Here is a 53,364-nt window from a genome sequence, read left to right as displayed (position 1 = left end):
CTCTTTATCGCGGTCTTGACCCGCGGCAGAGCGACACCATCTGCTGGCAAGTTCGGGTCCGGGCCCCTCTGGCGATCGAGGCGTCGGTCGTGATGTCGGAACCGCTTGATCTCTCCGCTCACGCAGCGTCATCAAGTGGGTTTTGCGATGGACAGTTTGTTAGCGACTGTTTTTCTCGAATTTTTGGGAAAACCGGTCTGGATTTGGTTGGTATTCGTCGGCATTGTCCTGACCCTTCTGGTGCTGGACCTGGGTGTTCTTAACCGTCGCGACCATGTCATCGGCGTCGGCGAGAGCCTGAAGCTCTCCGCCTTCTACATCGCTGTGGCAATGCTGTTCGGCGGCTGGGTCTGGTGGTCGATGGGCGGCGAAGCCGGCTTGCAGTATTACACGGGCTTTTTCGTCGAAAAGAGCCTGTCACTCGACAACGTCTTCGTCATATCGCTGATCTTCAGCTATTTCGCCGTGCCGCGTGAATTGCAGCACCGGGTGCTGTTCTGGGGCATCCTGGGCGTGATCGTGCTGCGTGGCTTGATGATCGGCGCCGGTGCGGCGCTGGTGTCGGAATTCCACTGGATCCTCTATGTTTTCGGCGCCTTCCTGCTGCTGACCGGCATCAAGATGCTGTTCGCCAAGGACGAGGAGACCAACCTGGGCGAGAATGTCGCGCTCCGGTTCGTGAAGCGCCACATCCGCGTCACCGACCGCTTCCACGGCCATCGCTTCCTCGTCAAGGAGCCGGTGGGCGACAGCGGCGCAATGCGCTGGACGGCCACGCCGCTGCTGCTGGCGCTGATCATGGTCGAACTGGCCGATCTGGTCTTCGCGGTGGACAGCGTGCCCGCGATATTCGCCATCACCACCGACCCGTATCTGGTCTATACCAGCAACATCTTCGCCATCCTGGGCCTGCGCGCGCTGTATTTCGCTCTGGCTGCGATGGTCCACCGCTTCCGTTACCTGAAATACGCCCTGGCGCTGGTGCTGGTGTTCATCGGTGGCAAGATTTTCTACACGCAGGTCTTCGGCAAGCCCGACCCGCTGATCGCCTTGGGCGTGACCTTCGCCCTCATCGGCGGTGGCGTGGCGGTGTCTCTGTGGAAGACCAGCCGGGAAAACAAGGCGGTGGCGGCCGAGTAACCGGGACGTTCGACGCTGGGGGCGGCACGCCGGTGCCGCCCTTTCCGTCATTCTCAGAACCCCAGCTTCGCCAGTTCGGCGATGCTGTCCGCGGCATTGCGGTGGAGGATGAAGCATCCGCCGGCCGTTTCCCAAGGCTCGCGGGCCTTCTCGCGGTCATCGACCAGGATGGCGCCGGGACTGGCGTAGCGGGCCTTGTCGCGGGCCATGCAGGTGATGACCGGGACGTCGGCCCCCAGCATGCGGGAGACCCAGCGCGTCTTCTGTTCCGGCGCCCAGCCGCCCAAAGGCAGGCCGGTCAGGATCGTCGGCCGGTGCGGCGCGCAGAAGCTCCAAAGCTCCTGCGCGTCGTGCATGAACTCCAGCGTGCCGAAGAAGTCGGCATGCCGGGACAGCGCCCGCCACATCTCCTTCATCGCCAGCTGTTCCGGCCGCTTGCCGGTGGCCGCGACGACGCCGCGGTCGAAATCGGCAAGCACGCCGTCGAGGTCGAGGAACAGCGGCGGCGCCATGTCAGGCCCCGCTCAGCTCCGTCCGCTCGCGGAACTCGTCGAGCGCCTGCGGGTTGGACAGCGCCTCCGTGTTCTTGATCGGCCGGCCGTGGACGGCGTCGCGCACCGCCAGTTCGGTGATCTTGCCGGAGCGGGTGCGCGGGATGTCGGTGACCTGCACGATCTTCGCCGGGACATGGCGGGGCGAGCAGTTGTCCTTGATCCGCTTGCGGATGGTGGCGGCAAGAGCCTCGTCCAGTTTCATCCCCTCGCGCAGCACGACGAACAGCACGACGCGCACGTCGCCATCCCATTCCTGGCCGATGCAGACCGCCTCCATGATTTCCGGCAACTGCTCGACCTGACGGTAGATCTCCGCCGTGCCGATGCGCACGCCGCCGGGGTTGAGCACCGCGTCCGAGCGGCCATAGATGACCCAGCCGCCATGCTCCGTCTGCTCGATGAAGTCGCCATGGACCCAGATGTTGGGGAAGCGGTCGAAATAGGCGGAGCGGTATTTCGAGCCGTCCGGATCGGCCCAGAAGCCGATGGGCATGCTGGGGAAGGGGCGGGTGCAGACCAGTTCGCCCTTCTCGCCGCGGACGGCGTGGCCATTGTCGTCGAAGGCCTCCACCGCCATGCCGAGGCCGCGCGTCTGGATCTCGCCCTTCCACACCGGCGAGATCGGGTTGCCCAGCACGAAGCAGGACATGATGTCGGTGCCGCCGCTGATCGAGGCGAGATGGAGGTCCTGCTTGATCGAGCGATAGACGAACTCGAAATTCTCCGGCATCAGCGGAGACCCGGTGGAGGCCAGGGCGCGGACGCTGGCCAGGGAATGGGTCTTCATCGGCTCCAGCCCGGACTTTTCCAGCGACTGGATGAACTTGGCCGAGGTGCCGAACAGCGTTACCTGCTCCGCATCGGCATAGTCGAACAGGATGTTGCCGTTGGGGGCGAAGGGCGAGCCGTCATAGAGGACCAGCGTCGTGCCGCTGGCCAATCCGGTCACCAGCCAATTCCACATCATCCAGCCGCAGGTGGTGAAGTAAAACAGCCGGTCGCCGGGCTTGAGGTCGCAGTGCAGCCGGTGTTCCTTCACATGCTGAAGGATAGTGCCGCCGGTGCCATGGACGATGCATTTCGGCTTTCCGGTGGTGCCGGACGAATAGAGGATGAACAGCGGGTGGTCGAATTCGACCCGTTCGAAGGTCGGCTCGGCCACCGGATGGGGCGCCATGAAGTCGTGGAGGCCGACGGCACCGGGGATCGCCGACAGGTCGGGATCCTTGTCGACATAGGGGACGATGACGGTGGCGACGACGGTCGGCAGGTCCTTGAGGACTTCGGCCACCTTGGCGCGGACGTCGTGGCTCTTGCCGTTGTACCAATAGGCGTCGGGGGCGAAGACCACCTTCGGCTCGATCTGGCCGAAGCGGTCGGTGATGCCCTGGATGCCGAAATCGGGCGAGCAGGACGACCACACCGCGCCCAGGCTGGTGGTGGCGATCATCGCCGCCAGCGTTTCCGGCATGTTCGGCATGATGGCGGCGACGCGGTCGCCCTTGCCGACGCCCCTGGCCTTCAGCGCCTGCTGAAGGCGGGAGGCGGTGGCCTTTAGTTCCGCCCCGCTCCAGCGGTACTTCACCTTGTCCTCGCCCCAGAAGACGACGGCATTGTCGTCCGGCGCGCCGGCCAGCAGGTTCTCGGCATAGCTGAGGTGGGCTTCCGGGAACCAGCGGGCGCCCGGCATCCTGTCGCCGTCCAGCAGATCGACGGCGCCGAGATCGCCGGTCAGCCCGGCCCATTCCCACAGGAAGCGCCAGAACCGCTCCTTCTCCGCGATCGACCAGTTGTAGAGCGCGTCGTAATCGTCCAACCGCAGTCCGAATCGCGCATTCGCCGCCTCGCGGAAGACGGTCAGGTTGGCCTGCGCGATGCGCTCCTCACTCGGGCTCCACAGCGGAGTGTCCATTCTCGGTTCCCTCAGCGTCTCGTTTTCGACCGGCCCCAGCGGCCGGCTCTCCTGCCGGGTTGCTTGTTCGTGCCCCGGATTGCCGTGCAGCATAGCGCATGGCTGCACCGGTTGTCTGCGCTCGGGTGGACGAAATCGGATAGGGTGGCGGACGGCAAGGGTAACGGAATCAAGGCGCTGCAAACGAAAAGGGCGGGAAGTTTCCTCCCCGCCCCCTGTCACCGGTTTGTCGGATTGCCGGTCAGGCGACCTTCTTCTTGCCGGCGCCGATCTTCGGCTCCTCGCCTTTCAGCAGGCGCCGGATGTTCGTCTCGTGCCGGATGAAGACCAGAACGGCGATGAACAGGCAGAGCCCGCCGACCAGCGGTCCGCCGAAATACCAGCCGGTCAACGGGCTGAGGCCGAGAGCCGTCAGCGCCGACAGCGACGAGATGCGGAACAGCGCCGCCATGACGATCCAGGTCAGGCAGGCCAGCAGCCCGACCGGCCAGCACACGGCCAGCAGGACGCCGATTGCCGTCGCGACACCCTTGCCGCCCTTGAACCCCAGCCAGACCGGGAAGCTGTGGCCCAGCATGGCGCCGCCGGCGGCCAGAACCGCCGCTTCCGGCCCGGCCCACCACAGGGCCAGCAGAGCTGCGATGGCGCCCTTGCCGCTGTCGAGCAGCAGGGTCGCCAGCGCCAGCGGCTTGTTGCCGGTGCGCAGCACGTTGGTGGCGCCGATGTTGCCGGAGCCGATCTGGCGGATGTCGCCCAGACCGGCCATCCGGGTCAGCACCAGCCCGAAGGGGATCGAGCCCAGCAGGTAGCCCAGCAGGGCGGCAAGCACGCCAGCGAACATGGGGGTCAGCACCGGATCAGCCCTCCGCCTGCCAGACGGTGCGGCCGTCGACGATGGTGCGCAGCGGCCGGCCCTGGACCGGACGGTTCTCGAAGGGCGAGTTCTTCGACTTCGACTTGAAGCGGCTGACGTCGATCTGCCACGGCACGTCGGCATCGAAGACGACCAGATCGGCCGGCCCGCCCTTGACGATGCGGCCCAGGGGCAAGTCGAGGATGGCCGCCGGGTTGGCGGTGACGCAGGCCAGCGCCTTCAGGAGCGGCATCCTGCCCTTGTGCACAAGTTCCAGCGTCAGCGGGAACAGGGTCTCCAGCCCGATGACGCCGGGGGCGGCCTGGGCGAAGGGAAGGCGCTTCTGGTCCTGGTCCTGCGGCACATGGTCGGACGCGATGGCGTCGATGGTGCCGTCGGCCAGCCCCTCGACGATGGCGCGGCGGTCCATCTCGCCACGCAGCGGCGGCGACACCTTGGCATAGGTGCGGTAGTCGCCGACGTCGGTCTCGGTCAGGGCGAAGTAATGCGGGGCGGTGTCGCAGGTCACCTTCAGTCCGCGCGCCTTGGCGCGGCGGATCAGGTCGACGGATTCGCCGGTGGTGACGTGGGCGAAGTGCAGGCGCCCGCCGGTCAACTCGGCCAGCCGCAGGTCGCGCTCGATCATGATGATCTCGGCCTCGCGGGGGATGCCGACGAGGCCGAGGCGGGTGGCGATCTCGCCGGAATTCATCATGCCGCCCGACGCCAGCGAGGGCTCTTCGGGGTGCTGGACGATCAGCTTGCCGAAGGTCTTGGCGTAGCTGAGTGCCCGGCGCATGGTCTTGGCGCTGACGATTGCCTTGATGCCGTCGGTGAAGGCGACCGCGCCGGCCTGCCCGAGCAGGCCCATCTCGGTGATCTCGTTGCCTTCGGTGCCGCGTGTGGCGGAGCCGTAGGCGAAGACCTTGACCAGCTTCACCTCGCGGGCACGCCGCGCGATGAACTCAAGACCGGCGACCTCGTCCAGCACGGGGTCGGTGTTGGGCAGCAGCGCCATGGCGGTGATGCCGCCGGCCGCCGCGGCGCGCGACGCGCTCTTGATCGTGTCCTTTTCTTCCTCGCCCGGTTCGCCGATCAGCACCCGCATGTCGACGAGGCCGGGAGCGAGGCACTGGCCGGCAAGGTCGATCACCTCCGCACCTTCGGGTGTGGAGTCGTTGAACAGGCCGGGGCCGAAATCGGCGATGGTCTCGCCATCGATCAGCAGGTCGCCGCGCTGGTCGAGGCCCGTCGCCGGATCGAGCAGGCGGGCGTTGCGGTAGACGGTACGCGCACTCATCGGGCCACTCATCAGACGGCTCCCGCAAGGTCGGACTGGCGGCGTTCACGGGTCAGCAGGTCCAGCACGGCCATGCGGACGGCCACGCCCAGCTCCACCTGATCGAGGATCATCGAGCGCTTGAGATCGTCCGCGACCTCCGAATCGATCTCCACGCCGCGGTTCATCGGACCGGGGTGCATGATGACCGCGTCCGGCTTCGCCACCTCCAGCTTTTCGTAATCGAGGCCGTAGAAGTAGAAGTATTCCCGGGTGGAGGGGACGTACTGGCCGCTCATCCGCTCGGTCTGCAGGCGCAGCATCATAACCACGTCGGCGTCGCGCAGGCCGGCCTTCATCGAGTGGTGGACCTCGACGCCCAGCCGTTCGATCTGCGACGGCAGCAGGGTTGGCGGCGCCACGCAGCGCACCCGGGCACCCATGGCGTTCAGCAGGTGAATGTTGGAGCGCGCGACGCGGCTGTGCAGGATGTCGCCGCAGATCGCCACGATCAGCCCGTCCAGCCGGCCGAGGCGTCGGCGGATCGCCAGCGCGTCGAGCAGGGCCTGGGTCGGGTGTTCGTGGTGGCCGTCGCCGGCGTTGATGACGGAGCAGTTGACCTTGTCGGCCAGCAGCTTGACGGCACCCGAATCGGCGTGGCGCACCACCAGCGCGTCGAGGTGCATGGCGTTCAGCGTCATCGCCGTGTCGATCAGGGTCTCGCCCTTCTTCACCGAACTGCTGTCGGTCGACATGTTGATGACGTCGGCCCCCAGCCGCTTGCCGGCCAGCTCGAAGCTGGTGCGGGTGCGGGTGGAGTTCTCGAAGAACAGGTTCACCTGCGTGCGGCCGTCCAACAGGTTGGACTTCTTCACGGGGCGGCGGTTCTGTTCGACATAGCCATCGGCGAGGTCGAGAATCTGGGTGATCTCGCCGGCCCGCAGCCCCTCGATTCCGAGAAGGTGGCGGTGCGGGAAGACCGTGTCGGGGGGCGGGTTCGCGCTCATGGCCGCGGACTATAGGAGCGGTCCGTTACGCCCGCAAGCCGCTCCATGCGAAGGGTTTCACACCGTTCCCGCCTCTTCGAACAACCAGTCGTAGAAGGCCTTCACCTTGGGCCGGGAAAAGTAATGCTGCGGTGCCACGACGTAATAGGCGAGGCTTCCCGGCAACCGCACATCGAACAGGCGGACCAGCCGCCCGGCGGCGATGTCGTCGGCCACCAGCACGCCGCGGGCGAGCGCTATGCCATGGCCGTTGATCGCCGCCTGGAGGGTGAAGGACGAATCGTCGAATCTCAGGCCGCGTTCGGTGTCCACCCCCTCGATCCCCGCCACCCGACACCACACCGCCCAGGAAATGTTGTAGTCGTCGTGCAGCAGCGTGTGATGCCGCAGATCCTCCGGATTCACCAGTGGCCGCTTGCCGGATAACAGGGACGGATGGCCGACCGGGAAGATGTCCTCGGTCAACAGCCGCTCCACCCGCAGATCCGGCCACAGCCCGTTGCCGAAGCGGATCGCCAGATCGACGTCGTGACGGGCGAAATCGACCACCTGCGCCGTGCTGTGGACCCGCACATCCATATCGGGATGACGCTTTTGGAAACGGACCAGCCGCGGCACCAGCCATTTGGACGCGAAGCTGGGCATGGTGGAGATGGTCAGCGTACCGCTGCTGTCGGCGCGGATCAGCCGGTCGGTAGCCTGGGACAGCGTGTCCATCGCCTCGCGCACCGGCGGCAGATAGCTCTGCCCGGCCTCGGTCAGCGCCAGCGCCCGGTTCATTCGGCGAAACAGCGGTAATCCGAGCCACTCCTCCAGCGCCTTGATCTGATGGCTGACGGCGGCCTGCGTCACATGCAGTTCTTCAGCGGCCTTTGTGAAGGAAAGATGGCGGGCGGCGGCTTCGAAGGCGCGCAGCGCGTTCAGCGGGGGCAGGCGGCGGGACATGGGGCGGTTCTGGACCGGAGGTGGATTCGGATTAGCAAAGCTAATCGATTCTATGAGAAAGCGTCGTTTGTCGGCAAGCGTTCCGTGCCCCATCCTCAGTTTCACAAGCGATCACACTGAACGGAGCGGCGAGGCTGAGGCCCCGCTCCCCATCCAGCGAAGGAAATCGGATCATGGCTAAGGGAACGCAGTCGCAGTTTTCCGCCGCAGAGCTGTTCGTCGCCAAGCCGGTGCAGACCAACCCCGGTCTGGGCGAACGCGTGGTGTCGCTGTTCGACCGCCTCGCCACCTGGAACGAGCGCCGCCGGCAGCGCCGCGCGCTGGAGGCCTTGCCCGACCACCTGCTGTCGGACATCGGCATTTCGCGTGCCGACGCCGACTATGAGGCCGAGAAGCCGTTCTGGCGGGGTTGAGCGATGACCGACGCGACGGCAGGGGGAGAGCGGGTCTGGACCGGCGGTTGCCTGTGCGGCGGCGTGCGCTATGCCATCGACACGCATCCGGAGCCGATCTCCTTCTGCCACTGTTCCCAGTGCAGGCGTCAGCACAGCCATGTCGGCGCCTACACCGGCCTGCCGCGTACGGCATTGCGTCTGCTGAACGACGCCACACTGACATGGTATGCCTCCTCTGACCGGGCGCGGCGCGGTTTCTGCGCGCGTTGCGGTGCCGGGCTGTTCTGGGAGGCGCTCGACCAGAGCGGTGCCGAAGATGGACCGCGCATCACCGTGACTGCCGGTAGCCTGGACGATGCGTCGGGACTCCGGGTCGAGCGCCACATCTTCGTCGACCACAAGGGCGCCTATTACGACATCGGCGACGACGGCGTCGAACGCCGGGCCAGCACGGGAGAGACGGTGGAATGAGCGAACAGGGCAGGGCGCTTTCCGGGGGCTGCCTGTGCGGTGGCGTGCGCTTCGTGCTGGCCGAGCGGCCGGACGGGGTTGTGACCTGCCATTGCGGGCAGTGCCGCCGCTTCCATGGTCATATCGGCGCCTACATCACCGTGCCGCGCGACACCGTCACCTTCGATGCAGATGCGACCCTGTCCTGGTATCGCTCCTCCGACATCGCGGAGCGCGGATTCTGCGGCCGGTGCGGATCGTCGCTGTTCTGGAAGGGCGACGGCAAAAGCGAGATCGAGATCGCCGCCGGCAGCCTGGATCAGCCGACCGGGCTGACGACGCTCCGCCATGGCTATGTCGCCGGCAAGGCCGATTATTACGAGATCACCGACGGGCTAGAGCAGTTTCCCGGGTCGTCGGAACCGGAATAAAGGGCTGGGGTTTCAAGCGCGGAAAGTTGCCAAGGAAAGTTGGTAGGGACATTTGTTTGTGGACGGCCGCATTCCTGCCGGGTGCGCGTTTCCGTCGCAGGTGCGTTGCGGAGCCTGCGGGTGCCTTTTCATTTGACCCTGGGTGGCTGGGGTGAGAATGATTTTCAGAAGCAAAAGGCCCACCAGCCCCTGAGGTTTTCCGCGAATGCGCCGTGTTTCCCTGCTGTCCGCCGCCTGTGCCATCGCCATTTCCGGCGCGGCTTTTCTGAACGCCGTTCCTGTCCGGGCCGACGATGCGATCACCATCGTCATCAAGGACCACAAGTTCGAACCGGCCGAGGTCAAGGTGCCTGCCAACAAGCGGGTGACCCTGCTGGTCGACAATCAGGACGCCACGTCAGAAGAGTTCGAAAGCGGCGAGATGAAGGTCGAGAAGATCGTCGGCGGCCGCAAGCAGATCAAGGTCATGGTCGGTCCGCTGAAGCCGGGGCGCTATCCCTTCTTCGGCGAGTTCCACGAGGCGACGGCGCAGGGCGCCGTGATCGCCGAGTGACACAGTCTTAAGACCGTTCGACGCAGTCTTAGGGCGCAGTCTTAAGCCAGAGACCGCCCCCGTACCGGAGACGACCATGCTCGCCAGTCTGATCATCGTCTTTCGCGAGGTTCTCGAAGCGGGCCTCATCGTCGGCATCGTGCTGGCCGCCACCCAGGGGGTGGCCGGGCGCGGCCGGTGGATCGCCCTCGGCATCGTCGGCGGCATCATCGGGTCCTGCGTCGTCGCGGCCTTCGCCGACGGCATCAGCTCGCTGTTCGCCGACACCGGGCAGGAGCTGTTCAACGCCACCGTCCTGCTGATCGCCGTCGTCATGCTGGCTTGGCACAATGCCTGGATGGCGCAGCATGGCCGCGAACTGGCGCGCGACATGAAGGCGGTCGGCCATGCGGTGCGGAGCGGCGAGAAATCGCTGGCCGCGCTTGCCATCGTCATCGGCGTCGCCGTTCTCCGCGAAGGGTCCGAGATCGTGCTGTTCCTGACGGGCATCCTGGCCTCGGAGGAGGGCGGCATCGCCACCGTGGCCGCCGGTGGGCTTGGGGGTGTGGCGCTCGGTGGGCTTGTCTCCGTCCTTCTCTATGCCGGGCTGGTGCAGATCCCGACGCGGCACCTGTTCGCCACCACCACGTGGCTGCTGACGCTTCTGGCCGCCGGCATGGCCGCCACCGCGGTCAATTTCCTGGCGCAGGGCGGCATGCTGAATGCGGGCGGGACGGTGCTGTGGGACAGCTCGGCCATTCTGCGCGACAACAGCCTGATCGGGCAGGCGCTCCATGTTCTGGTCGGCTACACCGACCGTCCGACGGAGGCGCAGCTGATCGCCTATGTCGGCGTGGTCGTCGGCATCCTGCTGCTGACCCGCTGGGCGGCCGGCAATTCGCCGTCCAACCGGTCGCGGGTTGCGTCCGCAGCGGAATGATCAATAGCATGAAGGTGTAGGGCCGGGCCGACGGTCAAGCGTCTGGCCTTGCCCGTTGAAATCGCGTCATAGTGCCGCTGCTACAGTCGAGCGGCGGGGAATATGGCGGAGCTTGTGACGTTGGTTGTGCTGCTGGCGGCGATGGTGGTCGCCGTGCCGGTGGCGAAAAGGTTCGGTTTCGGGGCGCCGCTCGGCTATCTCGCCGCCGGACTGGCGGTGGGGCCTGCGGGCCTTGGGCTGGTGACCAATGTGGGGGCGATTGCCCACGCCTCGGAACTCGGCGTCGTCATGCTGCTGTTCCTGATCGGGCTGGAGTTGCGGCCCGCCCGCCTGTGGGTCATGCGGAAATCGGTGCTTGGGCTTGGCGGTGCGCAGGTCGCCGTCACCGGTGCGGTGATCGCCGCGCTGTGCGGCTGGGGGCTGGGGCTCGCCTGGCCGACCGCGGTGGTGCTGGGCTTCGGTTTTGCCCTGTCCTCCACCGCCATGGCTCTGCCGATGATGGCGGAGCGCGGTCTGCTCGCCAACCAGTCGGGGCGCAACGCCTTTTCCATTCTGCTGTTCCAGGACCTCGCCATCATCCCGGCGGTGGCGCTGCTGCCGCTGCTGGGCAATGGCTCCGTTCCGCATGCCGACGGCGCCTGGCTGGCCGTGGCCAAGGCAGTGGTCGCGGTTGCGCTGGTGCTGATCGGCGGGCGCTATCTGCTGCGGCCGATCTTCCATGCCGTCGACCGTGCCGGCGCGCCGGAGATCTTCACCGCCACCGCCCTGCTGATCGTCATCGGCACCGCCGTGCTGATCCAGGAGGCCGGCCTGTCGATGTCGCTGGGCGCCTTCATGGCCGGCGTGCTGCTGTCGGATTCGGAATACCGGCACGAAGTGCAGGCAGACATCGAGCCGTTCGAGGGGCTGCTGCTCGGGCTGTTCTTCGTTTCGGTCGGGATGGGGGCTGACGTGCCGACGCTGATGGCGCACCCGATCCGTTTCCTCGGCCTTGCTGTCGCACTGCTGGTGGTGAAGGGGGCGGTGCTGCTGGTTCTTGCCCGCATCGCCGGCGTGCCCTGGGCCGGAGCGGGGCGGATGGCGACGGTGCTGAGCCAGGGCGGCGAGTTCGGCTTCGTGCTGTTCGGGCTGGCGGTCGGCGGCGGTGCGATGGCGGGGGAACAAGCGTCGGCAGCCATGCTGGTGGTCACCCTGTCGATGCTGGCGACCCCCTTCCTGTTCGCGGCGGAGGAGCGCTGGTTCGCACCGCGCCTGATGAGCGGCAAGCCCAAGCGGCCGTTCGACACCCCGCCCGACGAGAACCCGCCGGTCATCATCTGCGGCTTCGGCCGGGTCGGGCAGGTCGTCGGCCGCGTGCTGCGCATGCGCGGCATTGCCTTCACCGCGCTGGAGAGCAGTGCGGCGCAGGTCGACTTCGTCCGCAAGTTCGGCAGCAAGGCCTATTACGGCGACCCGACGCGCGTCGAGCTTCTGCGCGCCGCCGGGGCGGACAAGGCCAAGGTGCTGGTGGTGGCCCTGGACGACATGGAGCAGTCGCTGCGCGTGGTCGAGATGGCGACGCGCCATTTCCCCAACCTGACCATCTTCGCCCGCGCCCGCAACCGCCGCCATGTCCACCATCTGATGGACCGCGGCGTCACCCACATCGTGCGCGAGACCTTCGACAGCAGCATCCGGCTGACCGGCGATGTGCTCCGCCAGATGGGCATGGCGGAGGGCGAGGTCGTGCGGACGCTCGACACCTTCCGTGCCCATGACGAGCGGACCCTGATCCGCCAGCACGCCGTCCACAATGACGAGACCAAGCTGATCCAGACCTCCCGCGATGCCGCCGCCGAGCTTCAGTCGCTGTTCGAGGCGGACCGCGAGGATGCCGTGCAGGGAGAGGCGGAACCGAGAACAGCCAGCGCCTAACCGATCAGCAGGCTGTCGTCGCTGATCTCCGCCCCGCCGCGCTGTCTGGCGAACAGTGCGAGCAGGTGCGGCACGTCCAGTCCGGCGCGCTTCTCCCCTGCCACGTCCAGCACGACGCGGCCCTCGTGCAGCATCAGCGTGCGGTCGCCATAGTCGAGCGCCTGCCGCATCGAATGGGTGACCATCAGCGTGGTCAGGCGGTTGTCGCGGACGATGCGGCGGGTCAGATCCAGCACGAAGTCGGCGGTGGCGGGGTCGAGTGCCGCGGTGTGCTCGTCCAGCAGAAGGATCTTGGAGCCGGCGAGCGTCGCCATCAGCAGGCTGACCGCCTGACGCTGGCCGCCGGACAGCAGGCCCATGCGGTCGTGCAGCCGGTTTTCCAACCCCAGCCCCAGCGCCGCGATGCGGTCGCGGAAACCCTTGCGGCGGTCGCCGCCCAGCGCCGGCGCTAGATCTCGGCGGCGTCCGCGGGCGGCGGCGAGCGCCATGTTTTCCTCGATGGTCAACGTGGCGCAGCTGCCGGCCATCGGATCCTGGAAGACGCGGGCGACCAGACCGGCACGGCGCGGCGTGTCCCAGCGGGTGACGTCGGTGCCGTCGATGGAGATGCGCCCCTGCTCAGCCAGCACGTCGCCGGCCAGGGAGCCGAGGAAGGTCGACTTGCCGGCGCCGTTGGAGCCGATGACGGTGACGAATTCGCCTTCGGGAATGGTCAGGTCGACGCCGCGCAGCGCATGCTTTTCCAGCGGCGTGCCGCGCCCGAAGGTGACGTGGATGTCTTCGACGACGATCATCGGGCGGCTTTCGTGCTGCGGCTGGCCTTCGCCTTCAGGCGCGGCAGGATCAGGGCGACGGCGACCAGCACCGCGGTCACCAGATTGAGGTCCGAGGCCTGCAGCCCGATGGCATCCGCCGACAGTGCCAACTGGACTGCGAGACGGTAGAGGATCGACCCGGCGACGCAGCCGACCAGCGCCAGGGCCAGCGCGCGGGCGGGCAGCACCGTCTCGCCGACGATCACGGCGGCCAGCCCGACGACGATGGTGCCGATGCCGGTGGTGACGTCGGCGAAGCCATTGGTCTGGGCGAACAGGGCGCCGGCCAGACCGGTCAGGGCGTTCGACAGGGCGATGCCGGCATAGACATGGGCATCGGTGTCGACCCCCTGCGCCCGCGCCATCCGCGCATTGACGCCGGTTGCCCGCATCGCCAGCCCGAACTCGCTGCCCAGGAAGCGGGCGAGCAACAGGACGACGACCGCGACGATGGCGCCGACCACCAGCGGGCGGACGATGTGGTCGGGGATCCCCAGCCCATAGAAGGGCGTCAGCACGGTGTCCTGCATCAGCAGCGCGACGTTCGGCCGGCCCATGACCCGCAGGTTGACCGAGAACAGCGCGATCATCGTCAGGATGCTGGCGAGCAGATGCAGAATCTTGAAGCGGACGTTCAGCGTCGCCGTGACCAGCCCGGCCGCCGCTCCCGCCAGCGCTGCGGCGAGGCTTGCCAGCCACGGGTTGACCCCGGCGATCAGCAGCACCGCGCAGACGGCTGCCCCCAGCGGAAAGCTTCCGTCCACCGTCAGGTCGGGGAAGTCCAGGATGCGGAAGGACAGATAGACGCCGATGGCGACCAGCGCATAGACGAGGCCGATCTCGATGGCGCCGAACAGGGCGATTTCAGTCATTGCGGTGCTTTTGAAAGTGCTTGGCGGGGGAGCGCTCTGCTCCCCCCTGACGATCGCTTACTGCCCGACAACCTTCGTCGCGCGCTTCACCACCGCGTCGGGCAGGGTGACGCCCATGGCGGCGGCGGACTTGGGATTGACGAACAGGTCGGTGCCCTTGGCGAGCGCCACCGGGATGTCGCCCGGCTTCTCGCCCTTCAGGACGCGGGCGACGATGGCGCCGGTCTGCTTGCCGACCTGGAAATAATCGAAGCCGACCGAGGCGACCGTGCCGCGGGCGACGCTGTCGGTGTCGGCGGAGAAGATCGGCAGCTTCGCCTGCTGGCCGACCGCGATCACGCTTTCCAGGGCCGAGACGACGGTGTTGTCGAGCGGGATGTAGACGGCGTCGGCCTTGCCGACGAGGCTGCGCACCGCCGGCTGGGCATCGGACGACTTGGGCACGGAGGCCTCGACGACGCTCAACCCCACCTTGGCCGCTTCGTCCTTCAGCGCCTTGACCAGCACGATGGAGTTGGGCTCACCGGGGTTGTAGAGCACGCCGATGCGCTTGACCTGTGGCAGGATCTCGCGGATCAGCGCCACATGCTCGCCCACCGGGGCCATGTCGGACAGGCCGGTGATGTTGGCGCCGGGCTTGTCCATCGACTTGACCATCTGGGCCGAGATCGGATCGGTCACCGCGGTGAAGACAACCGGGATGTCGCGGGTCGCCGCCGCCACCGCCTGGGCCGAGGGGGTGGAGATCGGCACGATCACGTCCGGGCGGGAACCGGCGAACTGGCGGGCGATCTGGGCAGCGGTGGCCGGATTGCCCTGCGCGCTCTGGTATTCGACCTTGAGCGTCTGGCCCTGGACGAAGCCGGCGTCCTTCAGCGCCTCCACGATGCCGTTGCGGGTGGCGTCGAGTGCCGGATGCTGGACGATGGCAGTGATGGCGACGGTCTTGCTCTGCGCAATGGCCGAAACCGGCGCGGCGATCGGACCGACGAAGGCGGCGAGTGCCGCCGCGGCGCACAACAGGCGGGTGAAGGACATGGCTTGGGACTCTCCGCAACGCAAAGGTCTTCCCCTAGACTGCGCGGGCGCCGCCGTCAACTCGGCAGCAGGGGCGTCCGGGCCAGGATATGGCGGCATGCCGGCCCTGCCCGCAATCGGGAGTGTGGTTTGCCGGAGAAGAGCCTATATTGTGGGCAACACGGAAGGAGTGGCCATGATCGCAGGGACCGGAACGGCTCCGTCGAAGTTTCTCGCCTCCTTCCGCGGCCTGATCGGCTGCTGCCCCAATTGCGGGCGCGGCCGGCTGCTGCGGAACTTCCTCAAGCCGGTCGACCAGTGTTCGGCCTGCGGCGAGGCCTATGGCCACCTGCGTGCCGACGACGCGCCGCCATGGATGACGATCCTGATCGTCGGCCACATCGTCATTCCCGCCCTGCTGTCGGTCGAGCAGACCTACGAGCCGCCGACCTGGGTGCATCTGACGATCTGGCCGTCGCTGACCCTGCTGCTGACGCTGCTTCTGCTGCCGCGCTGCAAGGGTCTGGTGCTGGGGCTGCTGTGGAGTACGGGGGCGCCGGGGTCGGAGCGTGGCTAGGTCTTTGGGCCGGCGCTGAAATGGAAAACGGCACCGTGCGCCGAGGCACGGTGCCGCATTCTTTAGATCTGAAGCACTGAAGCTTCGACAAGGGGCGGAGCCCCGACTGCCGTCAGCGCGCGCTCGGCAGGGCGGTGCCGTGGCCGGCGCGGGCGCCGGACAGGCTGGCACGCAGACGGCCAAACAGCTCGCGCAGGTACTCGGCGCGCATCTGGCGGGCGGCCAGCATGATTTCGTCGTGGCTGCGGGGATCGCGGACTTCGTTGAAAGACATGGTCATGGCTCTGGGAATCTCCACGTGAGGTGAGAGACGTCCACTCCCTTTGGCATTGTTTGCTTTGTGGAGTTCAAGATAGGGCAGAGCCACTGTCCCATGAAGCGCGGTCCGTGCAACGCCGACCGACGTTTTCCGTATCAGCTTCGTCAATCAACGGAGGTGCGAACTATTGCCGCAGGACGCGGTTCGCAGCTGACCGCGGGCAACAGTTCGCCGGTCCGACTTCACTCTCGGTCGCGTGCGCCGTCCACCGCGACATTGCGGTCGGAGACGATGCGGTCGTTGCCGCGTTCCCCTGCCTGCCCCTGCGGCCGGTCGGGCTGGCGCGGCGGCAGCGGGCCGGTGCCGAGACCACCGGCCTCCTCGCTGCCGGGGATGCCGAAATCCTCGTCGGGCTGGTCGATAGGGCTGCCGGCGCCGGGACCGATGATGCGCTGGAAGCCTTCGATCTCCTCGTCCACGTCCAGATGATCGCGCGTCTCGCGGATATCCAGCGGGATGTCGCGCTCGTCGATGCGGCCGCTGTCGCTGGGGCCGGTGGCGTTGCCGGTCTTGCGGCTGTCGATACTGCGGTCATTGGTGGCCATGGACGCTCTCCGAATCTGCTGTGTCGAGGTTTCGCTTCCCTCAACAGGGTGGAAGGGCACTTGTCACCGACCGCACGTCGAACCAGCCGCCGACGCTGTGGCGCAGATCGTGTCGCCGGTCCTGTTCCGGTGCCGGAGCGATGTCCCACAGCCAGGACATGTCGGGGGCGGGAAGGGCGAGGCCCCAGGTCGAATCCTCCACCTCGGTCACGGTGCCGCCATGGAACCAGGAGGCGTCGATGTCGGTGAACAGCGCCGCATGTTCGGCGATGGCGCTCAGCCAGCACAGATGGCCGTGGACCATGCGCAGCGCGAAGGCCATCCGGTCCGCCGCCGGGATCTTCGGGGCGCGGCGTTCCACCGCCTCCAGCGGCAGCAGGGGCAACTGGGACAGCAGATTGCAAGAGAGGGCGAAGCGAAAGGGGCTCCCCTCCGGAATCGGCGCAACGAAGCCGGTCGGCAGCGGGCCGCGGCTGTCGAGCGACGCTGCAAGCGGGGCAAGGGCGCCGCTGACGTCCATCTCGACCAGCCGGACGTTGGGCAAGGCGGCGGCCCGGCGGCGGACGGCGCGGCTGTGCAGGATGTCGACCAGCACCACCTCGTCGAAGCGGGCCGTCAGCTTTTCCAGCGGAATTTCGATCAGCAGCCCGGACCCGGCGACCAGCGCCCGTCCGCCCGGAGTCGCCCATTCCATCGCCTGTTCGACGAAACGGTGGCAGGCGGCGACGTGTGGCGCCCACGCCCGTCTTTGCCGCCGATGGCGGGCGCCCAGCGCCACCATCTCCGACAGATAACCGAACCTGCGGGCCAGCGGCGGGCAGGGGGTGGTCAGATATTCGAAGGCTTCGCGCAACATCGCCGGCCAATTCCCTTCCGTCCGTGTCTCCCTGGCGCCTCGCTTTTTGGCTGTCTCACCCCTTGACCCGCGAGGGTGGCAAGGTACCTATGGCGCCATGGTCGAGATCAAGAGGAAAGCAGCCCTCGTCACCGGGGCCGGCAAGCGCATCGGGCGGGCCATCGCGCTCGATCTGGCGGGGCAGGGGTGGGACGTCGCCGTCCATTACCGAAGCTCCCGCGCGGAGGCCGATGCCGTCGTTGCGGAGATCGAGCGGGTGGGCGGACGCGCCATGGCCTTCGCCGCCGATCTGGACCGCGAGGCGGAGGTGAAGACCCTGGTGCCGGCGGTGACGGAGCAGCTCGGTCCGCTGACCCTGCTGGTCAACAACGCGTCCCGGTTCGAACGCGACGAGGTCGCCGACGTGACCCGCGAATCGTGGGACGCGCATATGGAGGCGAACCTGCGGGCTCCCTTCGTGCTGTCGCAGGACTTCGCGTCGCGGTTGCCGGACGGGGAGAGTGGGCTGATCGTCAACATCATCGACCAGCGCGTCTGGAACCCCACGCCACATTTCGTCTCCTACACCCTGTCGAAAATGGGGCTGTGGGCGCTGACCCGGACGATGGCGTTGGCGCTTGCCCCGCGGATCCGCGTCAACGGCATCGGTCCCGGCCCGACCCTGCGCAACGACCGCCAGACGGTGGAGGAATTCGCCGAACAGTGGGACTCGACTCCGCTGCGGCGCGGCACCACGCCGGAAGAGGTCTGCGCCGCCATCCGCTTCCTGATCGCCGCCCCAGCGATGACCGGACAGATGATCGCGCTGGACGGTGGGGAGCATCTGGGATGGGCGCAGCCGGCGCATGGCTTCGTACCCACCGAATGACGGCATGTTACAGCGCGTAAACATGGGAAGACGCGCCCGCCCGGCGCCGGACGGCGGGCATGATGGAAGCGCGGGCGAGGAAAAGGACCGCGCGTTTTACACAGGTGCCCCACCCCGCGCAAGAGGCGCCTGCGCCGCAGCGACGATTTTGTGTCAGCGTGTCAATTCCCGCTCTTGACTTGACCCTGTCCTAGTGAAATCAATGGCTTAGCAAAAATGCTCAAAAAATAGGCAGAGGCATGCGATCCCTTGCGGCGCCTAGCTCCGGGCGGGCTACTCCCTCCGTTATCGACAAACTTATCCACAGGTTTCGTGGATATTCTTCCGGAGGGGTGAGTCGATCCACATGCGACCTGCATGTGCCCAACAGTTGACCCGCGGCGGCCGCTCGACGACATTCTGGTCATGTCCGAAACGCATTCCTCAGACCCCCTGGATTCCCCCTCGGCCGACGATGCCGCAGATGGTTTCGCTGAAGATCGCCCGGCCGAAGGCGGTTTGACCGATTTGGCCGCCCCGACTGACGCGGTGCCGGTGGGGGAAGGTGCCGCCGCGCGCCCGAAGCGGCGTCCGGCCGACATCAACCGGGGTGTCGAGATCATTCGGGAGCATCTGAAGACCCTGCCGCAGACGCCGGGCGTCTATCGCATGCTGGCGGGCGACGGGGCGGTCCTGTATGTCGGCAAGGCGCGCAACCTGAAGCGCCGGGTGACCAACTACACCCAGGTGGGAAAGCTGCCGGTCAGGCTCCAGCGCATGGTCGCGGAGACAGAGACGATGGAGTTCGTCAACACCCACACCGAGGTGGAGGCGCTGCTTCTCGAATCGAACCTGATCAAGAAGCTGATGCCGCGGTACAATGTGTTGTTGCGGGACGACAAGACGTTTCCGCACATCATGATCACCAAAGACCACGACTATCCGCAGCTGACCAAGCACCGCGGTGCCCGTGGGCGCGACGCCGACTATTTCGGTCCCTTCGCCTCGGCCGGGGCGGTGAACCGCACCATCACGGCTCTGCAACGCGCCTTCCTGCTGCGCAACTGTGCCGACACGGTGTTCGCCGCCCGCACCCGGCCCTGCCTGCAATTCCAGATCAAGCGCTGCACGGCGCCCTGCGTGGGCCGGGTCAGCCCGGGGGAGTATCAGGCGCAGGTCAATCAGGCGCGTGCCTTCCTGTCGGGCAAGAGCCGCGACATCCAGGCGGAGTTCGCCGACCGGATGATGGCCGCGTCCGACGCGATGGATTTCGAGACGGCGGCGCGCTACCGCGACCGTATCCGCGCCCTGACGGCGATCCAGGCCCACCAGGACATCAATGTCGAGGGGGTGGTGGAGGATGCCGACGTCATCGCCGCCTATGCCGAGGGCGGAGTGACCTGCATCCAGGTCTTCTTCTTCCGCGGCGGGCGCAACTACGGCAACCGCGCTTACTTTCCCAGCCACGACAAGGCGGCGGAGACCGACGAGGTTCTCGCCGCCTTCATCGCCCAGTTCTACGAGAACAAGGCGGCGCCGCCGCTGGTTCTGGTCAGCCACGCCCTGCCGGAGCTGGAACTGCTGAGCGAGGCGCTGGCGGTCCGTGCCGGGCACAAGGTGGAGTTGGCGGAGCCCAAGCGCGGCGAGAAGCGCCGGATCGTCGAGCATGCGCTGACCAACGCGCGCGAGGCGCATGGGCGCCGGCTGGCCGAAAGCTCCAGCCAGGCGCGGCTGCTCGAAGGGGTGGCCGCCGCCTTCGGGATGGATTCGGCGCCGGAGCGGGTTGAGGTCTACGACAACTCACACATCCAGGGGGCGCACGCCATTGGCGGTATGATCGTCGCCGGTCCGGACGGCTTCATTAAGAACGCCTACCGCAAGTTCAACATCCGCACGGAGGGTGCGGCCGGCGACGACTTCGCCATGATGCGCGAGGTGCTGACCCGCCGATTCGGCCGGGCGGTGAAGGAGGATCCGGAACGCAGCCTGGGAAGCTGGCCCGATCTGGTGCTGATCGACGGCGGCCTGGGACAGCTGAACGTCGCGCTGGAGGTGTTCGCGGAGTTGGGGATCGACGACGTGACGCTGGTCGGCATCGCCAAGGGGCCGGACCGCGATGCGGGACGCGAGCATTTCTTCATGGAGAACCGCCCGCCCTTCCAGATGGAGCCGCGCGACCCGGTGCTGTATTTCCTGCAACGGCTGCGCGACGAGGCCCACCGCTTCGCCATCGGTACCCACCGGGCCAAGCGGACCAAGGCCATCGGCAAATCGCCTATCGACGAGATCGCCGGCATCGGTCCCGCCCGCAAGAAGGCCCTGCTGCACCATTTCGGCAGCGGCGCCGCCGTGGCGCGCGCCGGGCTCGCCGATCTGGAGGCGGTGGAAGGGATCAATCGCACCGTTGCGAAAAAGATATACGATCACTTCCATCCCGATGGTTAGAATGCAGGCACACGAATTCAGCCGGCTCTCTCACGGGCGCCGTGCGGCGACATCCTCCAGCGGTTCGAGTTCTCCGTCATGCTGACCAGCCTGCCCAACCTGCTGACCCTGTCGCGCATCGCGGTGATCCCGGTGGTGGTCGGGCTGTTCTACGTGCCGGAGGCGTGGGCCGCCTATACCGCCTGCTCGCTCTATGCGGCCGCCTGCATCACCGACTGGTTCGACGGCTATCTGGCGCGCGCCTGGGCGCAGGAAAGCGTGATCGGCAAGTTCCTGGACCCCATCGCCGACAAGCTGCTGGTGGCGGCGACGCTGATCATGCTGGCGGGCTTCCATCGGCTGACCGGCCTGTCGATCCTGCCGGCGGTTGTGATCCTGCTGCGCGAGGTTCTGGTGTCGGGCCTGCGCGAGTATCTGGCCGGCCTGCATGTCGGCGTGCCGGTGACCTGGCTGGCGAAATGGAAGACGACGATCCAGATGATCGCACTGGGTTTCCTGATCGTCGGGGATTATGGTCCGGCCGAACTGCCGGTGACCTTCATCGGTACGGTCGGCCTGTGGATCGCCGCGGCGCTGACCTTCTACACCGGGTGGGATTACATGCGCGCCGGCTTGACCCACATGATGGCGGAGCAGCCGGCGAAGCCCGGTGCCGCCCGTTCGGCCCGTAGCGCCGGTTGAAAGTTTCCGACATGAAGATTTTCGGGCTGACCGGCTGGAGCGGCAGCGGCAAGACCTCGCTGATGGTGCGCCTGATTCCGGCGCTGACCGCGCGTGGTTTGCGGGTTTCGACGGTCAAGCATGCGCACAAGGGCTTCGACATCGACCATCCCGGCAAGGACAGCCACAACCACCGCATGGCCGGCGCCACGGAGGTTCTGGTCAGTTCCCCGCGCCGCTGGGCGCTGATGCACGAACTGCGCGACGCCGAACCGGAATTGACGCTGGACCAGCTGATCGGCAAGATCGCACCGGTCGATCTGCTGTTGATCGAGGGCTTCAAGCGCGACCGGCACGAGAAGATCGAGGTCTGGCGGGCCGATGTGGACAAGGCGCTGATCGCACCGGACGACCCCACCATCGTCGCGGTGGCAAGCGACAGTGCGGTGCCGGGATGCCCGGTTCCGGTGCTGGACCTCAACGACGCGGATGCGGTCGCGGCCTTCATCGTCGCGCGCTGCGGGTTGGGGTGAGGCTGAGCCTTCACGTGGTCGGACGGTAGTATGGATGGCGCTTCCTCCACCACCCAGCGGGCGTCCGATCGCGGTGAGCATCGGCTCGCCATCTTCGATTTCGACGGGACACTGGCCGACTCCTTTCCCTGGTTCGTCGGCGTTCTGAACGGCGTCGCCGACCGTTATGGATTCTGTCGCGTGAAGGCCGACGAGGTCGAACTGCTTCGCGGCTATGACGCGCGGCAGATCATGCGGCACCTGCAGGTACCCGGCTGGAAGCTCCCCTTCATCGCCAACCACATGCGCCGGCTGATGGCGAGCGACATCGACGGCATCCGGCTGTTCGACGGTGTGCCCGACATGCTGCGGGCGATTACCGAGCGGGGGGTGACGGTCGCCGTCGTCAGCTCCAATTCCGTCGAGAACATCCGCCGTATCCTGGGACCGGAGGCGACGGGACAGATCGCTCATTTCGGCTGCGGTGCCTCGCTGTTCGGCAAGGCGGCGAAGTTCCGCAGGATTCTGCGCATCACCGGCGTTCCGGCGTCCCATGCCGTCGGGATCGGGGATGAGGTGCGTGACATCGAGGCGGCACGGACGGTGGGCATGGCCTGTGCCGCGGTTGCCTGGGGCTACACGCGCGGCGATGCGCTGGCGGCGCGGCATCCGGATCGGCTGCTGACCCGGGTGGAGGAGATCCCCGGCCTGTTCGGCGGCTGAATGCCACGTCCCGGAAAGCGCGCCTTTTCCCTCTTCGCACCCGATGCCGCAACGGACTAGAGTGACGGCCATGGTGCAACTCGACAATGACTGCTTCGCCTTCGGCGGACCGATGATGGCGCTGGAGCCGGCGCTGGCGCTGCTGGCCGGACGGGTCGGGCCGGTGACGGCGACCGAAGCCGTGCCGCTGTCCGATGCGCTGGGGCGGGTTCTGGCTGCCGATCTGGTGGCGCCCTTCAATGTGCCGCCGCACGACAACGCCGCAGTGGACGGCTATGCCGTGTTCTTCGACGACCTCGATGCCGATGCCCCCACCACTCTGCCGGTGACGGCGCGGGTCGCCGCCGGGCAGTGGCTCGGCCGGCCGGCGGCGCGGGGGGAGGCGGTGCGGATTTTCACCGGCGCGCCGATGCCCGCGGGCATGGACACCGTCTTCATGCAGGAGGATTGCCGCAGCGCCGGGACCGGACGCGATGCAACCGTCACCCTGCCGCCCGGCATTCGCCGTGGCGTGAACCGCCGGCTGGCGGGAGAGGATGTGCGCGAGGGCTCGGTCGTGCTTTCGGCCGGGCGCCGCCTGCGGCCGGAGGACATCGCGCTTGCCGCCTCGCTCGGCCATGCGGTGCTGGACGTGCGCTGCCGCCTGAGGGTGGCGGTGTTCTCCACCGGCGACGAGCTGCGGCAGCCGGGGCAGGGGCTCGAGCCCGGCGCCGTCTATGACGCCAACCGTTTTGCCCTGATCGCGCTGCTGACCCGGTTGGGCTGCGCCGTCACCGACCTCGGCATTCTGCCTGACCGGTTCGAGGCCATCCGCGATGCTCTGGCGGAGGCGGCAGCCGGTCATGACGCGCTCATCACCTCCGGCGGCATGTCCACCGGCGAGGAGGACCACGTCAAGCCGGCGGTTGAGGCGAACGGACGGCTCGATTTCTGGCGGCTGGCGATCAAGCCGGGACGGCCGGTGGCGCTGGGACGGGTGCGCGACGCCGTGTTCGTCGGCTTGCCCGGCAACCCGGTTGCGGTGGTGGTGACCTTCCTGCGCATCGCCCGGCCGATCCTGCTGACGCTGATGGGGGCATCCGCTGAGACGCCGAGGCCGATCCCGGTGCGCGCGGGCTTCGCCCACAAGAAGAAGCCAGGCCGGCGCGAGTTTCTGCGCGGGTCGCTGGTGTTGGGTGCCGATGGCGCGCTGGAGGCGGCCAAATATCCGCGCGACGGGGCCGGTGTGCTGTCGTCGTTGGTGGAGTCCGAGGGTTTGATCGAACTGCCCGAGGATCTGGCGCGGGTCGAACCCGGCATGACCGTCGATTTCCTGCCTTTCAAAGAATTCCTGTAGAGGTCGCGTGATGAAGATTCTCTATTTCGCTTGGCTGCGCAGCAAGATCGGCGTTCCGACCGAGACGGTAGATCTGCCGGTGGAGGTCGCCACGGCCGGCGATCTCGTCGAATGGCTGAAGACCCGCAGCCCCCGCCATGCCGAAGCCCTGGCGAACAGCAAGGTGGTCAAGGTGGCGGTGAACCAGGAGCATGTGCCCTATGATCACCCGATCTCGCCCACCGACGAGGTGGCGCTGTTCCCGCCGGTGACGGGGGGCTGACGGCATGGCGATCCGCGTCCAGGCCGGGGATTTCGATGTCGGTGCCGAATATGCCGCCTTCACCGCCGGCCGCACCAGCGTCGGCGGGGTGGCGATGTTCGTCGGGCTGGTGCGCGACATCGCCGGCGGTGCCGCCGTCAGCGCCATGACGCTGGAGCATTACCCCGGCATGACCGAGAAGCAGTTGGAGGCGATCGAGGAAGAGGCGCGCCGCCGCTGGCCCTTGGACGACGTGCTGGTGATCCACCGCCATGGCCGGCTGGAGCCGGGCGACCGCATCGTGATGGTCGCCACCGCGTCGGCCCACCGGGACGCCGCCTTCGAGTCCTGCCGCTTCCTGATGGACTGGCTGAAGACCAAGGCCCCCTTCTGGAAGCTGGAAGCCACGCCGGAGGGCGAGCGCTGGGTCGAGGCCAAGAACAGCGACGATGCAGCGGCGGCGCGGTGGGCGAAATGAAGTCTCGCGAAATGAAGTCTCGGGCGAGGCGGGGCGCGCTCAGGCGTGCCCGGCTTCGCCCGACAGCATGGAGACGCTGACGCCCAGCTTGCCGATGGCGCGTTCCCACTTGGCATCCAGGTCGGTATCGAACAGCAGTTTCTCGTCGCAGGGCACGTTCAGCCAGCCATTGGCCTGGAATTCGGCATCGAGCTGCCCCGGACCCCAGCCGGCATAGCCGAGCAGCAGCAGGTTGCGGCGAGGGCCACGGTCTTCGGAGATGGCGCGCAGGATGTCGATGGTGGCGGTCAGGGCCACGTCGTCGTTCACGACCAGGGTGCCGTCGCGGACATAATCGGTCGAATGCAGGACGAAGCCGCGGCCCGACTCGACCGGGCCGCCATAATGCACCGGCAGGTTGTTGACCGGCTGCGAGATGTCCATGTCGAGCTGTTCCAGCAGATCCTCGAACGTGATCGACCCGAACAGCCGGTTGACCACCAGCCCCATTGCGCCGTCTTCGTTGTGGGCGCAGACATAGATGACCGTACGCTGGAAACGTGGGTCCTCCATTCCGGGCATGGCGATCAGCAGCTGGCCGGTCAGCGTTTCCGTGGTCTTGGACTCCGGAGACTTGGTCAGGCGCGGCATGGGCGATTATCCTTGTCGTCGGTCCGGTGCGGGAAACCGCGTCCGTACCCACGTGCGGTTGTGGTTGGCGCTCTGGCGACGCTTTCACCGGAGTGTGACAGCACCGGCCGAGCTTTGTCACCATTATATGGGCTATCATATAGGGTGTCGGGGACGCGGATGCGCCCCTTCCAGGGAAGAGAACAGTGCGCGCGATGAAAAGACATGCCCTTGCCCTCCTGCTGATTCTGGCCGCGCTGGCCGGGGGCGGCGCCCCCGTTTTTGCGCAGGAGGCGGTCGGGGCCTGGACCAAGGCGGGACCGGTGGAGGCGCGGCTGGTGTCGGCGGTGCGCGGCACCGGCGATCTGGCGGTGCTGCCCTTGGGATTGGAACTGCGGCTGGAGTCGGGGTGGAAGACCTATTGGCGCTCCCCGGGCGATGCCGGATTCGCGCCGCGCTTGGACTGGAGCCGCTCCGGCAACCTGGGGGAGGCGACGCTGTCCTATCCGGCGCCGCACCGCTTCTCGGTTCTGGGATTCGAAACGGCGGGCTATGACACGGCGGTTCTCTTCCCGATCCAGGGCAAGCCGGCGACACCCGGCAAGCCGGTCGATCTGGCGCTCACCGCCGAATTGCTGGTCTGCTCGGAAATCTGCGTGCCGCAGACGCTGGAACTTGCGCTTGCCCTTCCGGCCGGGCCGGCCGAGCCCAGCGACGCCGCCAACGACGTGGCGCGCGCGCAGGCTCTGGTGCCGAAGGGGCCGAACGGTCTGCTGCGCATCGACTCCGTGCAGGGCAAGGGATCCGCTCTGGAAGTCGAGGCGACCGCCGCCGATGGCTTCGTTTCCCCCGATCTGTTCGTGGAGACGGACCCGCCGCTGACCTTCTCCGCCCCCAAGACGGTGTTTTCCGACAATGACCGCCATGTCCGCCTGACTCTGACGGTGACCGATCCGCAGCAGGGCCTCGATCTCGCCGGGCGCGCGATGACGCTGACCCTGGTCGATGGTGACAAGGCGGTCGAAGCACCGGCAACCGCGTCGGCCGGTGGCGCCGCGTCGGTGCCCGGCGGTGTCGGGCTGCTGGGGATGCTGGGGGTGGCCCTGCTGGGCGGCCTGATCCTGAACCTGATGCCCTGCGTGCTGCCGGTGCTGTCGCTGAAGCTGATGTCGGTGGTCAAGCATGGCGGGCAGGCGCCTGCCGCGGTGCGCGCCGGATTCCTGGCGAGTGCCGCCGGTATCCTGACCTCGTTCCTGCTGATGGCCTCGGTGCTGGTCGGGGTCAAGGCGGCGGGCGGGGCGGTCGGTTGGGGCATCCAGTTCCAGCAGCCGCTGTTCCTCGTCTTCATGGTCGTGCTGGTCACGCTGTTCTCGGCCAACCTGTGGGGCCTGTTCGAGGTGCCGCTGCCGCGCGCCCTGGCCGACCGGTTGGGCGGCGACGGGCTGGCCGGGCCGTTCGCCACCGGCATGTTCGCGACCCTGCTGGCGACCCCCTGTTCCGCACCCTTCCTGGGCACGGCGGTGGGATTCGCCCTGTCGAAGGGGCCGGTGGAGATCTACGCGATCTTCGCGACTCTGGGCGTCGGCTTGGCTCTGCCCTATCTGGCGGTCGCGGCATGGCCGCGGGTGGCGGGCTGGCTGCCGCGTCCGGGGCGCTGGATGGCGACGCTGAAGACGGTTCTGGGGTTCGCGATGATGCTGACGGCGCTCTGGCTGTTGTCGGTGCTGACCGCGCAGATCGGCGAGGTGGTCGCGGCCACGGTCGGGCTGATGATGGCGGGGCTGGTGCTGGCGCTGTGGGTCGGGCGGAGCGCGCGGGGTACCGCGCGGACCGCCGGGCCGGCGTTGGCGGGCGTGCTGGCGGTCGCCGCATTCGCCATGCCGGCTGCGGTCGGTCCGTCGGCCGGGGCGGCGCCGGTGCTTGCCGAATCCAAGGCGCGTTGGGTGCCCTTTGCCGAAGCGACCATCCGCGAGCATGTCGCCGCCGGACGCACGGTGTTCGTCGACGTGACCGCCGACTGGTGCATCACCTGCCAGGCCAACAAGAAGCTGGTGCTGAAGCGCGGCGAAGTCGCCCAGCGGATGGACGATCCGACCGTCGTGGCGATGCGCGCCGATTGGACCCGCCCGGACGCGGCGATCGCGAAGTTCCTGTCCGACCATGGCCGCTACGGCATTCCCTTCAACATCGTCTACGGCCCCGGCGCACCGGACGGCCTTGCCTTGCCCGAATTGCTGAGCGAGGGCGCGGTGCTGGAGGCATTGAGCAAGGCGGCGGGTAAGCCGGCAGGCAAAGGGGTCTGAGCAGGGTCCGGAAAAGGCCTATGGCTGTTGCGGCTATTCTGCGTTAACAGGGCGGCTCCGGGAGAGCCTCCCGCGCCAAGAGGACGATGATGGACGATCAGATCAACTGCCCGCAGTGCAGCTCCGAAAACGCCTACAATGACGGCAGCCTGTGGAACTGCCCCGACTGCGGGCATGAGTGGAACCCCGACACGGCCGCCGCGGCCGTCGATGCCGAAGCCGGGCAGGGTGTGCGCGATGCCAATGGCAACGCGTTGGTCGACGGTGACAGCGTCACCGTCATCAAGGACCTGAAGGTCAAGGGATCGTCTCTGGTGGTCAAGGGCGGCACCAAGGTGAAGAACATCCGTCTGGTGGACGGGGCCGACGGGCACAACATCGCCTGCAAGATCGACGGCATCGGCGCGATGAATCTGAAGTCGGAGTTCGTGAAGAAGGCGTGACCCGGGCCGTCCGATCTTAACTGGATTGGCGAGCCAACCACGCCTTGCGGCGATTCGCCGCGGGGGATAGAAGGGATGCAGGGCCGGGCTCCGCAAACGGGAGGCCGGCCGGACCCGAAAACGGGCCGAACCCAAAATCGGGCCAAGCCGAAAAACCGGAAGGGTTAGAGACGATGAGCATCCAGGTTGGCGATACCATTCCGTCCGTCACACTGAAGTGGCTGACCGACAACGGCATGCAGGAAGTCACCACGGACGAGCTGTTCAAGGGCAAGAAGGTCGTCCTGTTCTCCGTTCCCGGCGCCTTCACCCCGACCTGCTCCGCCAAGCACCTGCCGGGCTTCGTCCAGCAGGCAGACGCGCTGAAGGCCAAGGGCGTGGACAGCATCATCTGCCTCGCCGTCAACGATCCGTTCGTGATGCGCGCCTGGGGTGACAAGGGCAGCGTCGGCGACAAGGTCAAGATGCTGCCGGACGGCAACGCCACCTTCACCACCGCTCTTGGCCTGACCATGGACGGCTCGGCCCACGGCCTGGGCACCCGCGGCCAGCGCTTCGCCCTGGTGGCCGAGGACGGCAAGGTCACCCATGTCGCCGTCGAGGCCCCCGGCAAGTTCGAGGTGTCGTCGGCCGAAGCGGTGCTGGAAAAGGTCTGATCGCTCAGTGCCCTCTCTCCGGGAATTTCCGGGGAGAGGGCGCTTGGTCAGTTCCGTGCCCGCACGTCGGCCACGCCCCGGCGCGCCAGTTCGTCGGCGCGTTCGTTTTCGGGGTGGCCGGCGTGGCCGCGGACCCAATGGAACTCGATCTCGTGCTGCCGCTTCGCTTCTTCCAGGCGCTGCCACAGATCGACGTTCTTCACCGGTTTCCTGTCGGCGGTCATCCAGCCCTTGGCCTTCCAGCCATGGATCCACTTGGTGATGCCGTTCTTCACATATTCGCTGTCGGTGAAGAGACGGACGGTCACCGGCTTCTTGAGGGCCTCCAGCGCCATGATGGCGGCCATCAGTTCCATGCGGTTGTTGGTTGTCGCCGGCTCGCCACCGTAAAGCTCCTTCTCCACCTCGCCATAGCGCAGGATGGCGCCCCAGCCGCCGGGGCCGGGATTGCCGCTGCAGGCGCCGTCGGTGAAGATGTCGACGGTCTTGCCGCCGGCTTCGGGCGAGGTGGTGCTGTCCGTCATGCCGTCAGGTCCTGCCCGCGTCCGAGTCGTCGAGGAAATAGTCGCCCAGACCGCGGACCGACTGGTGGAAGCGCAGCTTGCGCAGATATTCGAGCGGGTCCTTCGGCCGCACGAAGGCGCCCGGCGGGTGGTTCAGCCAGTCATAGAGACGGGTCAGCAGGAAACGCACGGCGCTGCCGCGGCAGAGCCAGGGCAGGGCGTCCAACTCCTCGCGGGACAGCGGCCGGACCTTGCGGTAGTTGGACAGCAGCAGCCGGGCCTTGGTGGCGTTGAACGAGCCATCGATCTCGAAACACCAGGCGTTGATGCAGATCGCCACGTCGTAAACGAGGAAGTCGTTGCAGGCGAAATAGAAGTCGATCAGGCCGGACAGGCTGTCGCCGCGGAAGAAGACGTTGTCCGGGAACAGGTCGGCGTGGATGACGCCCGAAGGCAGACCGACCGGCCAGTTGGCCGCCAGCGCCGCCAGCTCCGCTTCCAGAGTCGCGCGAAGGCCGGGGGTCACCTCGTCGGCGCGCTCGGCCGACTTGGCGAACAGATCCTTCCAACCGGGCAGGGCCAGCGCGTTCGGCCGCTCCATGCGGAAATCGCCGACCGCCAGATGCAGCCGTGCCAGCGCCTCGCCCAACTGGGCGCAATGCTGCGGCGTGATCCGGCGCGGCCACATGCCGGCCAGGAAGGTGACGATCACCGCCGGGCGGCCGCACAGCTCGCGCAGAGCCACGCCGTCGCGCGCCGCCACCGGCAGCGGGCAGGCGATGCCCTTGTCCGCCAGATGCTCCATCAGGCCGAGGAAGAAGGGCAAATCCTCCTTCCGCGTGCGCTTTTCATAGAGCGTCAGGATGTAGGGTCCGCTCTCGGTCACCAGCAGGAAGTTGGAATTTTCCACCCCCTCCGCGATGCCCTTGCACGACAGCACCGCGCCCAGATCGTACTGGGCGGCGAAGGTGCTGAGATCCTCGTCGGTGACTTCGGTGTATACGGCCATGATGTGCAGCGCCTTACCGGGTTTCCGGCTTGCGGTCAATTTCGGGAGTGATCGGCTCGTAATATTCCGGGCCGAAGCCGGCCAATTGGCGGCTGGCGGTGTTGAAGGGGCGTTTCAGCCCGCCACGGAAATGGCGGCCGACCAGCTCCTGCCACACGGCGACCGGCTCCATCCCGCGGTCGGCGCAGAGATGGACGAACCATCGGCGGCCGGCGGCGACGTGGCCGATCTCCTCGTCATGGATGGTCTGGAGCAGCTCGGCGCTCTCCGTGTCGCCGAAATCGCGCAGGCGGCGCACGGTTTCCGGCGTCACGTCGAGTCCCCGCGCCTCCAGCACCATCGGCACCACCGCCAGCCGGGCGGCGAGGTCGTGGGCAGTCTCGGTCGCCGCCTGCCACAGCCCGTCATGGGCCGGCAGGTCGCCGTAGGAGGCCCCCAGCGCGTTCAGCCGGGTTTCCAGCATCTGGAAATGCCGCGCCTCGTCGTCGGCCACCTGGATCCAGTCGTCGGTAAAGCCCTTCGGCAGGCCGAGAGGCGCGAATCGGGCGACGATGTCCCAGGCGAGATCGATGGCGTTCAGTTCGATGTGCGCCAGCGCATGCAGCAGAGCGATGCGGTTCTGGGCACTGCCGCCGCGCCCGCGCTTGGGCATGTCGCGAGGCAGCTTCAACTCCGGCCGGTCGGGACGGGCAGGGCGGTCGGGCGGCGGTGCCGGCACGTCGGGCGACAGCAGATTGTCGCGCCATGCGGCGGCGTGAAGGCGGGTCAGGCGGACTTTCTCCAGCGGCGCCGCGGTGGTCAGCACCGCGGTCGCCGCTTCACCCAGGCACCATACGGACACGGTCATTTCCAGCCGTAGGCGACGAAGTTCGGATTCAGGATGTCGTCCTTGCCATAGACCAGCGGCGAGCCATCCGGCTGTTCCACCCGGCCGCCGGCGCCGATCAGCACGGCATGGCCGGCGGCGGTGTCCCACTCGCTGGTCGGTCCGAAGCGCGGGTAGAGGTCGGCCTTGCCGCTCGCCACCGTGCAGAACTTCAGCGAGCTGCCGCAGGACACCCGGTCCTTCACCGCATAGTTGCCAAGGAACTCGTCCAGCACCGACCCGCTGCCGTGGGACCGGCTGGCGACGACGGTCAGCCCGTCGGCCGGCGGGTTGCGGACGGAGATCGCGTGGTCGTGGCGGCCTTCCGCGCAATGGACGGCGGTGCCGGGGCCGGCCGCGGCATACAGGTCGCCGGTGGCCGGAGCATAGACGACGCCCAGCACCGGGGCGCCATTCTCGATCAGGGCGATGTTCACGGTGAACTCGCCATTGCGGGAGATGAACTCCTTGGTGCCGTCGAGCGGATCGACCAGCCAGAACCGGCCGCCGGAGATGTCCGGCTTGTGGCCGGCGGCCATCGCCTCTTCCGCGACAACCGGGACTCCGGGCAGCAGGTGGTGCAGCGCCGGAACGATCACCGCCTCCGCCGCATGGTCGGCCTGCGTGACAGGGCTGCCGTCGACCTTGGTGGCGACGTCGATGCCGTCGTTGTAGAAGCGCAGGATGACCTGACCGGCCTCGTGAGCGATGGTGCGGACCGTCGGCAGCAGGCGCGCCACAGCGGCATCGGGCATGGAGTGAACTCCCTATGGTATGAAGAGTCAGCATACCGTGCCCGATGGCGGGCCGGAAGCTCTTGAACGGGTGTGGAACGGAGAAGGCGGATGACGGCCGGATTGCAGTCGGACGGTGAGCGGGGAGAGCGCTGGGGCGCATCGGCCTTATGGCGTGCTATGACCGCGGCCGATCTGGATCGGATTCTCGCCATCGCGGACATCGTGCATCCGGCATATCCGGAGGACCGCAGCGTGTTCGAGGAACGGCTGGCGCTCTACCCCGCCGGCTGCCGTGTGGCCGAGCGCGACGGAGAGGCCATCGGCTACGGCGTCATGCATCCCGGCAGGCTCGGTGTGCCGCCGCCGCTCGATACGCCGCTCGGCAGCCTGCCGGCCGATGCGGACTGCCTGTATCTTCATGACATCGCGCTGCTGTCGGAGTCGCGCGGCACCGGGCTGGGGGTGGCGGTGCTGGATTATGCGCACGGGCTGGCGGTGCGGGAGGGCTGGCAATGGCTGGCGCTGACCTCCACGCCGGGCGCACGGAGCTATTGGGACCGGGTCGGCTTCACGCCCTATGCGGAAGGCGGGCCGGCGCTGGAGGCCAAGCTGGCCAGTTATGGTGGGGGGATGAGCTACATGACGGCGCCTGTTCAGGCGCGGGAATGAGGCTCAAGCGGCCAGCATCGCCATTTCCGGATCGGTCACCACCGCCTGGAAGGCCGGCTTGGCGAACAGGTAGCCCTGCATCAGGGTGACACCCAGATCTCGCAGGGCCTTGGCCTCTTCGGCGGTCTCGATGCCCTCGGCGATGGGCGTGATGGCGAGGTCCTCGCACACCGCCAGGATGGCCTTGACGATGCTGCGCCGCGCCCGCTCGGTGTCGATGTTGCGGGTCAGTTCCATGTCCAGCTTGATGATGTCGGGCTGGAACTCGGCCAGCAGGTTCAGCCCGGAATAGCCGGAGCCGAAATCGTCGATGGCGGTCAGGAAGCCCTGGCGCTTGTATTCGTTGAAGATGCTTTTCAGATGGTCGTGGTCCACCACCCGCTCGTTCTCCGTCACCTCGAAGATGATGCGGTCGGTGGGGAAGCCGGTGCGGCGGGCGGCAGCCAGCGTGGCGCGGATGCAGGCTTCCGCCTTGTAGACGGCGTTCGGCAGGAAATTGATCGACAGGCGCGCGCCGTTCATTGGCAGGCTTGATGCCAGCTCGATGGCCTTGATGCGGCAGGACTGGTCGAAGGCGTAGCGGGTGGAAGCGGTCACCTGTCCCAGGACCCAGCCTGCGCCCTGACCTTCAAGACCGCGCACCAGCGCCTCATGCGCCCAGACACAGCCATTGGCGACGTCGACGATGGGTTGGAACGCCATCGTGAAGTCCAGATCGAGACGGTCAGCACATTGGCCGCCACACCCGCCGTCGCCAAACGCCATCGCCTTACCCCTGTCAGTCAATAGATTGCCACCTTTAGGTAAGGAACAATGCCATGGATTTTATCCGACGGAGGTGTGGCAAGTGCCACACCTTCCGACTAGGACTTTCCCTTACCGTTCCGGTAAGGCTCGTTAAACGGCCTACTCCGCCGCCATCCGTGTTTCGGCGCGGCGGATCGCCGCCCACACCGTTTCCGGCGTCGCCGGCATGTCGATGTGGGTGATGCCGAGGTCGGACAGCGCATCGACCACCGCGTTGATGATGGCCGGCGGTGCGCCGATGGCCCCGGCTTCGCCGGCGCCCTTCATGCCCAGCATGTTGGTGGTGCTGGGCACGCTGTTCAGCTTCACCTCGATCGGCGGCATGTCGACCGCCCGCGGCATCTGGTAGTCCATGAAGGAGCCGGACAGCAGCTGACCGCTGTCGGGATCGAACACCACACGCTCCTGCAACGCCTGACCCAGCCCCTGGGCGACGCCGCCATGGATCTGGCCGATCACCAGCATCGGGTTGATGACCGTGCCGAAATCGTCGACGACGCTGTAGCGCAGAACCTCGACGATGCCAGTGGCGGGATCGACCTCCACCTCCGCGATGTGGCAGCCGTTGGGGAAGGTGCTGGCCGGCGGGGTCCAGCGCGCCATCTCGGAGAAGGCGATGCCGTTGTGCCCATTGCCATCGCCCTCGGCAGCCTTGGCCGCCACCTCCTTCAGGGAAACCGAGCGGTCGGTGCCGACGATGGTGAAGTGGCCGTCAGCGAACTCCACATCGACCTCCGCGGTTTCCAGCAGGTCCGCGGCTACTGTAGTAGCCGCCTTCACCACCTTGGCCGCCCCCTCCGCCAGCGCCGAGCCGCCGACCGGGACCGAGCGGGAGCCGCCGGTGCCGGACCCCCAGCTGACGCGGTCGGTGTCGCCCTGCACCACCTCCACATCCTCCGGCGGGACGCCGAGCCGGTCGGCGAGGATCTGCTTGTAGGCGGTTTCATGGCCCTGGCCGTTGGTCTGGGTGCCGATCATCAGCACCACCTTGCCGTCGCCGTTGACCTGGACGGTCGCCTGCTCCGGCCCGCCGCCCGAGCACGCCTCGATGTAGGTGGCCAGGCCGGCGCCGCGCAGCTTGCCGCGGGCCTTCGCCTTCTCCTTGCGGGCGGGCAGGCCGGCCATGTCGGCGAGGATCAGCCCGTCCTCCAGATTCTGGATGAATTCGCCGGTGTCGTAGACCTGCCCCATCGGCGTGGCATAGGGCATGGCGCTGGCCGGAATGAAGTTGCGCCGCCGGATCTCCGCCGGACCGAGGCCGGTGACGCGGCCGGCATGGTCGATCAGCCGCTCCAGCAGATAGGCCGCTTCCGGCCGCCCGGCGCCGCGATAGGCGTCCACCGGCTGGGTGTTGGTGAAGACGCCCTTCACACGGACATAGACGGCAGGCGTCTTGTAGGACCCGACAAGCATCGCCGAACCGGCATCGGTCGGAATGAAGGGGCCGTAGTTGGACAGGTAGGCGCCGAGGTTGGCGACGGTATCGACCCGCAGGCCCAGGAAATGCCCGTCGGCATCGACCGCGAGGCGCGCCTTGCTGACATGGTCGCGACCATGGTCGTCGCTGATGAAGCCCTCGATCCGGTCGGCCGCCCATTTCACCGCACGGTTCAGACGGCGGGCGGCGAACAGGCAGGCGACATATTCCGGGTAGTTGAACAGCTTCATGCCGAACCCGCCGCCGACATCGGTGGTCAGCACGCGGATGCGCGAGTCCGGTTCGTTCAGGATCCTGGCGAACTGCTTCTGCAGGCCATGCACGCCCTGGCTGGTGACATAGATCAGCAGCCGACCGGGCGCACCGTCCGCCCCGGTTTCGACGCCGGCGACACAGGCGCGGCCCTCCATCGGATTGGCGACGACGCGGTTGTTGACCAGTTCCAGCTCGATCACGCGGTGAGCGCCGGCCAGTGCGGCCTCCACAGCAGCTTCGTCGCCGGTGTCCCAGTCGAAGCAGAGGTTGTTCGGCGCCTCGTCCCAGACCAGCGGGCGGCCGGGCTCCAGCGCCTCCAGCGTGCCGGTGACGGACTGTCGGTCCTCGTAATCGACCATCACCAGTTCGGCGGCCTCGCGCGCGGCTTCGAGCGTTTCCGCCACCACCATGGCGACCGGATCGCCGACATGGCGGGCGAAGCCGCGGGCCAGCGCCGGTCGCGGCGTATCCACATAGTTCGAGCCGTCGCGCTGCTTCAGCGCCGCCTGGCAGGGGATCATGCCGATCTTCTCGGCATCGAGATCGGCGACGGTGTAGACCGCCAGCACACCGGGCTGCGCCAGCGCTTCCGACGCATCGACCGCGCCGATGGCGGCGAAGGCATGGGGCGAGCGGACGAAGGCCGCATAGGCCTGTCCGGGAAGAGACACGTCGTCGGTATAGCGGCCGCCGCCGGTCAGCAACCGGGCGTCTTCGGTGCGCGGAACCGCCTGTCCGATGCCGAACTTCATGGGTGAACTCCCGCCTTCCGGTTCGATGCGATTGGTGTGCCCCGCGAAGATAGGCCGGCTTGAGCGCCAGGGAAACCCCGGCCGCCGGCATGGGTGACGGTTGTCCGCCGCAAGGATTGTCGGTGGCACGTAGCGATGCCAGGGAATGCGACTGGCGCACGGGACCTTCCGGGGCCATATTCCAGGGCATGTGTGGACGAATGCTTCTCACCACCCCGATCAACGAGATCGAGCGTGTGTTCGGCGTGTCGGAGCGGCCGAACCTGATGCCGCGGTGGAATATCGCCCCGACCCAGGACATCCCCGTCATCCGGCGGGAGGAGGACGGCCGCCATCTGGCGATGGTCCGCTGGGGGCTGGTGCCGCCCTGGGCCGACGATGCCGCCATCGGTGGCCGCATGATCAACGCACGCGGCGAATCGGTGGCCGACAAGCCCGCCTTCCGCGATGCCTTCCGCAAGCGTCGCTGCCTGGTCCCGCTGGACGGATTCTATGAATGGACCAGCGTGGGGGAGGGAGCGAAGCCGCGCAAGCAGGGCCACGTCATCCGCCGCCGTGACCGCGGCCTGTTCGCGCTCGCCGGTCTGTGGGAGCGTTGGCGCGGGCCGAAGGGCGCCGCTCCGCTCGATCCGCCGCTGGAGACCGCGACGGTGGTGACGACGGCCACCAATGCCACGCTGTCATTCCTGCACGACCGCATGCCGGTGGTGCTCGATCCCGCCGATTGGGACATTTGGCTGGACCCGGCCACCCCGCTGCCGGTGCTGGAGGGGCTGATCCGCTCCGCACCGGAGGAGTGGCTGGACGTCGTGCCGGTGGGGCCGAAGGTCAACAGCGTCCGCAACGACGACTGCTCCTGCCTCGACCCGCCGCAGGAGACCGTGCCGGCGAAAGCGAAGGACAAGCGGGGCGATGATCAGCCGAGCCTGTTCTGAGGCGATGCCGAGGGCGGCGGCGATGAGGGTTGCAACGGTCGTCGCGGTGCTTTTGCTGGCCGGCTCCGCCGCGGCGCAGACCAACCAGTCGACCAAGAGCCGCGGCCCCATCGCCAACACGCCGGACCAGACGATCAAGGGCTCCGCCATGGCGGTGGAGGGCGATCTGCTGACAATCAACGGGACCGCGGTGCGGCTGATGGGCATCGATGCGCCCGATCCGGGGCAGAAGTGCAAGAACCGCTACGGCCACGAGCTGGACTGCTTCAAGGTCGCCACCGCGGTGCTCGCCAATATGGTGAAGGGCGAGGAGGTGACCTGCACCGTCACCGAACAGGACCGTACCGGCGAGAAGAAGGGCGAATGCCGCGTGCGCGGCGTCGATCTGGGGGCTGCGATGGTGGCACGCGGCTGGGCCTTTCAATATGCCAGCCTGTCGCCCGCCTATCAGAAGGGCGAAGCCTATGCCCAGAGCAAGCGGCTGGGGCTGTGGGCCGGGCAGGTGGAAAAGCCCTGGCAATGGCGCAGCAGGCAGATTCGCCAGAATGCCAAGTAATCCGTGCGCCAAGTGACCTGTGCGCCAAGTGACCGTAAGCCAAGCGACCGGTCGGTCTGACCCTGATCGGAGGTTGCTGACCGGGCGATGACCGCCCACACCCCCATTTCCCAGTCGACCCCTCCGCCGGTCGTGGTAGGATCCGGGAAAGACGACGGACGATCATCAAGCAGGTTCTGCGGCCCGATTGGACAGGGCCGGCGCGATTCCAGAGCGGCAACTCCCACCGGGGAGCGGAGTCACGGGTATGCTCGTTTACGAATGCGAACTTTTCGAAGTGGTTCCGGTGCTGCGCCGCTATGCGCGCGCATTGACCGGCGCCACCGATCGTGGCGACGCGCTGGTCACCCGCTGTGTCGAGGCTGCGGTGATGGCACCCACCCGTTTCGGGCTGGACCGCGGCGGCGATGGCGCCCGCCTGTCGATGTACGCCCTGCTGAACCTGCTGTTCGATCGCTCTCCGGAGGAGTTCGGGCCGCCCGGCCGCCCGTTGCCCTCTCCCCATCCCATCGAACGGGCCCTGGCCGAACTGCCGGAGGCCGACCGTCGCCTGTATCTGCTGACGGCACTGGAGGGTCTGCCCTTGCCGCAGGCGGCGAGGGTTCTGCAATTGAGGACGGGGGAAGCGATCCCGCGGCTGAAGTCTGCCCGCGCGCGGGTGCGCAGCACCATGGTCCAGCGGGTGATGGTGGTCGAGGACAATGCCCTGCTGGCGATGGAACTGGGGGCGCTGGTCGCGGAAATGGGACATGTCGTCTGTGGCACCGCTGGCAACGAGCCGGAGGCGCTGGCTCTGCTGGATGCCGAAAAGCCGACATTGGCCCTGCTGGACGTCCGGCTGGCCGATGGCGGCAGCGGGATCGAGATCGCCCGGCGGTTGAAGCGCGTGCGCGACCTGCGCACCATCTTCGTCACCGCATTCGACGATGACATCCTGGCCCGCGACGCCTGCCATCTGGGGCAGATCGTCCGCAAGCCCTTCACCAACGCCGGCATCCAGGCCGCCATCTCCCGTGCCATCTTCATGCCGCAGCCGGTGGCGCTGGCCTGACGCCCTTCGAGCGATGACAAAGGAACCTCAATGAAAAAGGGACCGCAGGTCGTCCGACGGTCCCTTTTTCATGTCCGGCCTGCTGGCAGGCCGGCATTTCTCTGAACCGTCCTTACACCGTCGTGCGGCGGCCGGCGATCATGCGGTAGATGGCCAGGATGACGACCGCGCCGACGATGGCGCCGATGAAGCCCGCGCCTTCACCCGGCCGATACCAACCGACGGCAGCACCCAGATAGGTGGCGACGAAGGCGCCGGCGATGCCCAGCAGGGTGGTGATGATGAAGCCGCCCGGATCGCGACCCGGCATCAGGAACTTGGCGACGATGCCGGCGAGAAAGCCGATGATGATCGTCCAGAGAATGCCCATGGTGATTTCCCTTCCGTTGCGGGACCGTCTTCCCATGCCCAATAACGGGCAAAGAGGGATTTGGTTCTCAGCGCCGGTGGATCTTTTGGACTGGTACTCTTTCGGTAGGGCGGAGCCTCCCGGCCCTACGCCGTATCCTCCCGGCCGTCTCCCTGAACGAAAACGGCCCCGCAGCGCTCCTCGATCGGGGGCGCTGCGGGGCTGCATTCCTTCGGGCCGGGTCAGCGCAGCGCGCTGATGTTGGCGGCGTACTGCTCCGATCCGCCGGTGAAAGTGGCGGTGCCGGCGACCAGCACGTCGGCGCCGGCCTCGATGGCCAGACGCGCGGTTTCCGGATTGATGCCGCCGTCCACCTCGAGGTCGATCTGCTTGCCGAGCGCGTCGATGCGGGCGCGCAGGTCGCGAATCTTCGGAAGCTGGCTCTTGATGAAACTCTGGCCGCCGAAGCCGGGGTTCACAGTCATTACCAGCACGAGGTCGATGTCCTCCAGCACATGCTGGATGGCGTCCACCGGCGTGGCCGGGTTCAGCGACACGCCAGCCTTCTTGCCCAGCGACTTGATCAGCTGGATGGTGCGGTGCAGGTGCGGACCGGCCTCGGGATGGACGGTGATGATGTCGGCGCCGGCTTTGGCGAATTCCGGAACGAAGAGGTCCACCGGCGAGATCATCAGGTGGACGTCGAAGACCTTGGCGGTATGGGGGCGCAGCGCCTTCACCACGCCCGGCCCGATGGTCAGGTTGGGCACGAAATGGCCGTCCATCACGTCGATGTGGATGTAGTCGGCGCCGGCGGCATCGACCGCGCGGACCTCCTCGCCCAGCCGGGCGAAATCGGCGGAGAGAATCGAGGGGGAAATCTTGACGGCGCGCATGGGGCTTTCCTGGTGCGGGAGGTGGCTTGGACCGGGTCCGATCAGCCGAACTTCCTATCACGGCGTAGCGAGGCAAGTCATGACATGATGTGAACGCCCGATATGCGCATCCAGGTTCGGCAGCTGAGAGTCGGATCCAGCGGCAGCCGGGCCGTTTGGGCTTTACCGCAATTGCGAAGCGTTGTATCCGTTTGAATATAGATGAAATGTCAAATCCGGCAGGAGGTGGCGATGGTTGGGTTGCATGGGTCTCTGGGGCGCGGCCGGTTCAGGTCGGCGATGTCGGCGGTCATTCTCGGTGTCGGGCTGACGCTCGCGGCACCGGCGGCGATGGCGCAGGATGTGCTGGTGCTGGCGGCGGCCTCCACCAAGAATGCGGTGGAAAAGCTGGCCTCGCAGTTCAAGGCGAAGACCGGGGCCACCGTGACCTCCTCCTTCGCCGCTTCGTCGGCTCTGGCCAAGCAGATCGAGAATGGCGCTCCGGCCGATATTTTCATCTCGGCCGATCTCGACTGGATGGACTATCTCCAGCAACGCAGCCTGATCAAGACCGACAGCCGGGTGAACCTGCTCGGCAACGAGCTGGTGGTTGTGGTGCCGAAGGGATCGACGCTGAAGCCCGATCTGTCCAAGGGCGGCAAGCTGGCGGAGCAGTTAAGCGACGGGCGGCTCGCCACCGGCGACCCGTCGAACGTTCCGGTCGGGAAGTACGCCAAGGCCGCGCTGGAGAAGCTGGACCAGTGGGCGGCGGTCGAACCGAAGCTGGCGCGGGCCGACAGCGTGCGTGCGGCCCTGGTTCTGGTCAGCCGCGGCGAGGTGCCGGTCGGCATCGTCTATCGCACCGATGCGGCCGTCGATCCGGGGGTGGAGGTCGCCGCGGCCTTCCCGCCCGACAGCTATCCGCCGATCACCTATCCGGCGGCGCTGGTTGCGTCCTCGAAGAATGCGGCTGCCGCGTCGTTCCTCGACTACATGAAGTCGCCGGACGGCATGGCGGTCTGGAAGGAATTCGGCTTCGTCCCGGCGCCCAAAGCACCGTAAGCTCAGCGGCATGGAAATCCTGACGCCGATGGAAACCACCGCGTTGCTGCTGAGTCTGCGTGTCGCGGGCGTCGCCATCGCGTTGGGATTGCCGCTCGCCGTGCTCGCCGCCTGGGTGCTCGGCCGCTATTCCTTTCCGGGCAAGACGCTGTTCGACGGGCTGGTCCATCTGCCGCTGGTCCTGCCGCCGGTGGTCACTGGCTATATCCTGCTGGTGACCATGGGGACGAAGGGAGTGGTCGGCGGCTGGCTGTACCAGACCTTCGGGGTGAAGCTGATCTTCACCGCCGAAGGCGCCTCGCTGGCGGTGGCGGTGACCTCCTTCCCGTTGATGGTGCGGGCGATCCGCCTGTCGGTGGAGGCCATCGACGGCGGGCTGGAGGCGGCGGCGCGCACGCTGGGTGCCGGGCCGGTCGACCGCTTCTTCACCATTCTGCTGCCGCTGATGGCGCCCGGACTGCTGTCCGGCGCCATCGTAGCCTTCGCAGCGGCGATGGGCGAGTTCGGAGCAGTGATCACCTTCGTCTCCAACATCCCCGGCAAGACGCAGACCCTGCCGCTGGCGATCTATGCCGCGACGCAGGAACCCGGCGGCGATGCGGTGGCGGCAAGGCTGGCGGCAATCTCCTTCACCGTGGCATTGCTGGCGCTGATGCTGTCCGAATTCCTGGCGAACCGGGTTCGCCGCCTGATCGGGCAGGTCTGAACATGCTCGATTTGCAAATCCGCCAGAGGCTGGGCGCCTTTACGCTCGACATCGCCTTCACCGCCGAGGAACGCGGCGTGACGGCGCTGTTCGGCCGTTCCGGGTCTGGCAAGACCTCGGTCATCAATGCGATTGCCGGACTGACCCGGCCGGACGACGGGCATATCCGCGTCGGCGACACCGTGTTCTTCGACAGCGCCCGGCGCGTCGACGTGCCGGTGGAGAAGCGGCGCATCGGCTATGTGTTCCAGGATTCGCGGCTGTTTCCGCATATGACCGTCCGCAGCAACCTTGAATACGGCCTGCGCCGTGTGCCGGCCGCGGAACGGCGCATCGCCTTCGGCCCGGTGGTGGACCTGCTGGGGCTCGGCCATCTGCTGGACCGCCGGCCGCGCGGTCTGTCCGGCGGCGAGAGGCAGCGTGTCGCCTTCGGCCGCGCCCTGCTGGCCCAGCCGCGCCTTCTGCTGATGGACGAGCCGATGGCTTCGCTCGACGCCGCCCGCAAGGCGGAGATCATGCCCTACATCGAGCGGCTGCGTGACGAGATGAACATCCCCATCGTCATGGTCAGCCACGCGCTGGACGAGGTGGTGAGGCTCGCCACCACCATGGTGCTGATCGTGGAGGGCAGGGTGCGTGCGTCCGGACCGGTCGGAACGGTGATGGGCCGGCTGGACCTGTCGGCGGTGACCGGCGCGCAGGATGCCGGCGCCGTGCTGGACCTGACGGTCGAGACCCATATTCCGGACGACGGCCTGTCGGTGCTGGCCTTCGACGGCGGAAGGCTGACCGTGCCGCAGATCGACCGTCCGCCCGGTTCCGCGGTGCGGCTGCACATCCATGCCCGCGACGTGATCGTCGCGTTGCAGCCGCTGGCCGGCGTCAGCCTGCGCAACGCGCTGGCTGCAACGGTGATCGAGTTGGCGGAAGCCGGCCCATCCTCCGCCGACGTGCGGCTGGCGGTGGGTGGTTCCTTTCTGATCGCGCGCATCACCCGTGCGGCAGTGCGCGAGTTGGGACTGATGCCCGGCCGCGAGGTGGTGGCGCTGGTCAAGGGCGTTGCGTTCGAACCGCATGGCGGCACCGCCGTGTCGGACCGGCATGGACGGGTGGTGGACGTGTAAGCGGACGGCCCCTCGTCCGCGAAAAGGAGAGGGGCCGCAATCCGCCGCTTTTACTGCCCGCCCGAGGGGGCGGCGGATCCGCCGGTGCTGGCACCGCCACCGGCCGACCCGCCGGCGGTCGATCCGCCCGGCACGGTTTGGGTGGCGCCGGTGGTCTCGTTCATCGAGTTGCCGGAGGTGCCGCCCTGCACCGGCACGCCGGTCGAAGGCGGCGGGACGGTGGTGGAGCCGCTGCTCGACCCGCTGCTGGTCGTCGGGCTGGTCTGGTTGGACGCGTTGGAATTCTGGGCGTTCTGGTCATCGCAGGCGGCCAGACCCAGAAGCAGGGCGGGCATGGCCACGATCAGAAACTTGCTGCGCATGAGTGTTGCTCCTCAGCCAGTGGGCGGCGCCATCGACGGGACCTGCTGTGCGAGTACGAAGCGGACTCGGTACGGCCCCGGTGACGTCGTATGCGTTCAAACACGCCACCGCCGGTTTCATTCCATCGACCTTGGTGCTATGCCGGGTGGGTGCCTGTTCCGATGAACGGGTTTCCGGCCACGGATGTTTACGATGACAGATGAGAACTTTACAGGAACATCGTCGCGACTTGTGGTCTGCGCGTGACAGATACCCATTACTGGGTTGCGCAAAGAACACGAACCTTTTGCGACTTGGCTTTTCCATCTTTTTCGTTTGACCGGCGGAAAGTCGCTGTGATTCCATCATGCCACCATGACGATGATCGCCGATCTCACCGACACGCTCGCCCGCGCCGCCAAAAGCGCGATCCGCCAAGCAATCATGCCGGCGCTATGCGCCTGCGTGGTCGCCTACTTCGCCTACTACGCGGTCCACGGCGACCGCGGGCTGGTGGCGATGAAGCAGATCCAGGGGGAGATCGCCCAGGCCGAAGGGGTCCTCAACCAGCTCCGCACCGAGCGGGAGGATATGGAACGCCGCGCGCAGCTGCTGCGCGGCGACGGCCTCGACCGCGACATGCTGGAGGAGCGGGCGCGCCTGATGCTGAACTTCTCGAATGCGCGCGACGTCATCGTAAAGCTGCCGAAACTGGCTGAACAGGAAGGGTCCAGCCAGCAGAAGTAAGGGGATTTCAGCCGATTAACCGTTTCGCGGTTAATCTGAAATAGCGCTGCAAAAACAGACGTTTGCGCGCCTCCTGAAGCTCGTGTAGTGTGCGCGCCATATTCGCTTCCGGTGCGGGCTCCCGTATGCCCGCAACGCGCGGCGGCAAAAGGTTCTGTCAATGACCTTTGCCGCTTGAACCCTGGGGAGGAATCATGGCCGCGTCCCGACGCCGTTCCACCAAGGCGCAGACCGACACCGCGCCCGCTCAAGCCGTCTCTTCCGAAGAGCTTCTTCATTATTATCGCGAGATGCTGCTGATCCGCCGCTTCGAAGAGAAGGCGGGCCAGCTGTACGGCATGGGCCTGATCGGCGGCTTCTGCCACCTCTACATCGGCCAGGAAGCCGTTGTGGTCGGCGTGCAGGCTGCCCTGAAGGATGGCGACAGCGTCATCACCAGCTACCGCGACCACGGCCACATGCTGGCTTGCGGCATGGACGCCAAGGGCGTGATGGCCGAGTTGACCGGCCGCATTGGGGGATACTCCAAGGGCAAGGGCGGCTCGATGCACATGTTCAGCCAGGAGAAGAACTTCTTCGGCGGCCATGGCATCGTCGGCGGGCAGGTCCCGCTCGGCACGGGTCTGGCCTTCGCGCACAAGTACAGCAACGACGGCGGCGTGGCCGCCGTGTATTGCGGCGACGGCGCGATCAACCAGGGCCAGGTCTACGAGAGCTTCAACATGGCGGCGCTGTGGAAGCTGCCTGTGCTCTTCATCATCGAGAACAACAAATACGCCATGGGCACCTCGCAGGAGCGCGCCTCTGCCGGCGAACTGCACCAGCGCGGCGCGGCCTACGGCATCCCCGGCTATCAGGTCAACGGCATGGATGTGCTGGAGGTCAAGGCCGCGGCGGACCTGTGGGTGCCCCACATCCGTGGGGGCAACGGCCCCGTCATCCTCGAGATGAAGACCTACCGCTACCGCGGCCACTCGATGTCCGACCCGGCCAAGTACCGGACGAAGGAAGAGGTCGAGAAGATGCGGTCGGAATCCGATCCCATCGATCAGCTGAAGGCGAAGATCCTGTCCGGCAACCACGCCGACGAGGACAAGCTGAAGGAGATCGACCGCGAGGTGAAGGCGATCGTCACCGAATCGGCCGAATTCGCCCAGCAGAGCCCGGAGCCCGATCCGTCGGAGCTGTGGACCGACATTCTCGTCTGATCCTGACGTCAACGATAAGCGGGAGCGGCGCCTTGTGGGACGGGAAACCGGATTCCCCGCGCCGCCGGAGGTTGAGGAATGCCGATCGAAGTGCTGATGCCGGCCCTGTCGCCCACGATGACAGAGGGCAAACTGGCGAAATGGCTGAAGAAGGAAGGTGACTCGGTGAAGTCCGGCGATGTCCTCGCCGAGATCGAAACCGACAAGGCGACCATGGAGGTCGAGGCGGTCGATGAAGGCCGCGTCGGCAAGATCCTGATCGCCGAGGGCACCGACAACGTCGCCGTGAACACCCCCATCGCCGTCCTGCTGGAAGAGGGCGAGGACGAGAGCGCGCTGAGCAAGGGCGGCAACGCCCCGACCGCCGCCGCTCCGGCCGCCCCCGCTCCCGCCCCGGTGGCGGAAGCCGCTCCGGCTCCGGCGCCCACGGTGCCGGCGGCTCCGGTCGCGGCGCCCGCGTCGGACGAGGACAGGTTCATGGCCAAGACCGTCAAGAAGACGGTCCGCGAAGCGCTGCGCGACGCGATGGCCGAGGAAATGCGCCGTGACGACAAGGTGTTCGTCATGGGTGAAGAGGTCGCGCAATACCAGGGCGCCTACAAGGTGACCCAGGGCCTGCTGCAGGAGTTCGGCGAGCGTCGCGTCATCGACACGCCGATCACCGAGATCGGTTTCGCCGGTCTCGGCGTCGGCGCCGCCTTCAAGGGGCTGAAGCCGGTCGTCGAGTTCATGACCTTCAACTTCGCCATGCAGGCGATCGACCACATCATCAACTCGGCCGCCAAGACGCTGTACATGTCGGGCGGTCAGATGAGCAACTCGATCGTGTTCCGCGGCCCCAACGGCGCCGCTGCCCGCGTCGGCGCCCAGCACTCGCAGTGCTATGCCTCGTGGTACGCCCATTGCCCGGGCCTGAAGGTCGTGTCGCCCTGGTCGGCGGCCGACGCCAAGGGCCTGCTGAAGGCGGCGATCCGCGACGCGAACCCCGTCGTCTTCCTCGAGAACGAGATCCTCTACGGCCAGAGCTTCGAGGTTCCGGAGGACGAGGACTTCGTCCTGCCGATCGGCAAGGCCAAGGTCGAGCGCGCCGGCAAGGACGTGACGATCACCGCCTTCTCGATCATGGTCGGCCATGCCCTGGCTGCCGCCGAGATCCTGGCCAAGGAAGGCATCGACGCGGAGGTGATCAACCTGCGCACGATCCGTCCGCTCGACACCGAGACCATCGTCAACAGCGTCAAGAAGACCAACCGCCTCGTCTCCGTCGAGGAGGGTTGGCCCTTCGCCGGCATCGGTTCGGAAATGTGCGCGCTGATGATGGAGCAGGCGTTCGATTATCTCGACGCGCCGGTGGCCCGCGTGGCCGGCCTCGACGTGCCGATGCCCTACGCTGCCAACCTGGAAAAGCTGGCGCTGCCGCAGGTCGATCACATCGTCAAGGCCGCCAAGCAAGCCTGCTACCGCTGAGAGGAGGGCTGATAGGATGACCGTTCAGATTCTGATGCCCGCCCTCTCGCCCACGATGACCGAGGGCAACCTCGCCAAGTGGCTGAAGAAGGAAGGCGACACGGTGAAGTCCGGCGACGTGCTCGCCGAGATCGAAACCGACAAGGCCACCATGGAAGTCGAAGCGGTCGATGAAGGCCGCATCGGCAAGATCCTGATCCCGGCCGGCAGCCAGGGCGTGGCGGTGAACACCCCCATCGCCATCCTGCTGGAAGATGGCGAGGACGAGAGCGCGCTGGCGTCCGCCGGTTCCGCTCCGGCCCCGGCAGCCGCTGCTCCGGCCGCCGCCCCGGCGCCCACGGCAGCCCCGGCTGCCGCCGCTGCTCCGGCTCCGGCCGCTCCGGCGGCGGCTGGCGAGCGCGTGTTCGCCAGCCCGCTGGCCCGCCGCATCGCCGAGCAGGCCGGCGTCGACCTGAAGACCATCAAGGGCACCGGCCCGCACGGCCGCATCGTCAAGGCCGACGTCGAGGCCGCCAAGGCTGCCGGCCCGGCCAAGGCCGCTGCCGCTCCGGCTGCTGCCCCGGCTCCGGCCGCCGCTCCGGCTTCCGCCGCTGCACCGGCCCCGGCTCCCAAGGCCGAGGGTGTGGATGCCAAGGCGCTCGCCGACAAGCTGGGCATGGCCTACACCGCCGTGCCGAACAGCGGCATGCGCAAGACCATCGCCAAGCGTCTCGGCGAGGTGAAGCGCACGGTCCCCGACTACTTCCTGACGGTGGATGTCGAGATCGACGCGCTGATGAAGGTCCGTGCCGAGCTGAACGGCCGGTCCGACGCCTACAAGCTGTCGGTGAACGACTTCATCATCCGCGCCGTGGCGCTGGCGCTGAAGAAGGTCCCGGCGCTGAACGCCGCCTGGACCGACGAGGCGATGCTGCAGTTCCAGCATGCCGACATCTCGGTTGCCGTCGCCACGCCGACCGGGCTGATCACCCCGATCGTCAAGAAGGCGGAGACGAAGGGTCTGGCCGACATCTCCAACGAGATGAAGGTGCTGGCCAAGAAGGCGCGCGACAACGCGCTGAAGCCGGAAGAGTATCAGGGCGGCACCATCTCCATCTCCAACCTTGGCATGATGGGGATCAAGCAGTTCCAGGCGATCATCAACCCGCCGCAGGCCTGCATCCTGGCCATCGGCGCCAGCGAGCAGCGCCCGGTGGTGAAGGACGGCGCTCTGGCCATCGCCACGGTGATGAGCCTGACCGGCACCTTCGATCACCGCGTGGCCGATGGCGCCGTCGGTGCGGAATTCCTTGGAGCGGTGAAGAAGCTGCTCGAGGATCCGCTCTCGATGCTGCTCTGACGGTTGGAGGACCGGTTCCATGTCGAAAAACCTTGCCCCGCTTCGCGCCGAAATCGACGCCATCGACGACGAGATCGTCGCATTGCTGGGCAAGCGCCTGTCCGTCGTCCACCGCGTAGCATCGGTGAAGATGGCGGAGAACCTGCCGGCCGTCCTGCCCGACCGCGTCGAAGCGGTCAAACGGCGGGCGGCCGAGGCGGGTTTGGCGTACGGCCTGGATCCGGACTTCATGGCCACCCTGTACCAGACGATCATCGACGAGGCGTGCCGGGTCGAGGAAGGCATCTTTGCCGCCGGCCGCGAGGATGCGCCTCGCTCCTGAATGGGGAGAACACCCTTGGCCGACATCAATTACGACGTCATCGTCATCGGCGGCGGACCGGGCGGTTACGTGGCGGCGATCCGCGCCGCGCAGCTGGGCCTGCACACCGCCGTCATCGAGCGTGAAAACCTGGGCGGCATCTGCCTGAACTGGGGCTGCATCCCGACCAAGGCGCTGCTGCGCTCGGCCGAGGTGCTGCATCTCGCCAAGCATGCGTCCGACTATGGTCTGGTCATCCAGAACCCGTCCTTCGACCTCGACAAGGTCGTCGCCCGTTCGCGCAAGGTCGCCGGGCAGCTCAACGGCGGCGTCAAGCACCTGCTGAAGAAGAACAAGGTCGCGGTGATCGAAGGCTCCGCCAAGCTGCTCGGCAAGGGGCAGGTGGCGGTTTCCAAGGGCGAAGCCCCGGTCGGCACCTTCGGCGCCAAGCACATAATCATCGCCACCGGCGCCCGTGCCCGCACGCTGCCGGGCCTGGAGGATGACGGCAAGCTGGTCTGGACCTACCGCAAGGCGATGACCCCGGATGCCATGCCGAAGTCGCTGCTGGTCATCGGCTCCGGCGCCATCGGCATCGAGTTCGCCAGCTTCTACAATGCGCTCGGCGCCAAGGTCACCGTGGTCGAGGTGATGGACCGCATCCTTCCGGTTGAGGATGAGGAGATCTCGGGCTTGGCCCGGAAGGCCTTCGAAAAGCAGGGCATGCGCATCATCACCGGCGGCAAGGCCGGCAACCTGCGCAAGGCCGCCGACAGCGTGACCGTGGCCGTCGAGGCCGGCGGCAAGACCGAGGACATCACGGTCGACCGCGTCATCGTCGCCGTCGGCATCAGCCCGAACACCGAGAACCTCGGCCTGGAGAACACCAAGGTCAAGACCGACCGCGGCCACATCCAGACCAACGGCATGTGCGAGACCGACGAGCCGGGCGTCTACGCCATCGGCGACGTGACCGGCGCCCCCTGGCTCGCCCACAAGGCCAGCCACGAGGGTGTGATCGTGGCCGAGCACATCGCCGGCAAGCATCCGCATGCGCTGAACGTCCGCAACATCCCGGGCTGCACCTATTCGCACCCGCAGATCGCGTCGGTCGGCCTGACGGAGAAGAAGGCGAAGGAAGCCGGCTACGAGATCAAGGTCGGCCGCTTCCCGTTCGTCGGCAACGGCAAGGCCATCGCGCTCGGCGAGCCGGAAGGCCTGATCAAGACCATCTTCGACGCCAAGACCGGCGAGATGCTGGGCGCCCACATGATCGGTGCGGAAGTGACCGAGCTGATCCAGGGTTACGGCATCGCCAAGTCGTCGGAGCTGACCGAGGCCGAGCTGATGCACACTGTGTTCCCGCATCCGACCCTGTCGGAAATGATGCATGAGTCGGTCCTTGATGCCTATGGCCGGGCGATCCACTTTTAACTAGTGTTTCCGAGGTGACGTTCTTCCCAGTCGGATGGGGCCATGGACCGCAGCAGCGCCGCGTATGACGATGATTTCTATGCCTGGACCCAAGCCCAGGCGCAGGAGCTTCGCCGTGCCGGCGCCGAACGGAACAACGCCCCGGTCGACTGGGAGAACGTCGCCGAGGAGATCGAGAGCATGGGCCGCAGCCAGAAGTCCGAGATCGACCATCGCCTTGGCGTTCTGTTGGTCCATTTGCTGAAGTGGATGTTCTGCCCAGATCTTCGGGAACGCTGCGAGCGTGGCTGGCGCCTGACAGTACGGGAGCAGCGCAAGAAGCTAATCCGCGAGATCAAGGACAGCCCAAGCCTTCGGCCATACATCGCCGACATTTTCGCCGAGGTTTACTCGGATGCCCGCCTGCGGGCAGCCGTCGAGGCGGATACCTCTGACGGCCATTTCCCGGTCGAGCCGCCTTTCACGCTTGACCAGGCGCTCGATCCGGCCTATCCGGCCGAACTGTTTCCGCCGGAATGGCGGGTTTGACATCCTCATCGCACCTAATTGTCGGGGCCGGGGCATCGCGTCGGCCATCGGGAGCTTTAGACCATGACCCTCGTCGACCAGACCGAGAAGCTGCGCCACCCCGAAAAGGCCCATAAGCCCGACAATCCCATCCAGCGCAAACCGGCCTGGATCCGGGTCAAGGCGCCGATGAGCCAGGAATACAACGAGACCCGCCAGCTGATGCGCGGGCTGAAGCTGAACACGGTGTGCGAAGAGGCCGCCTGCCCGAACATCGGGGAGTGCTGGAAGCAGAAGCACGCCACCTTCATGATCCTGGGCTCCATCTGCACGCGCGGCTGCGCCTTCTGCAACGTTGAGACCGGGCGTCCGGATCTGCTCGACCCGCATGAGCCGGAGAAGGTCGCGGAGGCCGTCGGTCAGCTGAAGCTGTCCCACGTCGTCATCACCTCGGTCGACCGCGACGATCTGGCCGACGGCGGTGCCGAGCATTTCGCCCGCACCATCCGCGCCATCCGCGTCGCCTCGCCGACGACCACCATCGAAATCCTGACCCCCGACTTCCAGAAGAAGAAGGGTGCGGTCGAGGTGGTGGTGGAGGCCAAGCCCGACGTCTTCAATCACAATCTGGAAACCGCGCCGCGCCTCTACCCGACGATCCGTCCCGGCGCGCGCTACTTCGCCTCGCTGCAATTGCTGGCGCGGGTGAAGGAACTGGATCCGACGATCTTCACCAAGTCCGGCCTGATGGTCGGCCTGGGCGAGACCAAGGAGGAGATCGGGCAGGTGATGGACGATCTTCGCTCCGCCGATGTGGACTTTCTGACGATTGGGCAGTATCTCCAGCCCACGCCCAAGCATGCGGCGGTGGATCGCTTCGTGACTCCCGAGGAGTTCGACGGTTATTCCACTGTTGGCCGCGGCAAGGGCTTCCTGCTGGTGGCCTCGTCGCCGCTGACGCGCTCGTCCTACCATGCGGGTGCGGATTTCGAGAAGCTGCGCGAAGCCCGGCTGCGTAGGCTGGGGGTCGCCGCCGCCTGATCCAGGCGGTTCAATAAGAAAGGACACGGTACGGGCATGCCGACGCACGCGGAGAAGAAGGTTCTTCCCTACACGCCCCAGCAGATGTACGACCTGGTCGCGGACGTGGAGAAGTATCCGGAGTTTCTGCCCTGGTGCCTGGCGGCCCGCATCCGCAAGCGCGAAGACAATGTCATGTTCGCGGACCTGATCATCGGTTTCAAGATGGTCCGCGAACGCTTCACCTCACGAGTGGAGTTGCACGAGCCCGACTGCCGGATCAACGTGCAGTACACTGACGGGCCGTTCCAGTATCTGAACAATCACTGGATCTTCAACGAGCATCCCGGCGGCTGCTGCGTCGACTTCTTCGTCGATTTCGAGTTCCGCTCGAAGATGCTGCAGAAGATCATGGGCCTGCTGTTCAATGAGGCTGTCCGCCGCATGGTGCAGGCCTTCGAAACGCGCGCGGCCCAGCTTTACGGGCCGGGCCGGGCGACGCAGCCGGCCTGACGCCGGCCGCGGACGATTGAGGCGGGTGGTCGGTCAGCTCTTGTCCGACCACAGTTCCCCGCCGCTCGCCCAATCGCTCTTCTTCACGTCCTGAAAGATGATGTCCACCGCGGACGGCGAGCAGCCGAGGACCTTTACGGTCGCCTCGGTCAACGCCTTGGCGTATTCGCGCTTCTGTTCGACGGTGCGTCCTTCGAACAGCTGGATGTTGATGGTCGGCATCGGGTCTTTTTCCTTATTGGTAAAGAGCTTGTCGGCGATTCTTCAGCGTAGGCTTCCGGTTGGCCGGGCGAGCCGAAGCCGCTCCAGCGCCGCCTGGACCGTCGCCATCCGAACGGCGTCGCGGTCGCCGGGGAAGGTGTATTCCTTGGCCTTGGCAGCTCCGCCGCGCACGGCGGTGGCGACATAGACCCGGCCCACCGGCTTGGTTTCCGTGGCCCCGCCGGGGCCGGCGATTCCCGTCACCGCCACCGTCACGTCGGCGCGCGACTTTGCCAGCGCGCCGACCGCCATGGCGACGGCCACCTCCGGGCTGACGGCACCATGGGCATGCAGCAGGCTGGCGGGCACGGCCAGCACCTCGGTCTTGGCGATGTTGGTGTAGGTGACGAAACCGCGGTCGACCACCTTGGACGAGCCGGCTATGTCGGTCAGGGCGCCGGCGATCAGGCCGCCGGTGCAGGATTCGGCCGTCGCCAGCATGAAGCCGGCGAGGCCGTATTCGGCAAGCGTCTGGGCGGCCAGGTCGCGGATGATCTCGGGAAACATGACGGCCTCTCCCGGTTCGTATCGTTGGTCGGGATGTTATAGCGCCGTGCGTTTAATATGAAACGGACGGCGCTATAGCTTTCTGTTTAACGATCGGATTCACGCGTCAAATCGATTCCGATTTTACGCGATCCGATCTATCCCGGAAGTCGGACGGTCGCCACAGCCTGTGCCGCAATACCCTCGCGCCGACCGGTGAAGCCCAGCTGTTCGGTGGTGGTCGCCTTCACGCTGACCCGTCCGACCTCGATGCCCAGAATCTGGGCAATGCGGTCCGCCATGGCGGCGCGGTGGGGGCCGACCTTCGGTCGCTCGCAGATGATGGTCACGTCGGCATGGGCGATGACGCCGCCGCGCTCCGCCACCAGATCGGCGGCATGGCGCAGGAACTTGGCGCTGTCGGCCCCGCGCCAACGCGGATCGGTCGGCGGAAAGTGGCTGCCGATGTCGCCGGCAGCCAGCGCCCCGAGAATGGCGTCGGTCAGGGCATGCAATCCGACATCCGCGTCGGAGTGGCCTTCCAGCCCATGGCTGTGGGGGACGCGCAGGCCGCAGAGCGTCACGAAATCGCCATCGGTGAAGCGGTGGACATCGAAACCGCTGCCGGTCCGCACGTCCCACAGGCTGCTCATGATCGTTCGGGTGGCGCGGGTCAGGTCGTCGGGGGTGGTCACCTTGAAATTGTCCTCCTTGGACGGCACCAGCGCCACGGTCAGCCCGGCACGCTCCGCCACCGCGGCATCGTCGGTCAGCGACAGACCGGCGGCGGCCCGGTGCGCTTCGAGAATGGCGGGAAAGCGGAAGCCCTGCGGTGTCTGCGCCCGCCACAGCCCGTCGCGGTCAACCGTGCCGGTGATGGCGTCCCCGCTGCCGCGCTTCAGCGTATCGGCCACCGGCACCGCCGCGATGGCGCCCGGCGTGCTGTCCAGCGCCGCGATCACCGCAGCGATGGTGTCCGCATCGATCAGGGGGCGGGCGGCGTCGTGGATCAGCACGAGATCGGGTGCGCCGTCGGCGGCCAGGGCCTCCAGCCCATTGCGGACCGAGTCCTGACGGCTGGCGCCGCCGACAACCGGGTCGGGCAGGGCAAGCCCGGACAGGGCGGCGTCATAGGCATCGCGCCAGGTCGGGTCGATGACCACGCGCACGCCGGTGACCTGCGGATGGCTCAGGAAAGCCTCCACCGTCCGGCGCAGCACCGGCTTGCCCGCGAGGTCGAGATACTGCTTCGGCCGCTCGGCCCCGAACCGCTGTCCGGACCCTCCGGCCACGATCAAAGCAATACAGGTGGGGGCGATGCAGGTGGGCATAAGGCAAACCGTAAGATATGATAGCCACTTGACGGAAACGTCGCGGAGCCTAGCCTGTCGCCGTGGTTCCGCCAAGTGCCGAGCCTTGCCGCCGAGACGCTCCGGACAA

General features: G+C 67.0%; 60 protein-coding genes. 35 read left to right on the top strand and 25 right to left on the bottom strand.

The annotated features are described in order from the left end of the window. Positions 1-147: 147 nt before the first annotated feature. A complete protein-coding gene (locus ABNQ40_RS23985) occupies positions 148-1,140 on the top strand; it encodes a TerC family protein (protein ID WP_109051752.1) in 993 nt (330 codons plus the stop codon). A 53-nt stretch (positions 1,141-1,193) separates the two neighbouring features. Here the strand turns inward: ABNQ40_RS23985 and ABNQ40_RS23980 are convergent, their stop codons facing one another. The 6 genes from ABNQ40_RS23980 to ABNQ40_RS23955 form a co-directional block, all read right to left on the bottom strand. Then, positions 1,194-1,652: a hypothetical protein gene (locus ABNQ40_RS23980; RefSeq protein WP_109051753.1), complete on the bottom strand. Its 459-nt coding sequence runs from the start codon at positions 1,650-1,652 to the stop codon at positions 1,194-1,196. A 1-nt stretch (position 1,653) separates the two neighbouring features. Next, positions 1,654-3,606 carry an acetoacetate--CoA ligase gene (locus ABNQ40_RS23975; protein ID WP_109051754.1) on the bottom strand — a complete coding sequence of 651 codons (1,953 nt, stop codon included), beginning with the start codon at positions 3,604-3,606 and terminating at the stop codon, positions 1,654-1,656. 241 nt (positions 3,607-3,847) lie between these two features. Next, positions 3,848-4,447 carry a glycerol-3-phosphate 1-O-acyltransferase PlsY gene (gene plsY, locus ABNQ40_RS23970; RefSeq protein ID WP_109051755.1) on the bottom strand — a complete coding sequence of 200 codons (600 nt, stop codon included), beginning with the start codon at positions 4,445-4,447 and terminating at the stop codon, positions 3,848-3,850. Positions 4,448-4,463: 16 nt separating this feature from the next. After that, entirely contained in the window at positions 4,464-5,759 is a 1,296-nt protein-coding gene (locus tag ABNQ40_RS23965; protein WP_109051756.1) for a dihydroorotase family protein, read from the bottom strand. Between the two features lie 11 nt (positions 5,760-5,770). Continuing rightward, positions 5,771-6,745 carry an aspartate carbamoyltransferase catalytic subunit gene (locus tag ABNQ40_RS23960; RefSeq protein WP_098739924.1) on the bottom strand — a complete coding sequence of 325 codons (975 nt, stop codon included), beginning with the start codon at positions 6,743-6,745 and terminating at the stop codon, positions 5,771-5,773. Positions 6,746-6,802: 57 nt separating this feature from the next. Continuing rightward, positions 6,803-7,690, bottom strand: coding sequence for a transcriptional regulator GcvA (locus ABNQ40_RS23955; RefSeq protein ID WP_109051757.1), 888 nt, complete (start codon positions 7,688-7,690; stop codon positions 6,803-6,805). Between the two features lie 173 nt (positions 7,691-7,863). On the opposite strand from ABNQ40_RS23955, the gene ABNQ40_RS23950 reads away from it, so the two are divergent. The 6 genes from ABNQ40_RS23950 to ABNQ40_RS23925 all read left to right on the top strand — a co-directional run bounded on the left by ABNQ40_RS23950 (position 7,864) and on the right by ABNQ40_RS23925 (position 12,352). Continuing rightward, complete coding sequence (locus ABNQ40_RS23950) at positions 7,864-8,103, top strand: DUF1127 domain-containing protein (RefSeq protein ID WP_109051758.1); 240 nt, start codon at positions 7,864-7,866, stop codon at positions 8,101-8,103. A gap of 3 nt (positions 8,104-8,106) precedes the next feature. Next, entirely contained in the window at positions 8,107-8,556 is a 450-nt protein-coding gene (locus ABNQ40_RS23945; protein ID WP_109051759.1) for a GFA family protein, read from the top strand. Further along, on the top strand, positions 8,553-8,966 hold the full coding sequence (locus ABNQ40_RS23940; protein ID WP_109051760.1) for a GFA family protein: 414 nt from the start codon (positions 8,553-8,555) through the stop codon (positions 8,964-8,966). The genes ABNQ40_RS23945 and ABNQ40_RS23940 overlap by 4 nt, the downstream gene beginning before the upstream one ends. 205 nt (positions 8,967-9,171) lie before the next feature. Further along, the gene (locus ABNQ40_RS23935) at positions 9,172-9,519 is read left to right on the top strand and encodes a cupredoxin domain-containing protein (RefSeq protein WP_109051761.1); all 348 of its coding nucleotides are present in this window, start codon (positions 9,172-9,174) and stop codon (positions 9,517-9,519) included. 76 nt (positions 9,520-9,595) lie between these two features. After that, a complete protein-coding gene (locus ABNQ40_RS23930) occupies positions 9,596-10,438 on the top strand; it encodes an FTR1 family protein (RefSeq protein ID WP_109051762.1) in 843 nt (280 codons plus the stop codon). 114 nt (positions 10,439-10,552) lie between these two features. Continuing rightward, positions 10,553-12,352: a monovalent cation:proton antiporter-2 (CPA2) family protein gene (locus ABNQ40_RS23925; RefSeq protein ID WP_391347493.1), complete on the top strand. Its 1,800-nt coding sequence runs from the start codon at positions 10,553-10,555 to the stop codon at positions 12,350-12,352. On the opposite strand, the gene ABNQ40_RS23920 is transcribed toward ABNQ40_RS23925, so the two are convergent. The 3 genes from ABNQ40_RS23920 to ABNQ40_RS23910 are packed head-to-tail and all read right to left on the bottom strand — an operon-like array spanning position 12,349 to position 15,077. Beyond that, positions 12,349-13,146: an ABC transporter ATP-binding protein gene (locus ABNQ40_RS23920; protein WP_109051764.1), complete on the bottom strand. Its 798-nt coding sequence runs from the start codon at positions 13,144-13,146 to the stop codon at positions 12,349-12,351. The genes ABNQ40_RS23925 and ABNQ40_RS23920 overlap by 4 nt on opposite strands. Further along, complete coding sequence (locus ABNQ40_RS23915; RefSeq protein WP_109051765.1) at positions 13,143-14,039, bottom strand: ABC transporter permease; 897 nt, start codon at positions 14,037-14,039, stop codon at positions 13,143-13,145. The genes ABNQ40_RS23920 and ABNQ40_RS23915 overlap by 4 nt, the downstream gene beginning before the upstream one ends. Before the next feature lie 57 nt (positions 14,040-14,096). Beyond that, positions 14,097-15,077 (bottom strand): ABC transporter substrate-binding protein, encoded by a 981-nt coding sequence (locus ABNQ40_RS23910; protein ID WP_391347489.1) that lies wholly within the window; start codon positions 15,075-15,077, stop codon positions 14,097-14,099. A 175-nt stretch (positions 15,078-15,252) separates the two neighbouring features. Between ABNQ40_RS23910 and ABNQ40_RS23905 the strand changes: the two genes are divergently transcribed. After that, a complete protein-coding gene (locus ABNQ40_RS23905) occupies positions 15,253-15,633 on the top strand; it encodes a DUF983 domain-containing protein (protein ID WP_098739913.1) in 381 nt (126 codons plus the stop codon). A 112-nt stretch (positions 15,634-15,745) separates the two neighbouring features. Here the strand turns inward: ABNQ40_RS23905 and ABNQ40_RS23900 are convergent, their stop codons facing one another. The 3 genes from ABNQ40_RS23900 to ABNQ40_RS23890 all read right to left on the bottom strand — a co-directional run bounded on the left by ABNQ40_RS23900 (position 15,746) and on the right by ABNQ40_RS23890 (position 17,353). Next, positions 15,746-15,913 (bottom strand): RSP_7527 family protein, encoded by a 168-nt coding sequence (locus ABNQ40_RS23900; RefSeq protein ID WP_158285619.1) that lies wholly within the window; start codon positions 15,911-15,913, stop codon positions 15,746-15,748. A 221-nt stretch (positions 15,914-16,134) separates the two neighbouring features. Then, positions 16,135-16,497 (bottom strand): hypothetical protein, encoded by a 363-nt coding sequence (locus ABNQ40_RS23895; protein WP_109051767.1) that lies wholly within the window; start codon positions 16,495-16,497, stop codon positions 16,135-16,137. A 40-nt stretch (positions 16,498-16,537) separates the two neighbouring features. Continuing rightward, positions 16,538-17,353 (bottom strand): hypothetical protein, encoded by an 816-nt coding sequence (locus ABNQ40_RS23890; protein WP_391349083.1) that lies wholly within the window; start codon positions 17,351-17,353, stop codon positions 16,538-16,540. A gap of 97 nt (positions 17,354-17,450) precedes the next feature. On the opposite strand from ABNQ40_RS23890, the gene ABNQ40_RS23885 reads away from it, so the two are divergent. From ABNQ40_RS23885 to moaE, 8 genes are all read left to right on the top strand, one after another. Continuing rightward, the gene (locus tag ABNQ40_RS23885) at positions 17,451-18,221 is read left to right on the top strand and encodes an SDR family oxidoreductase (protein WP_109049934.1); all 771 of its coding nucleotides are present in this window, start codon (positions 17,451-17,453) and stop codon (positions 18,219-18,221) included. Positions 18,222-18,626: 405 nt separating this feature from the next. Beyond that, entirely contained in the window at positions 18,627-20,645 is a 2,019-nt protein-coding gene (gene uvrC, locus ABNQ40_RS23880) for an excinuclease ABC subunit UvrC (protein WP_109049933.1), read from the top strand. Positions 20,646-20,723: 78 nt separating this feature from the next. Further along, on the top strand, positions 20,724-21,326 hold the full coding sequence (pgsA, locus tag ABNQ40_RS23875; RefSeq protein ID WP_109049932.1) for a CDP-diacylglycerol--glycerol-3-phosphate 3-phosphatidyltransferase: 603 nt from the start codon (positions 20,724-20,726) through the stop codon (positions 21,324-21,326). Positions 21,327-21,337: 11 nt separating this feature from the next. Continuing rightward, complete coding sequence (gene mobB, locus ABNQ40_RS23870) at positions 21,338-21,838, top strand: molybdopterin-guanine dinucleotide biosynthesis protein B (protein ID WP_109049931.1); 501 nt, start codon at positions 21,338-21,340, stop codon at positions 21,836-21,838. Between the two features lie 30 nt (positions 21,839-21,868). Beyond that, positions 21,869-22,540 carry an HAD hydrolase-like protein gene (locus tag ABNQ40_RS23865; protein WP_109049930.1) on the top strand — a complete coding sequence of 224 codons (672 nt, stop codon included), beginning with the start codon at positions 21,869-21,871 and terminating at the stop codon, positions 22,538-22,540. A gap of 70 nt (positions 22,541-22,610) precedes the next feature. Further along, positions 22,611-23,876 carry a gephyrin-like molybdotransferase Glp gene (gene glp / locus ABNQ40_RS23860; protein ID WP_109049929.1) on the top strand — a complete coding sequence of 422 codons (1,266 nt, stop codon included), beginning with the start codon at positions 22,611-22,613 and terminating at the stop codon, positions 23,874-23,876. A 10-nt stretch (positions 23,877-23,886) separates the two neighbouring features. Continuing rightward, positions 23,887-24,138 carry a molybdopterin converting factor subunit 1 gene (gene moaD / locus ABNQ40_RS23855; protein WP_109049928.1) on the top strand — a complete coding sequence of 84 codons (252 nt, stop codon included), beginning with the start codon at positions 23,887-23,889 and terminating at the stop codon, positions 24,136-24,138. 4 nt (positions 24,139-24,142) lie between these two features. After that, positions 24,143-24,595 carry a molybdopterin synthase catalytic subunit MoaE gene (gene moaE, locus ABNQ40_RS23850; protein WP_109049927.1) on the top strand — a complete coding sequence of 151 codons (453 nt, stop codon included), beginning with the start codon at positions 24,143-24,145 and terminating at the stop codon, positions 24,593-24,595. 39 nt (positions 24,596-24,634) lie between these two features. On the opposite strand, the gene ABNQ40_RS23845 is transcribed toward moaE, so the two are convergent. Beyond that, positions 24,635-25,225 (bottom strand): YqgE/AlgH family protein, encoded by a 591-nt coding sequence (locus ABNQ40_RS23845; protein ID WP_109049926.1) that lies wholly within the window; start codon positions 25,223-25,225, stop codon positions 24,635-24,637. A gap of 194 nt (positions 25,226-25,419) precedes the next feature. Here ABNQ40_RS23845 and ABNQ40_RS23840 point away from each other — a divergent pair, with 194 nt between their 5' ends. The 3 genes from ABNQ40_RS23840 (at position 25,420) to ABNQ40_RS23830 (ending at position 28,606) form a co-directional block, all read left to right on the top strand. Then, positions 25,420-27,507: a protein-disulfide reductase DsbD gene (locus ABNQ40_RS23840; RefSeq protein ID WP_109049925.1), complete on the top strand. Its 2,088-nt coding sequence runs from the start codon at positions 25,420-25,422 to the stop codon at positions 27,505-27,507. Between the two features lie 89 nt (positions 27,508-27,596). Continuing rightward, entirely contained in the window at positions 27,597-27,950 is a 354-nt protein-coding gene (locus ABNQ40_RS23835; protein ID WP_098741082.1) for a zinc ribbon domain-containing protein YjdM, read from the top strand. Between the two features lie 173 nt (positions 27,951-28,123). After that, positions 28,124-28,606 carry a peroxiredoxin gene (locus ABNQ40_RS23830; protein WP_109049924.1) on the top strand — a complete coding sequence of 161 codons (483 nt, stop codon included), beginning with the start codon at positions 28,124-28,126 and terminating at the stop codon, positions 28,604-28,606. A 47-nt stretch (positions 28,607-28,653) separates the two neighbouring features. Here the strand turns inward: ABNQ40_RS23830 and rnhA are convergent, their stop codons facing one another. From rnhA to cysQ, 4 genes are read right to left on the bottom strand one after another with little or no spacing between them, the layout of a single operon-like run. Continuing rightward, positions 28,654-29,130 (bottom strand): ribonuclease HI, encoded by a 477-nt coding sequence (gene rnhA, locus ABNQ40_RS23825; RefSeq protein ID WP_109049923.1) that lies wholly within the window; start codon positions 29,128-29,130, stop codon positions 28,654-28,656. A 4-nt stretch (positions 29,131-29,134) separates the two neighbouring features. After that, positions 29,135-30,118 carry a homoserine kinase gene (locus ABNQ40_RS23820; protein WP_109049922.1) on the bottom strand — a complete coding sequence of 328 codons (984 nt, stop codon included), beginning with the start codon at positions 30,116-30,118 and terminating at the stop codon, positions 29,135-29,137. A 13-nt stretch (positions 30,119-30,131) separates the two neighbouring features. Next, positions 30,132-30,965, bottom strand: coding sequence for a ferritin-like domain-containing protein (locus tag ABNQ40_RS23815; protein WP_109049921.1), 834 nt, complete (start codon positions 30,963-30,965; stop codon positions 30,132-30,134). Then, a complete protein-coding gene (gene cysQ, locus ABNQ40_RS23810) occupies positions 30,962-31,738 on the bottom strand; it encodes a 3'(2'),5'-bisphosphate nucleotidase CysQ (protein ID WP_109049920.1) in 777 nt (258 codons plus the stop codon). The genes ABNQ40_RS23815 and cysQ overlap by 4 nt, the downstream gene beginning before the upstream one ends. Positions 31,739-31,828: 90 nt before the next feature. Between cysQ and ABNQ40_RS23805 the strand changes: the two genes are divergently transcribed. Then, positions 31,829-32,389: a GNAT family N-acetyltransferase gene (locus ABNQ40_RS23805; protein WP_109049919.1), complete on the top strand. Its 561-nt coding sequence runs from the start codon at positions 31,829-31,831 to the stop codon at positions 32,387-32,389. A gap of 3 nt (positions 32,390-32,392) precedes the next feature. On the opposite strand, the gene ABNQ40_RS23800 is transcribed toward ABNQ40_RS23805, so the two are convergent. Together ABNQ40_RS23800 and ABNQ40_RS23795 are read right to left on the bottom strand one after the other, a co-directional pair. After that, entirely contained in the window at positions 32,393-33,091 is a 699-nt protein-coding gene (locus ABNQ40_RS23800) for an EAL domain-containing protein (RefSeq protein WP_199235329.1), read from the bottom strand. 204 nt (positions 33,092-33,295) lie between these two features. Continuing rightward, positions 33,296-35,641, bottom strand: coding sequence for a xanthine dehydrogenase family protein molybdopterin-binding subunit (locus tag ABNQ40_RS23795; protein ID WP_109049917.1), 2,346 nt, complete (start codon positions 35,639-35,641; stop codon positions 33,296-33,298). A 200-nt stretch (positions 35,642-35,841) separates the two neighbouring features. Between ABNQ40_RS23795 and ABNQ40_RS23790 the strand changes: the two genes are divergently transcribed. From ABNQ40_RS23790 to ABNQ40_RS23780, 3 genes are all read left to right on the top strand, one after another. Beyond that, the gene (locus tag ABNQ40_RS23790; RefSeq protein ID WP_199235328.1) at positions 35,842-36,576 is read left to right on the top strand and encodes an SOS response-associated peptidase; all 735 of its coding nucleotides are present in this window, start codon (positions 35,842-35,844) and stop codon (positions 36,574-36,576) included. Positions 36,577-36,598: 22 nt separating this feature from the next. After that, the gene (locus ABNQ40_RS23785; RefSeq protein ID WP_247879787.1) at positions 36,599-37,132 is read left to right on the top strand and encodes a thermonuclease family protein; all 534 of its coding nucleotides are present in this window, start codon (positions 36,599-36,601) and stop codon (positions 37,130-37,132) included. Between the two features lie 247 nt (positions 37,133-37,379). After that, positions 37,380-38,183, top strand: coding sequence for a response regulator (locus ABNQ40_RS23780; protein WP_109049914.1), 804 nt, complete (start codon positions 37,380-37,382; stop codon positions 38,181-38,183). A 112-nt stretch (positions 38,184-38,295) separates the two neighbouring features. Here ABNQ40_RS23780 and ABNQ40_RS23775 read toward each other — a convergent pair whose 3' ends face one another. Beyond that, the gene (locus ABNQ40_RS23775; RefSeq protein WP_109049913.1) at positions 38,296-38,553 is read right to left on the bottom strand and encodes a GlsB/YeaQ/YmgE family stress response membrane protein; all 258 of its coding nucleotides are present in this window, start codon (positions 38,551-38,553) and stop codon (positions 38,296-38,298) included. 221 nt (positions 38,554-38,774) lie between these two features. Continuing rightward, complete coding sequence (rpe, locus tag ABNQ40_RS23770; RefSeq protein ID WP_109049912.1) at positions 38,775-39,428, bottom strand: ribulose-phosphate 3-epimerase; 654 nt, start codon at positions 39,426-39,428, stop codon at positions 38,775-38,777. A gap of 231 nt (positions 39,429-39,659) precedes the next feature. Between rpe and modA the strand changes: the two genes are divergently transcribed. The 3 genes from modA to modC are packed head-to-tail and all read left to right on the top strand — an operon-like array spanning position 39,660 to position 42,299. Further along, positions 39,660-40,469, top strand: coding sequence for a molybdate ABC transporter substrate-binding protein (gene modA, locus ABNQ40_RS23765; protein ID WP_109490937.1), 810 nt, complete (start codon positions 39,660-39,662; stop codon positions 40,467-40,469). A 10-nt stretch (positions 40,470-40,479) separates the two neighbouring features. Beyond that, on the top strand, positions 40,480-41,175 hold the full coding sequence (modB, locus tag ABNQ40_RS23760; protein WP_109049911.1) for a molybdate ABC transporter permease subunit: 696 nt from the start codon (positions 40,480-40,482) through the stop codon (positions 41,173-41,175). A gap of 2 nt (positions 41,176-41,177) precedes the next feature. Then, a complete protein-coding gene (gene modC, locus ABNQ40_RS23755) occupies positions 41,178-42,299 on the top strand; it encodes a molybdenum ABC transporter ATP-binding protein (RefSeq protein WP_109049910.1) in 1,122 nt (373 codons plus the stop codon). A 50-nt stretch (positions 42,300-42,349) separates the two neighbouring features. Here the strand turns inward: modC and ABNQ40_RS23750 are convergent, their stop codons facing one another. Beyond that, entirely contained in the window at positions 42,350-42,661 is a 312-nt protein-coding gene (locus ABNQ40_RS23750; protein ID WP_109049909.1) for a hypothetical protein, read from the bottom strand. 355 nt (positions 42,662-43,016) lie between these two features. Between ABNQ40_RS23750 and ABNQ40_RS23745 the strand changes: the two genes are divergently transcribed. The 9 genes from ABNQ40_RS23745 (at position 43,017) to ABNQ40_RS23705 (ending at position 51,177) form a co-directional block, all read left to right on the top strand. After that, positions 43,017-43,388, top strand: a complete 372-nt coding sequence (locus ABNQ40_RS23745) for a septum formation initiator family protein (RefSeq protein ID WP_199235327.1) — start codon at positions 43,017-43,019, stop codon at positions 43,386-43,388. A 194-nt stretch (positions 43,389-43,582) separates the two neighbouring features. Further along, positions 43,583-44,596 (top strand): pyruvate dehydrogenase (acetyl-transferring) E1 component subunit alpha, encoded by a 1,014-nt coding sequence (gene pdhA / locus ABNQ40_RS23740; protein WP_109049908.1) that lies wholly within the window; start codon positions 43,583-43,585, stop codon positions 44,594-44,596. A gap of 78 nt (positions 44,597-44,674) precedes the next feature. Further along, positions 44,675-46,063, top strand: a complete 1,389-nt coding sequence (locus ABNQ40_RS23735; RefSeq protein WP_109049907.1) for a pyruvate dehydrogenase complex E1 component subunit beta — start codon at positions 44,675-44,677, stop codon at positions 46,061-46,063. 16 nt (positions 46,064-46,079) lie between these two features. Next, on the top strand, positions 46,080-47,402 hold the full coding sequence (locus ABNQ40_RS23730) for a pyruvate dehydrogenase complex dihydrolipoamide acetyltransferase (protein ID WP_109049906.1): 1,323 nt from the start codon (positions 46,080-46,082) through the stop codon (positions 47,400-47,402). 19 nt (positions 47,403-47,421) lie between these two features. Continuing rightward, positions 47,422-47,724, top strand: coding sequence for a chorismate mutase (locus ABNQ40_RS23725; protein WP_109049905.1), 303 nt, complete (start codon positions 47,422-47,424; stop codon positions 47,722-47,724). 15 nt (positions 47,725-47,739) lie between these two features. Continuing rightward, positions 47,740-49,137, top strand: a complete 1,398-nt coding sequence (gene lpdA / locus ABNQ40_RS23720; protein ID WP_109049904.1) for a dihydrolipoyl dehydrogenase — start codon at positions 47,740-47,742, stop codon at positions 49,135-49,137. A 42-nt stretch (positions 49,138-49,179) separates the two neighbouring features. Next, positions 49,180-49,665: a DUF29 domain-containing protein gene (locus ABNQ40_RS23715; RefSeq protein ID WP_109049903.1), complete on the top strand. Its 486-nt coding sequence runs from the start codon at positions 49,180-49,182 to the stop codon at positions 49,663-49,665. 63 nt (positions 49,666-49,728) lie between these two features. Then, the gene (lipA, locus tag ABNQ40_RS23710; protein WP_109049902.1) at positions 49,729-50,685 is read left to right on the top strand and encodes a lipoyl synthase; all 957 of its coding nucleotides are present in this window, start codon (positions 49,729-49,731) and stop codon (positions 50,683-50,685) included. Between the two features lie 36 nt (positions 50,686-50,721). Next, a complete protein-coding gene (locus tag ABNQ40_RS23705; RefSeq protein WP_109049901.1) occupies positions 50,722-51,177 on the top strand; it encodes a type II toxin-antitoxin system RatA family toxin in 456 nt (151 codons plus the stop codon). Positions 51,178-51,210: 33 nt separating this feature from the next. Here ABNQ40_RS23705 and ABNQ40_RS23700 read toward each other — a convergent pair whose 3' ends face one another. The 3 genes from ABNQ40_RS23700 to ABNQ40_RS23690 all read right to left on the bottom strand — a co-directional run bounded on the left by ABNQ40_RS23700 (position 51,211) and on the right by ABNQ40_RS23690 (position 53,255). Continuing rightward, complete coding sequence (locus tag ABNQ40_RS23700) at positions 51,211-51,438, bottom strand: 4-oxalocrotonate tautomerase (RefSeq protein WP_342210697.1); 228 nt, start codon at positions 51,436-51,438, stop codon at positions 51,211-51,213. 3 nt (positions 51,439-51,441) lie between these two features. Further along, positions 51,442-51,945 carry a CinA family protein gene (locus tag ABNQ40_RS23695; RefSeq protein WP_109049900.1) on the bottom strand — a complete coding sequence of 168 codons (504 nt, stop codon included), beginning with the start codon at positions 51,943-51,945 and terminating at the stop codon, positions 51,442-51,444. A gap of 137 nt (positions 51,946-52,082) precedes the next feature. After that, positions 52,083-53,255 carry a bifunctional 2-C-methyl-D-erythritol 4-phosphate cytidylyltransferase/2-C-methyl-D-erythritol 2,4-cyclodiphosphate synthase gene (locus ABNQ40_RS23690; RefSeq protein WP_109049899.1) on the bottom strand — a complete coding sequence of 391 codons (1,173 nt, stop codon included), beginning with the start codon at positions 53,253-53,255 and terminating at the stop codon, positions 52,083-52,085. Between the last annotated feature and the right edge of the window lie 109 nt (positions 53,256-53,364).

It is taken from the genome of Azospirillum sp. A23 (assembly GCF_042938965.1).
Lineage (GTDB): Bacteria > Pseudomonadota > Alphaproteobacteria > Azospirillales > Azospirillaceae > Azospirillum > Azospirillum melinis.
The sequence above is the reverse complement of the archived record's forward strand: the minus strand, read 5'-3'. Positions and strand labels throughout refer to the sequence as shown.

Coding starts and splice junctions, on each gene's coding strand:
- ABNQ40_RS23985 (WP_109051752.1), top strand. CDS start 148: ATGGACAGTTTGTTAGCGACTGTTTTTCTCGAATTTTTGGGAAAACCG.
- ABNQ40_RS23980 (WP_109051753.1), bottom strand. CDS start 1,652: ATGGCGCCGCCGCTGTTCCTCGACCTCGACGGCGTGCTTGCCGATTTC.
- ABNQ40_RS23975 (WP_109051754.1), bottom strand. CDS start 3,606: ATGGACACTCCGCTGTGGAGCCCGAGTGAGGAGCGCATCGCGCAGGCC.
- plsY (WP_109051755.1), bottom strand. CDS start 4,447: ATGTTCGCTGGCGTGCTTGCCGCCCTGCTGGGCTACCTGCTGGGCTCG.
- ABNQ40_RS23965 (WP_109051756.1), bottom strand. CDS start 5,759: ATGAGTGCGCGTACCGTCTACCGCAACGCCCGCCTGCTCGATCCGGCG.
- ABNQ40_RS23960 (WP_098739924.1), bottom strand. CDS start 6,745: ATGAGCGCGAACCCGCCCCCCGACACGGTCTTCCCGCACCGCCACCTT.
- ABNQ40_RS23955 (WP_109051757.1), bottom strand. CDS start 7,690: ATGTCCCGCCGCCTGCCCCCGCTGAACGCGCTGCGCGCCTTCGAAGCC.
- ABNQ40_RS23950 (WP_109051758.1), top strand. CDS start 7,864: ATGGCTAAGGGAACGCAGTCGCAGTTTTCCGCCGCAGAGCTGTTCGTC.
- ABNQ40_RS23945 (WP_109051759.1), top strand. CDS start 8,107: ATGACCGACGCGACGGCAGGGGGAGAGCGGGTCTGGACCGGCGGTTGC.
- ABNQ40_RS23940 (WP_109051760.1), top strand. CDS start 8,553: ATGAGCGAACAGGGCAGGGCGCTTTCCGGGGGCTGCCTGTGCGGTGGC.
- ABNQ40_RS23935 (WP_109051761.1), top strand. CDS start 9,172: ATGCGCCGTGTTTCCCTGCTGTCCGCCGCCTGTGCCATCGCCATTTCC.
- ABNQ40_RS23930 (WP_109051762.1), top strand. CDS start 9,596: ATGCTCGCCAGTCTGATCATCGTCTTTCGCGAGGTTCTCGAAGCGGGC.
- ABNQ40_RS23920 (WP_109051764.1), bottom strand. CDS start 13,146: ATGATCGTCGTCGAAGACATCCACGTCACCTTCGGGCGCGGCACGCCG.
- ABNQ40_RS23915 (WP_109051765.1), bottom strand. CDS start 14,039: ATGACTGAAATCGCCCTGTTCGGCGCCATCGAGATCGGCCTCGTCTAT.
- ABNQ40_RS23910 (WP_391347489.1), bottom strand. CDS start 15,077: ATGTCCTTCACCCGCCTGTTGTGCGCCGCGGCGGCACTCGCCGCCTTC.
- ABNQ40_RS23905 (WP_098739913.1), top strand. CDS start 15,253: ATGATCGCAGGGACCGGAACGGCTCCGTCGAAGTTTCTCGCCTCCTTC.
- ABNQ40_RS23900 (WP_158285619.1), bottom strand. CDS start 15,913: ATGACCATGTCTTTCAACGAAGTCCGCGATCCCCGCAGCCACGACGAA.
- ABNQ40_RS23895 (WP_109051767.1), bottom strand. CDS start 16,497: ATGGCCACCAATGACCGCAGTATCGACAGCCGCAAGACCGGCAACGCC.
- ABNQ40_RS23890 (WP_391349083.1), bottom strand. CDS start 17,353: ATGTTGCGCGAAGCCTTCGAATATCTGACCACCCCCTGCCCGCCGCTG.
- ABNQ40_RS23885 (WP_109049934.1), top strand. CDS start 17,451: ATGGTCGAGATCAAGAGGAAAGCAGCCCTCGTCACCGGGGCCGGCAAG.
- uvrC (WP_109049933.1), top strand. CDS start 18,627: ATGTCCGAAACGCATTCCTCAGACCCCCTGGATTCCCCCTCGGCCGAC.
- pgsA (WP_109049932.1), top strand. CDS start 20,724: ATGCTGACCAGCCTGCCCAACCTGCTGACCCTGTCGCGCATCGCGGTG.
- mobB (WP_109049931.1), top strand. CDS start 21,338: ATGAAGATTTTCGGGCTGACCGGCTGGAGCGGCAGCGGCAAGACCTCG.
- ABNQ40_RS23865 (WP_109049930.1), top strand. CDS start 21,869: ATGGATGGCGCTTCCTCCACCACCCAGCGGGCGTCCGATCGCGGTGAG.
- glp (WP_109049929.1), top strand. CDS start 22,611: ATGGTGCAACTCGACAATGACTGCTTCGCCTTCGGCGGACCGATGATG.
- moaD (WP_109049928.1), top strand. CDS start 23,887: ATGAAGATTCTCTATTTCGCTTGGCTGCGCAGCAAGATCGGCGTTCCG.
- moaE (WP_109049927.1), top strand. CDS start 24,143: ATGGCGATCCGCGTCCAGGCCGGGGATTTCGATGTCGGTGCCGAATAT.
- ABNQ40_RS23845 (WP_109049926.1), bottom strand. CDS start 25,225: ATGCCGCGCCTGACCAAGTCTCCGGAGTCCAAGACCACGGAAACGCTG.
- ABNQ40_RS23840 (WP_109049925.1), top strand. CDS start 25,420: ATGAAAAGACATGCCCTTGCCCTCCTGCTGATTCTGGCCGCGCTGGCC.
- ABNQ40_RS23835 (WP_098741082.1), top strand. CDS start 27,597: ATGGACGATCAGATCAACTGCCCGCAGTGCAGCTCCGAAAACGCCTAC.
- ABNQ40_RS23830 (WP_109049924.1), top strand. CDS start 28,124: ATGAGCATCCAGGTTGGCGATACCATTCCGTCCGTCACACTGAAGTGG.
- rnhA (WP_109049923.1), bottom strand. CDS start 29,130: ATGACGGACAGCACCACCTCGCCCGAAGCCGGCGGCAAGACCGTCGAC.
- ABNQ40_RS23820 (WP_109049922.1), bottom strand. CDS start 30,118: ATGGCCGTATACACCGAAGTCACCGACGAGGATCTCAGCACCTTCGCC.
- ABNQ40_RS23815 (WP_109049921.1), bottom strand. CDS start 30,965: ATGACCGTGTCCGTATGGTGCCTGGGTGAAGCGGCGACCGCGGTGCTG.
- cysQ (WP_109049920.1), bottom strand. CDS start 31,738: ATGCCCGATGCCGCTGTGGCGCGCCTGCTGCCGACGGTCCGCACCATC.
- ABNQ40_RS23805 (WP_109049919.1), top strand. CDS start 31,829: ATGACGGCCGGATTGCAGTCGGACGGTGAGCGGGGAGAGCGCTGGGGC.
- ABNQ40_RS23800 (WP_199235329.1), bottom strand. CDS start 33,091: ATGGCGTTCCAACCCATCGTCGACGTCGCCAATGGCTGTGTCTGGGCG.
- ABNQ40_RS23795 (WP_109049917.1), bottom strand. CDS start 35,641: ATGAAGTTCGGCATCGGACAGGCGGTTCCGCGCACCGAAGACGCCCGG.
- ABNQ40_RS23790 (WP_199235328.1), top strand. CDS start 35,842: ATGCTTCTCACCACCCCGATCAACGAGATCGAGCGTGTGTTCGGCGTG.
- ABNQ40_RS23785 (WP_247879787.1), top strand. CDS start 36,599: ATGAGGGTTGCAACGGTCGTCGCGGTGCTTTTGCTGGCCGGCTCCGCC.
- ABNQ40_RS23780 (WP_109049914.1), top strand. CDS start 37,380: ATGCTCGTTTACGAATGCGAACTTTTCGAAGTGGTTCCGGTGCTGCGC.
- ABNQ40_RS23775 (WP_109049913.1), bottom strand. CDS start 38,553: ATGGGCATTCTCTGGACGATCATCATCGGCTTTCTCGCCGGCATCGTC.
- rpe (WP_109049912.1), bottom strand. CDS start 39,428: ATGCGCGCCGTCAAGATTTCCCCCTCGATTCTCTCCGCCGATTTCGCC.
- modA (WP_109490937.1), top strand. CDS start 39,660: ATGGTTGGGTTGCATGGGTCTCTGGGGCGCGGCCGGTTCAGGTCGGCG.
- modB (WP_109049911.1), top strand. CDS start 40,480: ATGGAAATCCTGACGCCGATGGAAACCACCGCGTTGCTGCTGAGTCTG.
- modC (WP_109049910.1), top strand. CDS start 41,178: ATGCTCGATTTGCAAATCCGCCAGAGGCTGGGCGCCTTTACGCTCGAC.
- ABNQ40_RS23750 (WP_109049909.1), bottom strand. CDS start 42,661: ATGCGCAGCAAGTTTCTGATCGTGGCCATGCCCGCCCTGCTTCTGGGT.
- ABNQ40_RS23745 (WP_199235327.1), top strand. CDS start 43,017: ATGACGATGATCGCCGATCTCACCGACACGCTCGCCCGCGCCGCCAAA.
- pdhA (WP_109049908.1), top strand. CDS start 43,583: ATGGCCGCGTCCCGACGCCGTTCCACCAAGGCGCAGACCGACACCGCG.
- ABNQ40_RS23735 (WP_109049907.1), top strand. CDS start 44,675: ATGCCGATCGAAGTGCTGATGCCGGCCCTGTCGCCCACGATGACAGAG.
- ABNQ40_RS23730 (WP_109049906.1), top strand. CDS start 46,080: ATGACCGTTCAGATTCTGATGCCCGCCCTCTCGCCCACGATGACCGAG.
- ABNQ40_RS23725 (WP_109049905.1), top strand. CDS start 47,422: ATGTCGAAAAACCTTGCCCCGCTTCGCGCCGAAATCGACGCCATCGAC.
- ABNQ40_RS23715 (WP_109049903.1), top strand. CDS start 49,180: ATGGACCGCAGCAGCGCCGCGTATGACGATGATTTCTATGCCTGGACC.
- lipA (WP_109049902.1), top strand. CDS start 49,729: ATGACCCTCGTCGACCAGACCGAGAAGCTGCGCCACCCCGAAAAGGCC.
- ABNQ40_RS23705 (WP_109049901.1), top strand. CDS start 50,722: ATGCCGACGCACGCGGAGAAGAAGGTTCTTCCCTACACGCCCCAGCAG.
- ABNQ40_RS23695 (WP_109049900.1), bottom strand. CDS start 51,945: ATGTTTCCCGAGATCATCCGCGACCTGGCCGCCCAGACGCTTGCCGAA.
- ABNQ40_RS23690 (WP_109049899.1), bottom strand. CDS start 53,255: ATGCCCACCTGCATCGCCCCCACCTGTATTGCTTTGATCGTGGCCGGA.